The sequence below is a fragment of the uncultured Pelagimonas sp. genome (assembly GCF_947498515.1).
Classification (GTDB): domain Bacteria; phylum Pseudomonadota; class Alphaproteobacteria; order Rhodobacterales; family Rhodobacteraceae; genus Pelagimonas.
On the sequence record NZ_CANMKO010000003.1, the window covers coordinates 281,102 to 338,772 of the forward strand.

Below are 57,671 nucleotides of genomic sequence, written 5' to 3' on the forward strand. Positions count from 1 at the left end.
CGCCGGGGATCGCGTTGCACTTGGGGCACCGGGCTACCCGTCATACCGCCAAATCCTCAAGGCACAGGATTTGGTGCCGGTTGAAATTCAAACTTCGGCGAAGAACCGCTTGCAACTTGTGCCCGACGATCTCAAGGACGTGGATTATCAGGGGATTATGGTGGCGTCACCGGCGAATCCCAGTGGCACCATGCTAGGGCGCGATGAGCTGGCTGCCCTGATCGGGGCGGCGCAGGATAAAGGCGCGAGCTTTCTTTCGGACGAAATCTATCACGGTATTGAATACGAGAAAAAGGCCGTCACGGCGTTGGAAATCTCCGACGACGTTTGTGTTATCAACTCGTTTTCCAAGTATTTCTCGATGACGGGCTGGCGATTGGGCTGGTTGGTTTTGCCAGAACCTCAGGTGCGTCAGGTCGAACGATTGGCGCAGAACATGTTTATCTGCGCGCCCCATGCGGCTCAGGTGGCTGCGCTCGGGGCGTTGACGGCCAAGGACGAGCTGCAGGCCAACATGGACGTCTACCGCAAAAACCGCCAATTGATGTTGGACGGATTGCCAAACGCCGGCTTTGATCGCATCGCGCCGCCGGATGGGGCGTTCTATGTCTATGCGGACATCAGCCACATCACCGATGACAGCCAAAGTTTCGCGCGGGCGATTTTGGACGAAGTTGGCGTCGCGGTGACGCCGGGCATGGATTTTGACCAACAGCGCGGGGCAGGGACCTTGCGGTTTTCCTACGCCCGCGCCACGGCGGATATCGCCGAAGGCTTGGAACGCCTGCGTCGCTTCATGGTGAAGCATGGGCATGTTTCGGCCTGACAGCAGGGCCAAGGGTAGCCCAGAAGCGGCGCCGTCGGGTAAGATAGTCGAAAAGCAATACAGGTGAGGCCAAAGAGCCAATCATGAGCAGATGGATCGCGACATTGGCGTTGCTATGCGCCGGAAATATCGGTTTGGCACAAGACAGTGCCGAGGGTGGTAGCGGACTGGCACGTTATATTGAGGGCGGTTTCACCGACCCCTATTGGGGCGGTGGCACCGAGCTGGAGTTGCAATTAAGCCAAGGGGTGCCGTGGCGGGTATTCACATTGGATGACCCGGCGCGTTTGGTCGTTGATTTCCGTGAAGTGGATTGGAGCTCTGCTGACCCCGTGGCAATGGACACAAGCGAGCATATCGCCAGTTTGCGTATGGGGGCGTTTCGCCCGGGTTGGTCACGGCTGGTGGCCGAGATCAGCACACCGATGAAAGTCTCAGAGGCCGGGCTATCAGTGGCCAAGGACACTGGGGCTGCGAAGCTTTCGCTACGCCTTACACCGATCGATCAGTCAGAGTTTGCTACTTTGTCGGGCATGCCGTTTGATCCCGCTTGGGACATGCCTGAAAGCGTTCTTCGCTTTGCCAAGCCTGACGACAAGAAGGGGCCGTTGACGGTCCTCCTTGATCCGGGCCATGGCGGCATCGACCCGGGTGCGCAGCGCGACGGGTTTGATGAGGCCGATCTAATGTTGCTCTTTGCGCAAGAGTTGCGGGATGTTCTAGTGAGAACAGGACATTACGAGGTTGTCTTAACTCGCGAAAAAGATGTCTTTGTCTCGCTAGAAGGGCGGGTCGCCAAGGCCCATGATGCCCAAGCTGACCTGTTTATTTCCCTACATGCGGATGCTTTGGCCGAGGGGGTCGCCCATGGGGCGTCGGTCTACACCTTGTCAAAAGAAGCCTCGGATGCGGCCTCGGCCGCCTTGGCGGAACGCCATGACCGCGACGATCTTTTGTCTGGCGTTGATTTGTCGGGCACGGACGACCGGGTTGCTCAGGTTCTTTTGGATATTGCCCGACTTGATAACTCCCCGCGTTCTGATGCCTTGGCGGGCCATTTGGTTGGCGGGATTCGCAATGCGCTTGGCAATGTTCACAAACGTCCCAAACGTCAGGCCAGCTTTTCGGTCCTGAAATCCGCAGACATTCCGTCGGTTTTGATTGAGCTTGGGTTTTTGTCGACGCAACGCGACCTCGACAACCTTCGTGACCCAAATTGGCGGGCCGGAATGGCGGCGGGGATTCGCGATGGGATCAACGCTTGGGCGCTTGAGGACGAAGCCTTGTCGCGTCTACGCCGTCAGTGATCCGGGGCCATTGGCTGATTTTGAAACCGCGCATCGGCAATTCCCCGCGCGGATGTGTTTTGACCATGGCAAACATGCCGTATAATGAAGCCCTGAGCAGTATTGGGGGTCAGACGTGACCAGGTTCATCTTTTCGGTCTTCGGAGCGATCTTTTCGGTTTTGACAATGGGCACCTTGATGGTCGCGCTGACCATTGGGGCTGTGTTTTGGATGTATGGCCGCGATTTGCCAAGCCACGAACATCTGGCGCAATACACGCCACCAACCATCAGCCGAATCTATTCGACCGAGGGGCAGGTGATTGATGAATTTGCCCAAGAACGCCGTTTGTTCACCCCGGCCGAAGAAATTCCCGATCTGATCAAACATGCGTTTGTGTCAGCAGAAGACAAAAACTTCTATAGCCATCAGGGGTATGACGTTCGCGGTATTGCCTCGGCGGCTGTTGAAGCGGTGCAATCGCGTGGCGGAAGCGTTCGTGGTGCCTCGACGATTACCCAGCAGGTGATGAAAAACTTCCTTTTGTCGGGTGACCGCAAAATGGAACGTAAGATCAAAGAGATCATCCTTGCGACCCGCGTCGAAGAGGCGTTGAGCAAGGAAAAGATTCTTGAACTCTATCTGAACGAAATCTTTCTCGGCCAAAACGCCTATGGTGTGACGGCCGCTGCGCAGGTTTATTTCAACAAAACTCTGGTTGAACTAGCCCCGCATGAGGCGGCGTTTTTGGCGTCCTTGCCCAAAGCCCCATCAAGTTTCCACCCAGTGCGCCGCAAGGAGCGTGTAACTAACCGGCGGAACTTTGTGCTCAAAGAGATGTATGAAAACAACTACATCACCTATGAAACCTATCAATCCGAACGGCTTTTGCCACTGCTGTCGGTTCAAAACGGCGACTACGAACCTTATGGACGTTCGCTTCCGCCGCGTGACTATTTCACCGATGAAATTCGCCGCCAGCTAAGCCGCAACTTCGGTGAGGATCAATTCTTTTCCGGGGGCTATTCGGTCCGTGCCACGCTTGATCCCGAGATGCAGGTCGAAGCGGCGCAGTCGCTTCAACGCGCGCTGGAACAATATGATCGCGGCTTGGGGCGTTGGAACGGCACCGGCAAAAAGATCGAACCGGATCAATTGGGAAGTGAAGCCACTTGGCGCGAGGCGCTGAGCAATACGCGTGTTGCCCGTGATGTTGATCTTGACTCGGAATGGCTACCCGCCGTTGTGCTTGATGTGCGTGAGAACGAGTTGCAGGTCGGGATCGAGGGAATTGATCAAAATGACCCGCGCGGCAACACCATCCCGCGGAGCGACACCAGCTGGTTCAAGGGCAACCTGTTTGACAATTTCGAACGCGGTGACGTGATCCATCTGCGTGAAATGCGCGACGATGGGAATGGTAACTTTATCCGCTGGACGTTGCGCCAAGTGCCCAAAGTGCAGGGTGGATTTATGGCGATGGACGTCAACACCGGCCGCGTAATTGCGATGCAGGGCGGCTTTAGCTACCAGAACTCGGTGTTTAACCGGGCCACTCAAGCCCAGCGTCAGCCGGGTTCAAGTTTCAAACCCTTTGTCTATGCGGCGGCATTGGATAGCGGCTATACCCCGGCAACGATCGTTGTGGACGCGCCAATTGAAATCGACACACCTTATGGTGTGTGGCGTCCCAAAAACGCCTCGAATAAATTCTATGGCCCAACGCCGTTGCGTACCGGGATCGAACAATCGAGAAACCTTATGACCATCCGATTGGCCCAAGAGGTCGGGATGGATGTTGTCGCGTCTTATGCGGAGAAATTCGGCATGTATGACAGCATGGGACGGGTTTTGGCCAACGCTTTGGGCGCCGATGAAACCACACTTTATCAGGTGGTTGCGGCCTATGCGATGTTCGCAAACGGTGGCGAGCGGGTTCAGCCAACTTTGATTGACCGGGTGCAGGATCGTTACGGCACCACGATTTTCAGCCATGACGCGGCTCTGGGGAACAAGCGGGTTTGTGTGGATTGTGATGATCCCAACCTTCGCTCTGGCCGCAGTCCACGCATTGTTAATGATCGCGAAAGGGTCATGGACCCGGTCACGGCCTATCAGCTTACTTCGATGATGCAGGGTGTGGTTGAGCGTGGCACAGCGCGTAAAACGGTCAAGGTTGGTGTGCCAACAGCTGGTAAAACCGGGACAACCAATGACGCCAAAGATGTTTGGTTCGTCGGGTTCACATCTAATATCGTTGCTGGTTGTTACATTGGGTATGACACGCCAAAACCAATGGGACGCGGGGCGTCAGGTGGTGGCATGTGTGGTCCGGTGTTCACTCGGTTTATGCGTAAAGCGACCAAAAAATACGGTGGCGGCGCGTTTCGTGCACCTGAAGAATGCGAATTCATCAAGATTGACCGCTTTTCGGGAGCCCGTTTGGGGGAAAGCGCCAGCGGGCCAAATGTTGTGTCTGAATGCTTCCGTGAATTCGACATCGATTCTGGTGCCATTGTCTTTGGTGGCCAAGGCATCACCGGCAGCTTTGCCGTGTCGGGAAGCTTTGATTTGATCCGCCCGAATGACGCGGCTGGTAAAGCGCGTGAAGTTACCACATCCACCGGCAAAAAGGCCGTGGTTGGGCCCAAAGCGGGCTTTGGGACATTGTCCTCGGGTGGGTTGTTCTAAGCTTCGTCCACCAGTCGCAATAAAAGCTTCAAAAGGTCGGCCTCTCCAAGTGAAACTGGGTCGGCCTTTTGCGTTCCTTTGGCACGAAGCGCGATGGACCAGGCGCATTTGGCTGTGGCCCACTGGGCAAGCCGTTTTTGGTCCACTTGCAAGGATTGGCTAAACCACCTGAGCCGCTCTTTTTGCAGACCCACATTCCGCAGGTCACCGCCACAGCCTTTGGGATTCCTCATTGCATTGGCCAACTCATAGGCCGGTTCTGCGATGACGCCTTTTGCATCAATTGTCCTAAAACCTTGATCTTCGTAGAAAACGTTGTCGTGATGCAAATCGCCATGCAGGGGGCGGACGTCTGTTTGTGTCCCTAGCAGGTGCCTCGCTAGATTTTGGGCCTTGCCCATATCGTGTTTGAAATCCTCGGGGCAATCCGGCGAAATGTGCAATTCAAACAAGAGTGCAAACCATTCCTCCAGAATTGGGAAATTGGGCATTGGCGGTAAGGGGAGACTGTGCAGGTCTCTTGCAAAGGCACCTAAATCTTTATTCGCCCGCCAATCGCCGTTGCGCAGACCATCGCCAAGGGTCTTGCCGGGAAGAAAATCCATGACCAAGGCATTTTTGATTTGGCCGTGAATGCACGGAACATGGGTCGAGCTAACGTTCCCCCAGGCGCGCATCAAAGCGACGCCATGTGTCTCGTTGCCCATACTTTGCCCATGGTAGAGTTTGAGAACCCAGTCTTGGCCCTGTGGACCGCGAACACGCCACAGCTCAGCGATGCCCGTACGGGTGAGTTCGCATGGATGCGTCAGCCCAAATGTCGTCAAAGCCGCTTGTAGATTCATTTCACCGCGTACCGCTGCTTGCTCACCTTCGCGGCCCTTGTTATCACGCATCACCTGAATAAGTGAAACTGGACCAGACCCATGCGCGCAGAAGCACAGAACAATGTCGATAAGATCGAGAAATCGCTCGAATTGCTGCGCCAGCGGTTGGATTGGGATACGGCGCCACATCGGCTTGAAGAGTTCAATGCTCGTGTCGAAGACCCCAACTTGTGGGATGATCCAGAAGCGGCACAAAAGCTGATGCGCGATCGCCAGATGCTTGTTGATGCGATGGAGACCTATACCTCGATTAAGCAGGAAATGGCCGACAACGTCGAGATGATCGAGCTTGGTGAAATGGAAGACGACGCCGAAGTCGTTGCTGATGCAGAAGGCGCGCTTGCCGTTCTGACTGAAAAGGCCGCCAAGAAAGAGCTTGAGGCCTTGTTGGACGGTGAGGCAGATGCCAACGATACGTTCTTGGAAATCAACTCAGGGGCCGGTGGTACCGAAAGCTGTGATTGGGCCAGCATGTTGGCACGGATGTATGTCCGTTGGGCAGAAGCGCATGGCTATGACGTTGAACTGCAGTCTGAAAGCGCCGGTGAAGAGGCGGGGATCAAATCCGCCGCTTACAAGATTTCCGGTCACAATGCCTATGGTTGGTTAAAGTCCGAAAGCGGTGTGCACCGCCTAGTGCGAATTTCACCGTTTGATAGCGCAGCCAAGCGGCATACGTCTTTTACATCGGTCAAAGTTTATCCGGTAGTGGATGATAATATCGAGATTGAGGTCAACCCAGCCGATATTCGCATCGATACCTATCGGTCATCAGGGGCGGGTGGTCAGCACGTGAACACCACCGATTCCGCGGTACGGATTACCCACCATCCAACCGGGATTGTTGTGACGTCTTCTGAGAAATCGCAGCACCAAAACCGTGACATCGCCATGAAGGCGTTGAAATCGCGATTGTACCAGATGGAATTGGACAAGCGGTCTGCGCTTGTGAACGAAGTGCATGAAAATGCCGGGGACGCCGGTTGGGGCAACCAAATCCGGTCGTATGTGCTGCAGCCCTATCAAATGGTCAAAGACCTGCGAACCAACTACGAGACGTCCGACACCAAAGGTGTTTTGGATGGGGATCTCGACGGGTTGATGGCCGCGACCTTGGCGCTTCAGGTGTCCGGCAAAAGCCGCGCTGATGCGCAGGGCGACGTCTAACCGATCCTTTCGGACCTTTTTCAGACTGTTAGGCTTGGTGCTGCAAATTCCGTGCACGGAATTTGGGCGTCACGTTTCGGCCGTGGCGTCTCTATTGTCGCATGCGACGCTTGTCGGCTGTGTATTTCTTGCACGACTTGAACATATCAGCTTTAGTGAATGAAATTTAGGACTTGTCTCAGGGAGGAGGGGACATGCCCGATACACCAAAACCCGGCGTTCCAACGCTGGCGGATGTTACGTTTGACCATTTAAAAACCGCCTTGGCACGGGGGTGGTCAGATTTGACCAAGGCCCCATTGTTCGCGATCGTTTTCGCCGGGACATATGTGTTGTGTGGCTGGTTTATGGGCTGGATCACATGGCGGACTGGTCAAAGCTATTGGTTGGTTTTCGCGGCCATTGGCTTTCCTTTGATCGCCCCGTTTTTTGCCGTTGGTCTTTATGATGTCAGCCGACGGATTGAACAGGGGAGACCGCTGGACTGGTCTGAAATCCTGTCGGTAATCTTGCGGCAATCAAAACGTCAGCTTCCGTCGATTTGTGCAATTATCATCGTGGTGTTCTTGTTCTGGTTCTTTGTGGCCCATATGATTTTTGCCCTGTTTATGGGATTGGCTACGATGACCAATGTCTCCAGCTCTTACGACATTTATTTGTCGACGGACGGCATCACCATGTTGACGGTTGGCACCTTGGTTGGCTCTGTTTTTGCATCCGTTTTGTATATGATCACGGTGCTTGCCCTTCCGATGTTGTTGGATCGCGAAATTGATTTTGTCACCGCCATGATCACGTCTTTTCAATATGTTCAGGCCCACCCCGTTGTCATGTTTGCCTGGGCCGGGTTTATAGCCGTGTTTACGTTTCTGTCGATGTTGCCGGGTTTTTTTGGATTGTTCTTGTCATTGCCGTTGTTGGGACATGCCACATGGCATCTCTATGACATGTTGGCCTATGGCACTGATGGCGATCCCGCTTAAAACGGCGATTGCAAAAGAAAAGGGTTGGCAAAAACGCCAACCCTTTTCTGTGCGAGTGTGACCTGCAACTGGTGGCTTTAGGTAAAGCTTTGACCAACTTTGAGCAGGTTCTTGTGGTAGGGCACGAGGCCCTCTTGGTCGCAGAACCCAGAGACACGCGCCGCAGATAATACTTTGGCAGTATTTGTTCCCAGATGTTCATAGACCAGACGTTCAACGCGGCGGCCTGCCACGTTCTCCCGTACGGTGCGGGTCACATAGCCGACCCAAAAGTTGTTCTCGAACGATGGAATGCGCGCGAGGTAGTTAAAAGACGTTGTGGCCGAGCCTTTGCGGCTGACAAGGGCGGCGACACCGTCTTCCTGAGGAAGGATAGCGCCCCGGAATTCACGCGTGCCGGGATCAGTGGGCAAGCCTTGTTGGCTCATGGCGTCCTTGGCTTCGAAGCCTTTTAGGAATGTGTTATTGCCGCGACGAAAAACGTAAATCAGCCCCTGCACATACATTTGGTCTTCCATGAAACTGCGGCGTGCGAACCTGTAAAACCCACTTGGAAATTCGGTTTCCTTGAGCTTGCGTGAGGCCCCCGTCACATATTCGGCAATGGCTGGATCCGTGAGTAAACCCGCAGACGTATTTTCAATCTGTTCAACAGGCTCCAGTAGAATGCGCGCGTCGACCTGAAAGTAGGAACAAATCCGATGCAAAACATCCGGACGGGGAAAGCTTTCGCCAGCCAGATAGCGATTGTATTGTGTCCGGTTGATGCCCAAATCGCGACACAAGGCGGAGATTGACACCGCTTGATTGGACAGCTGACGCAGGTTGGCACCAAGCATGCTACGCAGCTCCGCCGGGCTGGGTCGTTTCGAGAGGCTTCTGGTTTGATCGGAGGGCATGCGCCTTCTCTTTCTGATTGTTTGAACTGCCGAACGTGTACTTAAGCGGGAAATCTGTCCCAAACTGCTACATGTCATGGTGCTATTCGGCGTCAGTCGTGATGCTTGTTGGCACCAAGGGTGCAGATTTACGTCACAAAAATCAAGGACCCGACGCGGGAAAAATCATATTCGATGTAAAAAGTTTCGTTCACTTTAAGGGGGAAATAACCAAAGAGTGCGTCATGGAAGAACGGATGTATGGGGTTGTCCTCTGGGCAGATGAGATGGATAGCAAAGCTGTCATCTGGTGTGAGGATCACGGTAACCTTGCCTATTATGCGGCAGCTGAGCCTTGCATGCATCGTGGGATGGCTCTGGATGCCGGCGACTTGATCCAATTTGATCTCAAAGAAGAGCGGGATTGCCGGCTGGCGCGCAATTTGCAGCACGTGAATTCGGGCTACGCACCCGATATCGCTATGAACCTGCAAACGAAACAATCTGGCGGGGCAAACAATGTGGTTCAATTTCCCACTGCACGCGCCTGTTGATTAAAACCCGAAACAAGGAAAAGGCACCCGAAAGGGGTGCCTTTTAAGCTCTGGTTTTATTCGTCTAGTGCAAAGCGACGATTGTATCAGGTGCCACGCGCCAATGCCGCAACACCCGTTCTGGCGACTTCTTCCAAACCCAGTGGGCGCATTAGATCCGCAAACGCGTCAATCTTGTCTGGCGTACCCGTGATCTGAAACACAAAGCTTTCCAAGGTTGAGTCAACGACATGGGCGCGGAAAATATCGGCCAGTCTAAGTGCCTCAACGCGCTTCTCTCCGGACCCATTCACCTTGAGCAATGCCAGCTCGCGTTCGACAGAGCGACCTTCGACCGTTAAATCGTGGACTTCGTGGACCTCTACGATTCGACCCAACTGGGCTTTTATCTGTTCGATAACTTGTGGTGTGCCGGTTGTGACGACAGTGATGCGTGACAGGTGGCCTTCGTGGTCAATTTCAGCGACCGTCAAGCTTTCGATGTTGTACCCGCGACCGGAAAACAACCCAATGACACGCGCCAAAACGCCAGGTTCGTTTTCGACCAAAACCGCCAACGTATGGGTTTCTTGAATATCCGAAAATGTGGGGCGAAGATTATAGGCCGAGTGCTTGCTCGACCCCTTCTTGATCTTTAGCGGCGACATGTCGGGCCTTTTCGTAAAGTTGCTTGGAAAGTGCTTGCGTACTTAAACAATACTTCACGCCAATGCGCCAGTGTCAAAGGCAGTTGGATCAGGTTCAAAATAGGCTTTGTAATGAAGGATGGGGCCAATGCTCGGCCTCCGATTGGTGGCTTTGGAAAGGTGTTGCATGACATTCCCGATGCTCTGGCGGGGGTGCTCGGTATCTTGCCGCTATGGTTTTGGGAAACGGACGCGGATCATTGTTTCTGCTATTTCTCCGATGGCTGGGAACGTTTGAGCGGAACATCTACCAAAGTGTATCTCGGCATGTCGCGCCGTGACTATTTTTTCGGAATGACCGAGCTGAGCGAGACTGCCCGACAACATTTGGATGATTTGGACAATCATCGACCGTTTCGTGATTTTGTCTACCGTCATGAATTCATTCGCGGGCGTATGGATTGGGTCACAACCAGCGGCGACCCTGTCTTTGATCAAGATGGGGAGTTTATGGGCTATCGCGGCGCCGCCATGATCCTGTCAGATGCGGTCGATGGCTCTCAAAGCGCAATTGAAGCCGAAAAGAAATTGTTGGAACGCACAAGTGAGTTGGAACGTGCGATCGCCAAACGGCAGGCGGAAATGGAAGATGCAAACCAGCTTATGTCCGAGGTGGTTGAGGCGATGAATGAAGGGTTGATGGTCACCTCAGGAACGGACGCAGAGGACCCAAATAACCGCATTATTCTAACCAACAAAGCCTATCGGTCACTGTTCAATCTCAATGATGATGACATCAAGCCCGGAATGCGCCTTAGGGACTATCTTCATTGGCTGGCAAAACGAGGCGACGCGTCCCGCGTCTTGCAGCAAGCCCGCGACGTGAACCAAATGCTGGCGGCAGGCGAAACCGTGATGATGGAAGTGCCCAGCACCAATAAATTCTTTCATACGACGGCCGCCAAACGACCTTCTGGCGGGTATGTTCTTGTCCATACAGATGTCACCGATATTCAGGAGCACAATTTTGAGTTGGCCCGGGCGCGGGATGCTGCCGAAGTTGCTAATCAAACGAAATCAAATTTCTTAGCAACGATGAGCCATGAAATTAGGACGCCGATGAATGGTATTGTCGGGATGGCGGATCTTCTGGCCGAAACGCATCTTGATGGTGAACAAGAGGAATTTGTCGATACCATTCGTGGTTCTGCCGTGGCTTTGACCGCGTTGATTTCTGACATTCTTGATTTTTCCAAGATTGAGGCCGGGCGCATGGAATTGGCGCAGGAACCCTTCGATATTCGAGCGCTATCCCAGGAAATCAAGGATCTATTGGATCCAATGGTGTTGGGAAAAAGCTTGAAGCTCCTCATTGATGTTAAGCAAAGCGTTCCGCAGGTTTTGGTCGGCGATGCGCTGCGTGTTCGGCAGGTCCTTTTGAACCTGCTCGGGAATGCGGTGAAATTCACCGAGTCCGGGCACGTTCTTTTGGAAATCACCTATGGTGAGACCCTGAAGATTCTTGTGAAGGACACAGGAATTGGGATTCCCGTCGATCAATTGACCAACATTTTTGATCCATTTGAGCAGGTTGATAACAGCCAGTCACGAGAACACCAAGGAACCGGTTTGGGGCTTGCTATCACAAAGCGGCTTATCAACGTTATGAAGGGGCATATTTCGGTCTCGTCGCAATTGGGGCAGGGGACCGAGGTCGCGCTTTCCCTTCCTCTCAAAGCCGGGTCTCGTTCTTGTCATCACAAAAGTGAACCGACGGAAAAAAGCGTCGATTTGGCTGGCGTACGCATCCTTGTCGTTGAAGATAACAAAACCAATCAGCTGGTCGTGCGGCGAATTTTGGAACGATGTGGTGTCGAAATCACTTTGGCCAATAACGGTAGAGAGGCTGTTGAAATATACAAGCCCGAGGCGTTCGATATGATTTTGATGGATATTTCCATGCCGGTGATGACCGGCTTAGAGGCGTGTCGCGAAATTAGGGCGCGGCAACTCAATATGGGATGGCCATTTCGACCCATTTTGGCGTTGACAGGCAATGCTTTTGACAAAGACCACAATGATGCCACTGCCGCTGGTATGGACGGGTTTCTAACGAAACCGGTTCGGCGCAAAGAGCTTTTGCAATCGCTGTCGTATCACTTGCAGATCAAAGATCAGCCTGAACATCCGGTTTTGGCCATTCTGAGAGACAAGCAGACCAAGCCAAATAATTAAGCCCGCCTTGAACAAGGCGGGCTTAATCGTCTTTGCCAACAGAGTTTCCTTAGACCAAAACTGCGCCGGAATTGCCGATGGCGTCTTTGGTGGATGCTTCACCAAGAAGCATCTTGTTGTGCGGCTCCCCTGATGGGATCATTGGGAAACAGTTTTCATGTTTCTCAACCAAACAGTCAAAGATCACCGGTCCGTCATAGTTGACCATCTCCATGATCGCGTCATCCAAATCGGCTGGATCTTTACATTGAATGCCTTTGGCACCGAATGCTTCGGCCAGCTTTACGAAATCGGGCAGGGCTTCGGACCAGCTGTGGGAATAACGCTCACCGTGCAACAACTCCTGCCACTGGCGAACCATGCCAAGGCGTTCATTGTTCAAAATGAACTGTTTGACCGGCAGGCGGAATTGAATGGCCGTGCCCATTTCCTGCATGTTCATCAGCCACGAAGCTTCGCCCGCCACGTTCACAACTAAGGCTTCGGGATGGGCAACCTGAACCCCGATCGATGCCGGGAAACCATAGCCCATAGTGCCCAAGCCGCCGGAGGTCATCCAACGGTTTGGATCTTCAAAACCCAAATACTGCGCGGCCCACATCTGGTGCTGGCCAACTTCGGTACAGACGTAGCGGTCCATGCCTTTGGTCAGCTCTTCGAACCGGGCCAAGGCCTGTTGCGGCTTGATTGTCGGACCTTCCTGTTTGAAATCCAAACAGTTGATCTTGCGCCATTCATCAATCTGTGCAACCCAACGGGCGATGCCATCGCGGTTTACTTTGCGTCCACGGGCCTTCCAGATCCGAAGAATGTCTTCGAGAACGTGGCCCACATCACCAACAATCGGAATGTCGGTTTTGATGACTTTGTTGATCGATGACGGGTCAATGTCGATATGCGCTTTGATTGAATTCGGGCTAAACGCATCTAGACGGCCGGTGATCCGATCGTCAAAACGTGCGCCGATGTTGATCATCAGATCACAGCCATGCATGGCAAGGTTGGCCTCATAAAGACCGTGCATGCCCAACATGCCCAACCATCCCTTGCCCGAGGCAGGATACGCGCCAAGCCCCATAAGGGTCGACGTGATTGGAATGCCCGTCGCATCAACCAATTCGCGCAGCAATTGCGAGGCACCCGGACCAGAGTTGATAACGCCGCCGCCGGTGTAAAACACTGGACGTTCGGCATTTTCAATGGCCTCAACCAATTGCGTGATCGTCTCAACGTCACCTTTAACAGGTGGTTGGTAATGGCTTGCCGAGGCTTTGGGTTTTGGCGTGTAGGTCGCCGAAGCGAACTGTACATCTTTTGGGATGTCGATCAAAACCGGGCCGGGCCGCCCCGAAGTGGCCACATGGAACGCCTCATGAATCATGGCCGACAATTTGTCGGTTTCCTTTACCAGCCAGTTGGCCTTGGTACAGGGGCGGGTGATGCCTACGGTGTCGGCCTCCTGAAAGGCATCAGAACCGATCATAAAGGTCGGAACCTGACCAGTCAGAACAACCAACGGGATCGAGTCGAGCAACGCATCAGTGATACCGGTAACCGCATTTGTGGCACCGGGACCCGAGGTCACAAGAACAACACCCGGTTTGCCGGTCGAGCGCGCGTAACCTTCGGCCGCGTGAACCGCACCCTGTTCATGACGCACCAGAATATGGCGAATGTCGTTTTGTTGGAAAATTTCGTCATAGATCGGTAGGACTGCGCCGCCGGGGTATCCGAATACTGTGTCGACGCCCTGATCCCTGAGCGCTTGTACCACCATTTTCGCACCGGTCATTTGACCACTCATCGCACTTCTCCGTCTACGATTTTTTCCACTGTTACGCGCATAAAAAAGCCCCCGTCGGTCTGGCGGGGGCGCATGGGTCCTTAAAAGGGTGTCCGTTACCGGCCCATGCGCTGTTTTCCTACAATGACGACTAGAGCAGTCATGCCCGAGGCTCCTTTAAATCACGTGCGCGGACGTTATGGCAGACCGGACGGGGCGTCAACAGGGAATGATAGGAAAAATATGTCGCACCTACCTTTGGATTCTTTGCAGTTGTTGCGTGTAGTGGGGTGTTGAGAGACATTTGTGTAATTTTCTGCGTGTGCATAGTGAGTTGTTCGCTGGTGCGGCTATGCGTGGCACGGGGAAAGCCCGTCAAACACCACTGATATACTGTGCGCGTGCGCACAGAAGCTTGTTTTGCAATTGTCACTTCAAACCAGTTAAATCTAAACCAACAGGTTCAGTTGATTAGAGGGAAGGAGATCCCATGCTGCGTACTCATCGATTCAGAGATTTTAGCGTTTGTAAGGCTGCCTCATTGGTTGCGTTGATTCTGATCGCCATGTCCACGCAAGGGGGCATTTGACGCTGGTTGCAAGTTCCTGCCGATTTTCCTGCCAACGGGCGGATTTCGGCCATTGATCATGATTTTGCAACATTTGCGCGCGGCAACGTGAATTGTGTCGTGATCGAGATTAGGGGCATCATGTCATGGCAACGCAGACAACCTGTGAGGACATCATGACACGTAATTTGTTTCAAAGAGATTTCACGTTGGCCCGCGCGGGTATTTTGGCGGTCCTGATAGCGGCTGCCGCCTTTGTCGGAGACGTTCCCGGAGCGACGAATGATGTCGCGATGGAAACCGACCGCCCGGCGCAAATTTTGCCAGCTGTGATTCATTTGTTTGGTGCTGATTGCGACACGGATGACCAAGGCGTGCAACTATAGCGGTTCCTTCCGCTCGTGATGTTGCCCTAGGGTGACCAAAAACACCCGAATTTCGCAAAAAAACACCTGCAAAGCAGACCTGAAAGTGTTTTTCATTCCTCAATGTGTTCTCGGTATGTTAACCGATTACCCACAAAGGTTAAAAAATCACGGCGATTTGGCTTTGACCAAATTGCGATGAGGGGCAAAAATGAAATTTGCAAATGCAGTAAAAGCGCTAGGTATTTCGGCTTTGGTGTTTACGGTTTCCGGATGTGAAACGCTGGATTTTACAGGCAATGATGCACGACTTGAGCGGATTGAGGTCACCCCTCAGGAATGCCAAGATCGCGGTGGCGTAACCGTCGTATCGAACTCGGGCGAGAAGATATGCCGTATCGAAGCCAACACATATGATGAAGCAGTCGCAGCGGCACCAGCCGCTGCTGCGTCAAGCGCCGGTGGCGCCGGAACCGCGGCCGCAATTGCCGGACTTAGTTTGGTGCTGGTTTTGGCCGTGTCGGATAGCTCGTCCGGTACACGCTAATTAATCACGTAAGATGACGTAGCGGCCTGTCCTTAATTGGGCAGGTCGTTTGCGTTTCTGTAAGCGACGTTCGGCTTGCAATCGCCCGCCAAAAGCCCGCGCCTAAAGGTTGGTGCTCGTTCCTTGGAGAACACCGTATTCCAGGGCGTAACGGGTCAGGCCCGCTGTGGTGCTAATTCCCAGTTTTCGTTTGATATTCTTGCGGTGGGTTTCGACCGTCCGTACGGAAATATCCAAAACAATCGCGACCTCTTTGTTCGACTTGCCCTGCGCCAGCTGCAACAAAACCGTTTGTTCACGATTGGTAAGAGGTTCCCGATTGCTATCAGAGGGGGCCAGTGCACCTTCGGCACCGGTGCAAAGATATACCTCACCGGCCATAACCGCATCAATTGCGGTTTTAATTTCCTCGGTGCGCACATCTTTGAGCACATAGCCACGCGCGCCATGATTAAGCGCGGTATTGATGTATTCGGGGCTGTCATGCATCGACAACACTAAAATCCGGGTGTCTGATGCCTTCTCAAGGATCATTTCTGTGGCAGACAATCCGCCCAGACCGGGCATGTTCAGGTCCATCAATATCACATCTGGGTCGAGTGTTTCGAGCTGATCGACCATGGCTTTGCCATCCGACAACGTCGCCACAACAGAGATGTCGTCATAACTGTCAAGAATGGCTTCGATGCCTTCGGCCACCATCGGATGGTCGTCGACGATAACAACGCGGGTCAGTTTGCTCATGCGCGGGCCTTTGGTTTGCTGCTGCCATCCTTTTCGGGTGGAAGCATATGGGTCAGCGGAACTTGTGCCTCGATAACGGTCCCTGATTTGCTCGACAAGACCCTGAGGGTCCCGCCCAGCTGTTCCATGCGTTCTTGCATGTTGCGCAATCCGATACCCGGGCCGGATGTGTCGCGGGTTTCCTCGACGCCATGGCCGTTGTCTTCGATCCGCAGCGTACCACCGGTGCGATGACCGCGTAACAAGACGCTCACCCGCGTCGCACCGGAATGGCGTTCTACATTGGTAAGGGCTTCTTGCGCGATCCGATACAAAGCGATTTTGGCGTCTTGGCTAAGACGGTTGCGGAAAACGGCGGTTTCAAAACGGGTTTCGATGCCGGTTCTGGCGCGAAAGTCATCGGTCAAAGCATGTAGGGCAGGGCCCAAACCCAGATCGTCCAGAACACCGGGGCGCAAATCGCGGCTGATCCGGCGGACTTCGTTGATGGCTTGACCAAGATTGTCGATGCCCTTGTCCAAAGTATCCTGGGCGCGGTCATCGCCTTGGCTAAATCGGCGTTTGGTCACATCCAGCGCGTATTTCACCCCGACGAGGATCTGGCTGATCCCATCATGTAATTCGCGCGCCACGCGGCCGCGCTCTTCCTCTTGGGTGTCAAACACCCTTTGGGTCAGCTCTTTGAGTTTGGCATCCGCCAACCGTCTTTCGCGGATATTGATGAACAACCCGGACATGAACACGACAAGCAACGCCGCAAAGGTGATCCCACCTATATAGAGAAACGTGCGTTGAACACGGGTTTCGACTTCGGCGCGGGTGGCGGCGACCGAGGCGACGACATCGTCAATGAAAACTCCGGTTCCAACGGCCCATCGCCATGACGGGAACGAGGTGACATAGGTGATCATCCGTGCTTCGACCCCGGACGAGGGTTTGGGCCAGAGATGTTCGACGTAACCGGCACCGCTCCGCGCCGTCCAAAGGAATTCGGCAACCACGGGGGTGCCTTCGCTGTCTTTGTAATCAAGCCAATTCTTGTTGATCAAATCGGTTTGACGCGGTGACACGATGTTGTTGCCGTCATAATCATAAACAAAAAAGAAACCTTCGTCGCCGTAAATCATCGCCGCCAAGATTTGTTTGACCTGTTTTTGGGCCAGTTCATCATTGGGCGCGGCAGAGCCGTAGACAAAGTAAAACCCGTTGCGCGCTTGGGTGACATAGTTGCGCAACTCACGTTTCTTGGCTTCGATCAGCTGGGCCTCGAGGCTATGGATTTCGCGCTCTGCAAGGGCCCGCGATTGCGCGGCGACCAAAAACGAAATGGCGGATACGGCAAGGATCAACGGCACCGAGGCCAGAAGAAACATCTTCTGACCGTAAGAAATGCGGATGCGGTTGAACAGACGCGCCATAACAGCGAGTTAAAGCAGCTTGGTCGCAAATACAAATGTGCACCGCGCTATCGCGTCAACACACCGCCAACCATGGCCACCAAAGCGACAAGATGAACAAGGATCAGAGCCTTGTCCCGCCAGAAAACGCCAACCATCAGCCACCCCAGAAGACCAACAAGAAAGAAGCCGATATTCCAAGGAAGCCACCCCATACCAGTGGCGGTATAGCCGATGATCTGGGCAACGGAGGCTGTCCATTTTAGGGTATCAACCGATCGATCGTTGCGAGGGCGGAAGACACCCATGAGAGAAAGCGGACGGTGTTGCATGGCGACAATTTCCATAGGTAAGAGTTGGACAGAGTCGCGGTTTAAGTCATTGTGCAAGTGCAGAAAATGTACATTTTCTGCTTCATGACAGTAGAATAAATACTCTCAACGGGTTTTGTGAGCAGTTAGGAATGATCCGAAATGCCAAAAGTGAAGGTAAATGAGACTTTTGGTTCCGATATTTTTCCAAGATGCCGGGTTTGCCCATTTTTGTGCACTACTCCGTAGCAGTGGGTATTCCCCTCCGTAGCGTCACGCCCTAGGCTCGGGGCACTTGCAACGATCCGCGCGCGGGTGGGGAGCCCACGCGCACCAAAAATACCCATGGGAGGATATTACATGGATCGCCGTTCTTTTCTAAAGGCCTCGACCGTAGGCGCAGCTGGTGCTGCAGCCGCTTCGACTCTGGCCGCCCCAGCTTACGCACAGGGCAACCGCACTTTGACAATGGTAACATCTTGGCCACGCGGCTTTGCTGTTCTGGATGACGCTGCCACCTACCTTGAAAACATGGTTGGCGAAATGTCCGGTGGTAGCCTGACAATCGACAAGAAAGCTCCTGGTGAGCTTGTTGGCGCTCTGGAAGTATTTGACGCTGTGTCTTCGGGCCAGGCGGACATGTACCACTCGGCCGACTATTATTACATCGGTCAGCACCCAGGCTACGCCTATTTCACAGCTGTTCCATTTGGTGGCACGGCGCAGGAAGTATCGAACTGGTACTACCATGGCGGCGGCGAAGAGCTCCATGACGAGCTGGGCGAAGTGTTCAACCTCAAAGGCTTGCTTGCTGGTAACTCCGGTTCGCAGTCCGGTGGTTGGTTCCGCAAGGAAATCAACTCCGCTGATGACTTTAACGGTCTGAAGTTCCGTATGCCTGGCCTTGGTGGCAAGGTTCTGGGTAAGCTGGGCGCATCCGTTCAGAACATTCCGGGTGGTGAGCTTTATCAGGCGTTGTCGTCTGGTGCTCTGGACGGTCTGGAGTGGGTTGGCCCAATGGCCGACGAACGCGCCGGCTTCCAAGAAGTTGCGAAAATCTATTACACTGCGGGCTTCCACGAGCCAGGTTCGGCTCTTGCGTCCTCCGTTAACCTCGACGTTTGGAATGAGCTGTCAGATCAGCACAAAGCGATCCTGCGTTACGCCTCTATGGCCGTGACCCAGTACCAGCTGGCTGAAACTCTGGCCAACAACGGTGCCGCATTGGCCCGTCTTCAGGCTCAGGGCGTGAAAACCCTGCAGTTCTCTGACGATGTTTGGGATGCATTCGGTGCAGCTTCGAAAGAAGTTATGGACGAGAACATGGATGACGAGCTCTTCGCAAAAATCCGCGCTTCGTTCGAATCTTCCTTGGCCCAGTCCGCAAGCTGGATCAACAAATCGGACAACTACTACGTTCAGCAGCGCGTTCGCGTTCTGGGCGGCTAAGTCGAAAACTGACACTCTGGAAAGGCCCCTGCACGTCGGGGGCCTTTTCGCACATCAGGTCATTAGACCCGACGCAAGAGATACACCCGGTCGAGCGGGCTAAGGGGGACAATCATGGAAGAATCTGGCGCAGGCGGCCTTGGGGCTGCTATTGGCGCCATTGGCGATGGGCTCATCTGGACCTTTCAAAACATCGCCATGGCGTTTTACAATTTCGGATACGCGGTGACGCATCCGCAGCTTTGGCTGGATTGGAGCAACAAAGAAGCGGTGATGCGCTTTGTCTATTACGGTGGCTCCGTCGAATTCTTCTTTGTTTGTATCACGGTTTTTCTAGTCATCTTTGCGGTTGGTCTTTGGCGCAACACCTTCTTGTGGGGCGTCGTGCGCTTGCTGGAAGGTTTTGCCAATACCGTAGGTCGTTTCGCGGCTTGGGCTGGCCTTTTGATGGTGCTGCAGCAGGTTGTTATCGTCTTTATGCAGCGGATCTTTACCCGGCCTGACATTGTGTTTGGCTTTGGTGTGCCGCTGCAATTTGACATCTCTTGGTATGCCGAAGAACTGAAGCTTTATAACGCTATCGTTGTGGCGCTGTGCTTGACCTACACCTTTGTTCAGGGTGGTCATGTTCGCGTGGACCTCGTCTATTCCGCCGTAAGCTACCGAGCCAAACGCATCATCGACATGTTTGGCTCGCTCTTCTTCATGATCCCAATGGCGACGTTGATCTGGATGTACTCATGGTACTTCATGTGGCGTCATCTGATCACACCGAAACCCGCCGCGTCCAACACGCTGGAACTTTTGATGAAAAAGTCCAAGCTGATGAAATGGAACGTGGAAACCATCGGGTTTAGCCCCAACGGATTTAACGGCTACTTTCTGTTCAAGATCCTGATGGTCATCATGGTTGGCATGATCTTCATTCAGGCTTGGTGCTTCTTCTACCGTTCTTATCTGGAATGGAAAGAAGGCCCCGAATCCGAAGCGAAATACTTTGACAAAGATGTGCTGGAAGAGGGCGAAGAGCCCTACGACCACGCAGAATTCTGAGAGGCTGACACACCATGTTGTTTGGACTTGATGGCGTCGAGATCGGCCTGATCATCGTCTTTCTGACGCTCTTTTCCGCGATCCTTTCCGGCTTTCCGGTGGCCTTTGCCATCGGTGGGGCAGGGATCATTTCCTTTGGCATTATCGCCGCTCTTGATAGCGCCGGTTTGCTAATTCATCATGCAATTGACACGGGCTCAGACGCCTATAATGCATTGGTTGCCAGTGGGATTGCCCCCGAGAAAATCTCGGTGTTCCGAAATCCCGACTTGCCGACCGAAGCGCATTCTGTTTTCCCACGCGGCTGGGAATATGCGCTTGATCGCAACGTGTCCTTTATTGTGAACCGCATCAACGAGCGTGTGATTGCCGGTCAGTCCATCGAAACTCTTCTGGCGGTTTTGATGTTTGTTCTGATGGGGATCGTTCTTGAACGTTCCAAAATCGCAAACGATCTACTGACAACCATGGCGCGCGTCTTTGGCCCGCTGCCCGGTGGTCTGGCCGTGTCGATCGTTGTGGTTGGCGCTTTCCTTGCCGCTTCAACCGGTATTGTTGGGGCGACTGTTGTCACCATGGGTTTGCTGGCGTTGCCGACCATGTTGCGCAACAACTATTCGCCCGAATTGGCGACCGGTGTCATTGCGGCGTCCGGTACCTTGGGACAGATCATTCCACCCTCGATCGTGATTGTTCTGCTCGGCACCTTGGCTGGTGACCTCTACTCTGCAGCGCAAGAAACACGTGCGGTCGAAGCGGGTTGTACCGATGCTCTGACCTATCTGGGGCAGCCTGCGGTTGTTTCGGTTGGGACCTTGTTCCAAGCGGCATTGGTGCCCGGTGTGATGCTGGCGGGTCTTTATGCGGCCTATGCCTTTGGTTTTGCTATGCTGAACCCGTCCAAAGCCCCGGCTGTTGCCCTTGGCGACGGTGGTGGTGAGCCGGTCACACGTGGCGAAGCCTTCACTTGGTACTTGGGTGTTCCGGTGGCTTTGATTGCTGGGGCCATCCTTGGTGCACAAGTGGGCCTCGTGGGTGAACAATCGACACGCGTCGATAGCTTTACCGACATCGGCCAATCGGCCAGCCTTCGAACCAATGTTTCCGAAACATGTCAGGCCTCGATGATCGAACTGCATGGTCAAGAAGCCTGGGATGCGGCCATTGCCGAACAGACCAAGATCGAAGCCTCGGGGGGTGTGCAAGAAAGCCGCCGCTTGTCCGAAGAAGAGATCGTGGATTTGCGCGCTGAGAAAGTGGCCAATGCTGCGCCTATCGGGACTGGTATCATGATCCTGACGGTTATCATGGGGTTGATCCTTGCGATTGCCCGTGGTGTGTCACCGTCTTCTGATCCTGTGCCTTTGTTGATTGGGGCCGGTGGTTTGGTGCTTGGTCTGTTGGTTGACACGGTCTTGATTTCGCCGGCGACCTCGTCTGGCTGGACCGTGATTTACATGCTGATCCCTTGGGCGCTGTCGCTTTATGGCTGCAAGTTTGCCGTTGTGCGTCTATCCAAGAATGAGCTTTTGCGTGTTGTCTTCCCACCGCTGGTTCTGATCGTTGCTGTTCTTGGCTCGATCCTTGGCGGGATCACCAACCCAACACCTGCGGCGGCGCTTGGCGCGGCTGGGGCGATCATGTTGGCGGCCTACCGCAAACTGGCCGAGCAGGACAGATCACCAAAGATCATCTTGAACTCGACCTTGGCGGTTCTTGTGATGATCCTGATCGGGGTAAACTTCGATCTGCGTATCAACACCTCTGAAGTCAGCTTTGAGAGCTGGGTGGCATTCTTCTTTGCTTATGCGGCCTATCTTTACGCGTTGTTTGGTCTGCTGTTCAGCTGTTGGATCTTGTACAAAGCTGGGGTTCTAAGCCCGGCGGTACGGGAAACGGCGAAAGTGACCAGCATGGTCTTTACCATCCTGATCGCGTCCCAGCTGTTGAACCTTGTGGTGATCTCCTTTGGTGGCGAACATTACATCCAGCAGTTCCTCAAGAGCTTTGACGATGTCCGCACCGTCTTCTTGATCGTGATGCTTGTCCTGTTCATCTTGGGATTTGTTCTCGACTTCCTCGAGATCATTTACATCGTGGTTCCGATTGTTGGTCCGGTCATCTATGGCGCACATTTCGATCCGAAATGGGTGACCATCATGATTGCGGTGAACCTGCAAACCTCGTTCCTGACACCGCCCTTTGGATTTGCGCTGTTCTACCTGCGCGGTGTTGCTCCGAAAGAGGTCACGACCGGCCACATCTATCGTGGTGTGATCCCGTTTGTCTTGATCCAGGTGGTTGGCTTGGCGATCTTGTGGTTCTTCCCATCGATCGTGACCATTGTGCCGGATCTGATGTCAAACTGATCTTTGAGTAAAATCAAATAGAAAGGGCCGCCTGATTGGGCGGCCCTTTTTTCTTTGCCTCGATAATGCCTTTAAATCGTACCACCCGCGCCGCAGGCCTTACGTTAACGAACCGTAAACAACCCCCAACCTGCAAACAATCAGACGTTGATCACGCATCAGTAGATTAAAAGGAATGCAGAAAATGGCCGGAACTCGGATTGAAGCACTCAGCCGGATGGATGTTCAAAGTGGCATTCAAAGGGATCTGTTTGCAAAAGCGGATGAACAAATGGCGCGCCATCGCGCGAACAAGGCCTCGGCCTCACAATCCCACATGCATAGGCGCGGGTTGCAATACGCTCATTCCGGGTTTCACATTGCCGAAGACGAAGGCCAATTCCTAAGCCCAATCACCCGATTGGTCGTTCTGGCGCTGGTTGCGGTTTTGCTGTCGCCCGTTGCCTCTGCCTTTTGGGGCTCGGTTCTTTGAGCGACTTCTAGACTGACTGACTGCGACCATCCGGGAAGGAAATATTTGCGACTTGTTCCGCAATAGGGTCGTTTGACAACGGATGCAGATCGTCTTCATAGGCTTCGGGATCACCAAGGCGTTCCCAACCGCCATTGCGATAGATTTCCAGCGCATCAAACTGGGCTTTGTAGCCCATCTTGTCGCTGCCCGGCACCCAATAGCCAAGATAGACATAGGGTAGACCCGCGGCGCGCGCGATGTCGATATGGTCCAAAATCATCCAAGTGCCAAGGCTGGCACGGGTATGAGCCGGATCATAAAAGGAATAAACCATCGACAGGCCATCATCGAACATATCGGTCAAACAGGTGGCCGCCAATGTGCCGGTCTCACGGTCAATATATTCAATAACGCGCGAGCGGATCGGTGTTTCTTCGATCATCGCGGCAAATTCAAAAATATCCATATCCGCCATACCGCCATCGGCATGGCGATTGTCGAGATAGCTCCGGAACAATTCGTATTGTTCGTCTGTGGCCCATGGGCTTGTGGCGCGGCGCTCAAACTGGGCATTGCGTTTTAACAGACGCCGTTGCGAGCGGGACGGTTTGAAATCATCAACCACGATCCGCGCCGACATACAAGCCGAGCAATCCGAACAGGATGGGCGATACAACACGTTTTGCGACCGCCGAAACCCTTGCTTGGATAGGCTATCATTCAAAACCTGTGCCTGATCGCCTTGCAGGGCGGTGAACAGCTTTCTCTCCATCCGATCCTCAAGATAGGGACAGGGTTGGGGGGCCGTTACATAGAACTGTGGGGCGAGAGGTAGCGAATGGCGCATCTGTTTCCGTTAACCGATAAGACTTTAACAAAACGGTAACAATATTTTTGCGCAGCTCCAACCCCCCGAAATTGAGGAGGCCCCGGAATCCGGGACCTTTCTTTGGTTTGGGTTAATATCGCTATAGTAGTGGCAGTTTCTTGCCACAACCTAAGTAGCGCTTAGGCACGCAGGTTAAGAGCAGTGGTGCCCATGAACATATCGGTCAGGCTTTGACCGCGTTCGCTTGTCAGCATCAAGAAGATCGAAATGATCTGCAAAATCACCGTCGACATGGTCAGTGAGTAGCCCACCGTGTGAAACAGGGCCTGTTGCCCGTCTAAGCGGCGGCCATAGGCGTCACGCAATTCGATGGCCATTAGGCGCATACCCCATGTTGCCGACCCACCAGAGATCGTGAACCAACGGTACAAAAAGCCGACAACCATAAAGAACACCGGGATCATAAAGAGCCCAACAATGGTAAACAGGGCCAGCGGCAGGGAAATCGCAATAATCACAGCACTGTCGATGAACCAGGCAATGCCGCGTTTAAAGGCGACGCCGTCATAGAATTCGGCCTGACGATGGGGGTCGGGCAGATGGGACAGCGGCTCGGAATACATTTTGGGCTCCTTTGATAAAGGACCGGCCCCGAGGGAAAGGGCCGGTTGATGTTGGTTACTGATAGTATGCAATTAGGCGTCTTCGGTTGCCATAGCTTCTTTTGCACGTGTTTCGCGGTCGTCCATGAACTGGTCAAACTCAGTTTTGTCTTTGGCTTCACGCAGACGCTCAAGGAAGGCCTCAAATGCGTCCTGTTCGTCTTGCAGGCGCTGAAGTGTGTCAGCTTTGTAAGCGTCAAACGCGGTGTTGCCGCTTGGCTTCATGGCCGACCATGCGGTGCGACGGGCGGCGCGGTGGGATGAGTGACGGCAGGATTTCGAGAACATGCGTTTGCTCCAGATCATATATGCAAGAAGGGCGAGGCCAACGGGCCAGAAGAAGATAAAGCCAAGAACCATGGCTGCAATCCACGCGCCTTTACCGCGCTGATCGAGCCATGCCTCGCTTTTAGAGATCCAACCAGCATTGGCGGGAACGTCAGCGGAATAAGTGGCGGTGGTCATTTGTGTCTCCGTTCTGTGTGTATGTGAATGTCTTTCACATTGAAGAGATCGGGACGTGAGGCCGGGTTTTCAAGAGAGGATGTGAATGTTTTTTACATTTTCTTGAATTATTGTTCTTTATCAGATGGATGGTGTCAATTTATGTGCTTGTGGCGCGACAAGGGTATTTGCACAGAAAGACAGAGATAATTGCAGAAAACTGTTTTTTGGGTACTTGAGACGGCTCTGACTGTTTGGCAAGCAATAGTAGCGATGGCGATGTTTTGACCCGTCCCCAGACCTGCCTCGATGTAGTACTGGTCCGAGCCTAGGGTAGGAGCAAGGTCACTACTTTTGCGACAAAGATGTTTGCAAAACCTAACACAGCTACGTTGAAGGCGTTCAAATAATTTCGAACGACGGCTGTTTGAACGGTCTTCGAACAGTGTTGCAATGAACGGATCTCTATCTAAACACACCGCATCAACGGCATCGGACGGCTACAGTATCGCAGGGATGTAACCTACGACAGGTATGTCCGGCTTGACAGAGAAGCGCTTGAGCGGCTTCCAATGGCGGTGCCGCTGGAAGGGGACGCAGGGCTAACTGGGGTCAGCTGGCAGCACTTCCATGTCATTGAAGCAAGTGCAGCATGGGAGGGCGGGAACCAGACCTTAGCTGCGGCTGTGCTGGCTTTAGGCAGGATCAGTGGGAGTAGCCATTCGAAGCTCGATCGGTCAGGACATCAATGCTGCGCAGGGCACCAAGGTCAGGAATGCGCAGATAGCAAGCATTGCAAAGTCGAGTTCATAGATTGATTGGACGGGCATGGTCGGCCCATTCCGGACTTTCGCCCCACCTTCAAGATGCTGCGGTGGCAGCCCGCTTAGGGGACATCCGATGCTTTGGTAAAACCGGGCATCGCTTACCGTCAAAATCATAGGACAACCCAAAGTTTACGGCTCGACCAGTTTCAAGCAGCGCAGATTAGGTATACTGTCGCACCTTGGCGGTCTCAAAACAAGATGGTGGCACTTAGCCTTCGCTGTTTGGGATGGGACCCGGTGTCTGGGCCGCTCTGGTTCAACGTGAATCGACACAGCACCCTAATCCAACCGCGGCGACGGTTTCCCGCCGCTACGCCCTAACTTACAAGATCAAATCGCTCGCCGTCAGCGCGGGCGTGCCGTCTAGATCGATCGAGAAGTCGCTCGCGCTGTCGCCGTCCACGTCGATGTATAACCGTCCAATCGCGCCGTTGTAGCGGACTTCGTTGCCCGCGCCTGTGTAGCTGGCGACAAAGCTGAGCGTCCCGGAAAATCCTGACATATCAATCACATCCACACCGGCGGTGAAGTCGGTGATGGTGTCGCGCGCTGCGCCGTGGATGCTTTGATCTGCGGCACTCCACACAAAGGTATCTGCACCGATGCTGCCGCTTAATTCATCCGTTCCGGTGCCCGCGATCAGACGGTCATCGTCGGCGCCGCCGAACAGGCGATCGTTGCCGCTGCCGCCGTTCAACGTGTCGTTGCCCGCGTTGCCGACCAGCGTGTCGTTGTTGGTTTGTCCGAGCAATTCGTCCGCCCCGTCGCCGCCGCGCATGATGTCGTTGCCGAGGCCACCGGTCATGTAATCGTCATCGTCTTCGCCGTTCATATTGTCGTTGTCGCCGCCGCCGAACATCCGGTCATTGCCGCTGCCGCCCAGCATCGTGTCGTCGCCGTCACCGCCCGACAGCGTGTCCACGCCGCTATCGCCGTCGAGTTCATCCGCGCCCGCGTCGCCGCGCAAGATGTCGTCGCCAAGACCGCCCGCCATAAAGTCGTTGTCGTCGTTGCCGTTCATGTCATCGTTGTCACCGCCGCCGAACAGGCGATCATTGCCGACCCCGCCGGACAGCGTATCGTCCCCGTCACCCCCCGACAGCGTGTCGAGCCCGTCTTGGCCGCGCAGTTCGTCGTTGCCCGCGTTGCCGCGCAGCAGGTCGTTGCCCTCGCCACCATCGACGAAGTCGTTGTCTTCGTTGCCATTTAGCCGGTCGTTGTCGTTGCCGCCGAACAGACGGTCGTCGCCAATGCCGCCGGACAGCGTGTCATCACCCGTGCCGCCTGACAGCGTGTCAAAGCCGGAAGCGCCGATCAATTCGTCGGCACCGCTGTTACCCCGGATCAGGTCATTGCCCAGCCCGCCGTTCAGGAAATCGTTGTCACCTTCGCCGGACATGACATCGTTGTCGTTGCCACCAAACAAGCGATCCTCACCCGTGCCGCCGCGCAACGTGTCGTCACCCGTGCCGCCCGCAATGGTGTCCGCGTCGTTGCCGCCGTCGAGGAAATCGGTCCCCGCGTCGCCGCGCAGCAGGTCAGCACCAACGCCACCCAGCACCGAATCCGCACCGCCCCCGGCGTTGACCGTGTCGTTGCCCGCATTGGCCGTGATCGTGTCGTTGTCGGACCCGCCAAAGATCGTGTCATCCCCATCTGCCGCCGTGATGCTGTCGTTGCCAAGCCCGCCTTCGAGGTGGTCGCCATTGCTGGAGCCTGCAACAAACCCGCCGTCGATGGTGTCGTCGCCTTCGCCGCCACGAATGGTTTGGCTGCCTTCTCCGCCGGTCAAAAGGTCGTTGCCGCCGTTGCCTTCGATGGTGACGTCTCCGGCCCCGTCCGCGTTGATGGTGTCCCCTTGTTCCGAGCCGAGAACAATTTGGATGTTGTTCAACCCGCTGCCAAACCCGCTGACAACGTAATTGCCGCTTATACCCAAAGAATTCACGGTAACACCTGACGTCATCAGCCCCGTGGCATCCAGCGTGTTGATGCCTGCGTCACCTTCAATGAAATCCGCATCGTCATCTTGCAAAACAAAGACGTCATTGCCATTCCCGCCGGAGAGCTCGTCAAAACCGCCCCCACCCGTGAGGGTGTCGTTGTTGTCGCCACCATCGATGGTGTCGATGCCATTGCCGCCGCGCAGCAGGTCATTGCCCAAACCGCCCAAAACTGAGTCATCGTTGTCACCCCCGTCAACAGAATCGTCGCCGTCGCCTGCATCAATAGTGTCGTTGCCACCGTTGCCGTTGATCGTGTCGTTGTCGTCGCCGCCGTTGATCGTGTCACCGCCGTTGGCCCCATCAATGCTATCGTTGCCAATCCCGCCTTCGAGCAGGTCACCAATGGCCGAACCAACAAACAACCCACCGTCGATCGTGTCGTCGCCATCACCGCCTTGGATGGTCTGAGCGCCGCCTCCGCCGCGCAGAAAATCGTTGCCACCGTTTCCTTCGATAGTGACGTTGGCGACATTACTAGACGTAATGCTATCGCCCTGTTCCGAGCCAAGGACCACGCTAATTCTATTCATCATACCACTGGAAGTCGTCGTCGAATAAGCTGCCAGGCCATTCAGACCGAGAACCGTCAATCCTGACGTGGTCAGGCCTGTGGCGTCCAATATGTCGGCCCCAATATCTCCGTTAATGTCGTCCAGTTCGTCATCGCCGACGATAAAGACGTCGTTGCCTGCGCCACCATTCAGGCTGTCGCGCCCGGCGCCGCCGGTGATCGTGTCGTCGTTGTCGCCGCCATTGATGGTGTCGATTCCGTCCCCGCCGGACAAAACATCATTGCCTGCGTTGCCCTCGATACTGTCGTTGATGTCGCTGCCGGTAATCGTCTCTGCGTCGCCATTGCCGATGATGTGAACGACGTCATCCGAGTTGAAATCAAAAAAGTTAAACGGCGTCATATCCAGCGTGGTCTGCGTATCCATTTCAATCTGGAGTGTGGCGCTCGCACCTCCCGAACGGTTGAACACGCCGAAACCGTCGGTTCCGTTAGGCCCAGAAAACTGGCCCAACTGCAACGCAGAAAGAATGGCCGTCCGATCAGCACTTAGGCCATTAAAATCAAACGCTTCAAAACCGGTCAGGGAGATGTCGGTGAAATCAAGTAATGTACCACCTACAGTAATTATCAGGTCACTGGTTCCGGTATCATTTGTACCGGCATCCCATTGCGCTCCGGCTGTAATCCCGGCCGCTGAGTTGACCTGAAAAATATCTCTGCCCGCGCCGCCCATGATCGTATCGATCCCGCCGCCCAAGACGACACTATCGCCACCGTCACCAAGATCGATGAAATCGTTCCCGTTTCCGCTGAAAACCGTGTCATTATCCGCACCCGCAAAGACAGTATTGTTGCCGGTGCCCGTGGTAATGATATCGTTCCCGTCGCCACCATGGATCGTGTCGTTGTCCGCACCCCCATTCAGCGTGTCGTTGCCACCGTTGCCGATGATGTAATCATTGCCGGCCTCGCCTAGGATGCTGTCCGCTGATTGCAAGGCGGTGTTTGTATTTGAGTGTCCTGTGACGGATACCGTCATCAGATATGTGGACCCCGCACTGACGACAACGTCATTGAATTGCTCAACCCGCAGATAAACCGTCTGTGCTGATCCAGTGTTGTTGGTCCAGGTCAGTAGGGAATCTCGACCAAGAGTGGCATTTTCGCTGCCGAACCCATCGTTCGGTACGTTGGAATCATCATCACTGTCAGCCAATTGTCCGCCCGAGGCATCAACAAGTTTCAGCTCGGAATCAAAGCTCGGTCCACCGACAGAGCCTTCGGCAAAATCAATATCGGCGATCAGCGTTTCGCCGGCTCCGACCGTCACTTCGAAAAAGTCGAACTGGCCAGATCCTTGGCCCAAAACCGTCGCGTAGGGGACTGTATCATCCGCAAGCAAAGGGTTCTGCTGGGTTGACCAACTCGAGGGGGCATCAATCGACAAGGCCGTCCCGATCGTATTGTTGCCGGCGACCATGTCCGAAAACAAGATGTCGCTGTCACCTATGATCAGATCATTGCCACCGCCGCCCGATATCGTATCGGTCGTTGAGACACTAGCCTCTTCTGCAATGATAATATCGGCGTCTGCTGTACCTGTGGCTGAAGTGACGCTCGTGGTAAGAATGATATTCGCCATGATTTACTCTCAATCAATGTTTCAGCGCGTGCGCGCACAGGTCAGGTTCAAAGTGATTGTCAACGACAAAAAAATCTAGACGGCATCCGCATCAAAAAATCAGGGCAGAACGCTTTAAGGTGTTGGCGCAAATCAAAGCAGAGAAACCAAGGTTTGCCAACGAAAACGCGACATAACTGTTGGTTGCCTCGGGGATAGACCGTCACTTTGCAATCCAAAGAAGTGCGCACCTCCGCACCCCGCAACCCATGGCTGCGTCAGACTTTCATATCAAAATGCGCAACGCCCTATTGGCCAAGGGCTGCGGAACAGTCAGGCACATATACACGCGGACGGCTTTTCTGATCAAAGCCCCTGGCGCGGCGGCCGCAACAAACGCAAAGCGTTTTCCAAGGATCCATCGTAGCATATTTAAGGGCAAGTTTTCTTGCGAATGTCGGCACTTTCGCAACCGCCGCTACGATTGCACGTCCGCAGCTAACGGCAACTCTCCGCCCGTTCTGCAGTTATGCATTGCACAGTAGTAACTCTGCCCGACAGTTGCGTTGATGCATTCACCACGTCACTGGATCTAGCTGGAATAGCATAGACAACTGTTCGTAGACATCCGGCTCTTCGCGCATGAGGGAGGCAGGCTTTTCAAAGAAAACCTCGACGGATACGGCGAAAAATTCTTCGTAGCCTTCTGCGCCATAGGCATCGATCACGGTTGGATGCCCCTTTTGAACAAGCTGAACATGCTTTTTATAGGCCGCTTCGAACACGCGCGCCCAATCCGAAAATTTTTGCGATGGGCCAAGATTAGGCACCCCGTCAGTGCGGCCGCTCAAGTCGTCGATCTGGTGGGCGAACTCATGGAAAACGACGTTGTGACCATCCGTGTCATTTGCCGCTCCTTGTTGGGAATGGGACCAGGACAAGATGACAGGACCGTGCGACCAGCTTTCCCCCGTACGAACGATTTCGCGTTCGATCACGACATAGCCATTATGCTGTGTTTGCTTAGATTTGAACGCACTGGGGTAGACCAGAACGGTCGTCAGATTGTCGTACCAAGTGTCGGTGTTCACGACCAAGAGGCAGGCTTGGGCGGCAATGGAAACTCTCATTTCCTCAGTAATTTCTAGCTCGTTACACCCTGTGAATTGCACTTGGTCCAAAAACCGGTTGATCTTACCTTCCAGTTTTGAACGTAGGTCCATCGGTAACTTGGACGCAATCGGGACCTGTTTTTCAATGATCATGCGTTGATCTTCGGACATGGGTTTTGAAAGAAGGCGTTGCAGGTGCCGGCGGTTTGACCAGTGTTTCGCCATCCAGGCAAATGCGCCCATGGCCAATACAATAAAGAAGACTGTCATCCGTGCGAACCTCTCCCCATATGAAGCGACCGCATGAATACGTTAAAATGAGTGGGGACAAAACCATTTACGGCAAACCTGTCTGGCGCAACTTGTCTGATCACATAGCTTTTCAACTTTTTTTTGACATTCGTATCGGTTGTAAAAGGGACTGCATTCAGTCCAAAGCGGGTATTATTTGCTGCTGATCAGCGTAGGTAGGACTTCTTTTGATCTTGGGACTTAGAAGCTCTTTCGCGCATAAAAGCGCTCCCTTTGCGGCGATTTTTTCTGCGGCACCAGAACAATGTGTCATGTGACGCCTTCGCTTGCACTTAAGTGCTGGAAGGGCCAAGTTGGCACTATGCGGTTCATTGGAAAGATAGCTTGGCTCTTGGCCGTCGTGTCGACACTCCTCTTCGGAGCGTTCGCCATGGCTCCACTTCATGCCAAAGGATCGGTAAATGCGGCGGAGCATTCAATGCCGTGCCCGCCCCCATGCGCTGAACATGGCGATACAACTGATCACGCCGATGGGGCGACTTGTCAGCTTTGTTTGTCCTGTGTCTCGCTACGATACGGCTGTCACACGGGTGATTTCCAACCCGTTGTTGCGAATCTTGATGCGCCGATTCCCAATACACCATTGGTTTATGACCACTTGACCGGATTTGATCCTCCGCCGCCTCGTTTGTGAGAATGAGCGCCCTTTACTGGGCAATCGTTCTTATTAAACTTGAGGAAAAAAAACATGATCAAAACCGTTTTGACTGTCGGTGCGCTTGCCGTTGCCGGGTTCGGTGCTTGGATGATACTTGCGCCGGGATCAAAATCACCAGACCAAGTCAGTACCGATAAGGGCGCGCCGCTTGCTGTCGTCACTGTCCCAGACAGGTTGTCGCCCGAGGCGACGATGGGAAAGAAGGCCTTTGAAACCGTTTGCGTGGATTGTCATGGTGACAATGGCAGCGGACGCAATGGCATGGGGCCGCCGCTGGTTCACAAAATCTATGAACCGTCGCATCATGGCGATGAATCCTTTCAGCGGGCTGTTGCGTTGGGCGTGCGGGCGCATCATTGGCGCTTTGGCGATATGGCTCCGGTTGATGGGTTTACCCGCGCGGATGTTAAAACCATCATCACCTATTTGCGCGAATTGCAACGTGCCAATGGCATTCACTGATCCGGGGGAACCACAATGCAAAAAGCAAAGAAACGAATTGCCGTATTCTTGGTCGCGGCTTGTCTTGGCACGGTCGCCCTTGCGCATGGCGGGGTTAAAAATGCGGCCGTGATGGCGCGGATGGAGGCGATGAAATCGATCGGCGATGCGATGAAGGTCATGGGCAGTATGGCCAAGGGCAAAACCGAGTTTGACGCAGCAACCGCACGGGCGGCGGCGGCTGATGTCGCTCGGTTTGCGGCGCAAACCTCGGCTTTGTTCAAAGCGCCTGAAGATGATCCAAAAACCGAAGCGCTGCCCGCGATCTGGGAACGTTTTGAGGATTTCACCACTAAGGCGCAAGAAACTGAAGCCCTAGCTCGTAGATTGGCGCTAAGCTTAGCAACCAAGGCTGATCTGGGCACCGGTCTGACGCAACTTGGGGCGTCTTGCAAAGCCTGCCACAAGGAGTATCGCAAATGAGCAATCTCACGTTGACCCGCCGATCGGTGTTGGTTTCTGGGGCCGCGGCCTTGATCTTGCCACGTGTCGCTTTGGCTGCGCCCACCGTCTTGCGGGCCGAGCCGGTGGTGGCGCAAATCCTGCCAAAAGGCGATGGCAAAACGGCGATGCTGGGCTTGAACGGCACAACTCCGGGGCCCGAGTTGCGGTTAAAGCAAGGGGAGCGGTTGGAGGTTCGGTTTGAGAACCACATCGGCTCTGACAGCGCGTTGCATTGGCACGGCATCCGCATAGATAATGCCATGGACGGCGTCCCGGGCATGACCCAAGATCCGGTTCCTGATGGCGGGCACTTTGACTATTCCTTTGTGGCTCCGGACGCTGGAACCTTTTGGTATCACTCGCATAGCCGGTCGTGGGAACAGGTCGAACAGGGGCTATATGGCCCGCTAATCGTAGAGGAAGCCGCGCCGCCAAAGGTTGATCACGATGTGACTGTGGTGATCGATGATTGGCGGTTGCAAGAAGACGGCACCCTGATGGGTGGCTTTGGCAATCGCCATGATTTTGCCCATGCCGGCCGAATGGGGAACTTTGCCCGCGCCGTGCCGTCGCGCAACAAGGTGCGCCGGGGGGATCGGCTGCGCTTGCGTTTGATCAACACCGCAACGGCACGAGTCTTTCCTGTGATTATCTCAGGTGGGGCTGGTAAAATCGTTGCCTTAGACGGCATGCCTTTGGCCTCGCCACGCGACATCAAAGAGATCGTTTTGGCCCCGGCGCAGCGCATGGATTTAATCGTCGATGTCACCGACGCTTTGCGATTTGATTTCCCAACCCGAGAGGAACCTTATGAGCTCGGGCGCATCGAGGTCGAGGGCGAAAACCCCAATCCAATCGGTGGTGATATTCTAGCCTTGCCAGCAGCCAATGTAGCCGCTCCCGACACTCCGGTTCACGATTTGACGCTGACCATGCAGGGCGGTGCCATGGGTGGTCGTCATACTGGCGATGATATTTGGGCCTTGAACGGGCATTCGGGCCTGCCCGATACACCCTTTGCATCTTTCAAACGCGGAGAGACGGCGCGTATTCGACTGACCAATGACACCGCTTTCCCACATGGCATGCACTTGCACGGGCATCACTTCTTTGAAGAGACCGAAGGAACACTCGGTGATCTGCGTGACACCACCTTACTAAACCGTAACGAGACCCGCGACATCCTTTGCGTCTTTGACAATCCCGGCAAGTGGTTGTTGCATTGCCACATGCTGGAACATCAGGCGTCGGGCATGAAAACATGGGTGGAAGTGGTATGATGCATGTCGTGTCCGCGGCGATGGTACTGGGATTGCCAGCACAAGCCGAGGCATGAGTTGGAGGGCAAGATTTCGCCGCTGGAGGGGCCCTCTATGCAATACACTATGCGTCGTGCCATGGAAGCGATCTCTAAGGGCAACCCGATCTGCGTGTGGCAGCGGAGAACGGTGTTCTTCCTGCCGTTCCGCATGATGAAACCGGCCATACGTGGCACCATTCCAATGTGCATTTGTGTGACTATACCAAAATGGGGGGCCAAGAGGCGCTCTTTCAGTTGGGTGTGACCGGCTAAACCGGCAGCATTCCTCACTTTTGCGAAACACTATCCTAGGTCGCAACCGGCTCCGATTGTGCAATCCATGCGGCGCAAATGGCGAACTTCTCCGCGCCGCAACCGCCCAAGACCTCCTAAACCGGACCTCGATCTCTCCCGTGCCCAATGCAACAGATGCCTCACGGCGAACCGTTGGCGGTAGAGAAACGAATCCAGACCTTTTGATTGCACAAGGTGGGCCATGTTTCGAGCCACACGGTCATAGGAGAGGAACAAGCTTGTCGCGTCGATCCCGACAGTTGACTGTTCATTCATTTGGCATTGGCTATCGTTCCAAAAGGAACTCTGCCACTGCCTGATAGGCTGGAAGCGAGGTTGGGTCGATGAAACCGTTTTGTGCCTGCGGGAATGAGGCCAGTCGCACAAGCACCATTTCGGCTTTAGGATCAATATAAATAGTTTGACCATGAACTCCTCGTGCTGCGTAGGCACCATGGTCATTGTGGAGCACCCACCACTGACTGGTGTAGCTTCCGGCACCAAAAGTGGGGAAGCCGTCACCAAACTTGGATCGGTCGCCACCCGCGCGGATCTTCTCGACAACTTCCGCTGGGAACAGGCGCTGCCCGTTCAGCACTCCTTCGTTCAGCATTAGTTGACCGAGTCTCCCAAGATCGCGAAGACCGGCGGTTATCCCACCGCCCGCGAACGGCACCCCTTTTCCGTCGACAGTCTGGTAGGCATCCTGTTCGACACCCATCCGGCGCCACAAGCGCTCTGACACAAGTTCAGTCACCGACTTTCCTGACACGCGGCTGATGATCCAGCCCAGCATGTCGGAGTTGATTGTCTTGTAGTGGAACTCATCACCGTGGCGACCCTCGGGTGCAACCTGCTGCAAGTACTCCCAGTAACCGTCTGGGCCGATGTAGCCTTCGGGCTTAGGAAGCGGGCTGGCCGCTGCGGAATAAAGCCATATGTCTGCATTAGGATCGGAGTAGTCCTCGGAAAACGTCACACCCGTGGTCATATCCATTACCTGACGCACAGTGGCTGTGGCAAAGGCGCTATCAGCGATCTCGGGAATGACGTCGCCCACCAGAGCCGCATCATCAAGAGCGCCTTCCACCACCAGGATCTCAGCGAGAAGCCCGGTGATGGACTTGGTCATCGACATGATCGCGTGCTTGCCGTCCTCCTCAAGGCAGCCGAAGTAACGTTCGTAGACAACCACACCCTTGTGGATGATCAAAATCCCGTCCGTGTAGTTGGCGTGAAGCGACTGTTCCCAGGTCATCTCCTTGTCTTTGTTCTGCGGAGTGAAAGTAACCGCGTCTATTTGTTTCTGAAGCTCAGCGAAATCTGGCGGAGACGGGTAGTTTAGCTGCACCGGTACACCAAGGCCGCGACTAATCTCTTCAGTCGGCAGGAATTCCCGTAAGTGGCAGACCGACCAGCGCAGCCGCGGGAAGCTGAAATAGACACTGTCGGGTTGCGTGATGATCTTGTCGGTCTCTGGTGGAAAACCTTGCATCCAGCCCATAACATTTGGGTCTGTTTCTTGTGCAGAGAGTGGCGCGGATTGCGCTCCCGCGCTCGTCGACACTCCAACTGCGGTAATAACCCCTGCGGCAATTGCAAAGAATTCAGTAGTTGACGACGACATTGATAAAACCTCCTGTCCATGGGTCTGCGTTTTCTCCAATGACGTTATCGATCCCCGCACCTGGAAAGGAGACAGAGATTCCGGCCGTCAGAAATGTATTGGGGTTTACGATACGGTTGTATTCAAGAAACAAATCGTCGGCGAGATGCCTGTCAGTGACACCCGACACAATATTCCCATTCACATTCACACGTGTTGCCTGCCCGAACTGGACAGGGCTGTTTAACTCGTTCGCCCGGATATGCGAATATCGAAGCGTCCAAGTGTCCTGCTGCGTCGGCTTGCCCCGAAGCGCCATTGTTAGCGAATTCACGTTAGAATTTATGAAGGTTGACGCGGACTTCGATCCGGTTGCCCAGGCGCTTGGACTACCCTGGTAATAGAGCGGATCGAACCGTTCTAGTTTCGTCGTATTCGGGTCGTCCCCGGAAAAGCTTTGGTACCCTAGGGCGAGGGCCGGCGACCACGGTAAGTCCGTGAAGGAATACTCGGTAGTCACCCGCCCGGCCCAAGCTTCCAAATCAACCCTGTTGTTCCATTGGTACGCGACTTCGCCAGTAAAGGCCCAATTCTTCAAACGACCCGCGAATGGGTTTGTCTTGCCGTATAGGCCGATGGTACGTGTCCCATCCCGAGCGCCAGTTATCACCATGGGGGCACCGATCCCACCTGGAGCGGCCTGCGGGTATGGCGAGGCGGACTTTAGCACGTCTACGTATGTGGCTCCGAAATAGCCGCCTGTCGGATTGTCATAGCGTAAATCGAACCCCGCCAATTCGTTGTTTCCGTCTGTCGAAGGCAATTCGTTCGGAACCAGAAAGAACGCTGTTCCGGTGACATGCCCGAAGGAAAGGCGCCCGATCGCAGCTCTTTCCCAGGCCTTGCGCGGGCCAAGCTTCAATGCGCCCCGCTCGAACCCGCTGGTCGCGCCATTCGCGATCAACATGCCGGTGCCCAGGGTCAGTTCCCGTGGTCCCAGCGAAAGATCGTACGAAATTCCCGCCCCGAGATCACCACGGATGCCGAGGTAGGCTTCCTCAAGCGTCGTCGCACCAGTGTTTCCAGTATCAAAGGCATCGGTCCCCCAAGTGTAGGACGAGACCGCCGAAAGTTTGCCATAGAACACCGCTCCAGTGTTAAGTTGGTACGTGAAGCTGATCCCTGGCTTGATGTAGCCTTCCAACCAGTTTGTGTCAGGGGCAAAGCTGCTGCTGGGTGCGGTTGTCGCTGCGAGGTCCCAGAACAAGTTGCTTTCGGCCACAGCGTTCAGACCAAATTGCAGGTGCCCGCGCACCGTGAGAGCCTCTTGATCATAGATCAGCATTGGATCGCGCTCTTGGGCTGGTGCTGCCATGGCAATGCAGCTAGAGGCGACAAAAAGGCTGAACTTGCATAAGCACGCCAACATCACGTTCACTTCTCAATAAAACGTCCTGCAGTAACGGTAGCTTGAATTGCTCCATTGGCCAGCATTTTTTGCGGTCTCACGATGCCATCGCACATTGCCCTCAGCGACGGTTCGCGTCGACCTTCGCGTGGTTCGCAACACGATGGAGCCAGCTTTTTGTTGTTGTGCAACGAACGACTGCAAAGCCTGCTGTGTTGCCGCCTTGCACCCAACTTTGTCAGGTACACTAACTGCGCTTAGCCGCCGTTGCCATCAACTTAACCGCGTGGAGGCTAGGGCAAACCTGCACAAGTTGGCTGCGGTTGCGCAGTAGGATGCTCAAAAGGGCATGGGAGGGTGTGATTTGTTTCGCGCCCTCATGTTTTACTCCAAGGCTTTAAGGAAGAAATTATGAAACCAGTCATCCATCGGGGTAGGGCGGCAGTTCAGAATGCTTTAGGAAGGTCGTTCAACATGTCATGGATGTGGCACTGACCAAGTCACAGATCCAATCTGGTTTGAGTTGCCAAGCGGCATATGAATCCGCCTATGTGGTTCGGGGCGAGCCACCGGATCGTGACTTAAAATCGCTTTCAAGTTCCAATGCAGCAAAAAGTTTCTGAAAAAATCTTATCCCTTTTTTTCAGTTTTTCGAAGGCGTTGAAGGTACTTGAACCGGAATTTTCATGTTCGACGCTCTCAGCTTTTGGGTTTCAGGGGCAGATATTATAGTAGAAGCTGTCTCACAACCTTAACTCAAAGGGGCACAGCCGACTTGAAGAGTTTGCAAGTGTCCCTGTTACAAATTTTTCGAGACGCTCCGAGAACCCCGGTCGAAGCAAATTTGAAAAACATCGGGGGAAGATGCAGTATTTGGACCGGAAAGCAACTTAACACCCTGCTTTTATTGATCCCGTCCGGCATCATCCGGATTCTTCCGGTTACTGCATTAAAAAGTGCCTCATAACAATGGCAGGGGAAATTGGGATGCCAAACCAGAAAAAACTATGCGGAAGATAGGTGGGATTGGCCCATATTGGGGGAGAGGGACCGCGTCGCTAAGTCTCGCGTTTGAGGTGTTGCGCATTTGGATAGGGCGTGGCCTTTTGCGGGCATGAGATTAGTTGACCGAATAACCCGCCTGCCACGTGCTTTTGATTCCGATCATGGAATGGAGGCGCAAGGGTTTGCCCCTTGGGCCAGCGGCGATATCGCCAAGCTTCTGGAAGGAACCTGCGGGTCGAGCCCGTACCTAAAAGGGCTCATTTCCAAAGAAAGCAAATGGCTGGAGGGCGCGGTTGACGACCCAGAGGCGGCGATTGCGAGTATTTTCGAGAAATTGCGGTCTGGGTCCTATGATAAGGTTGACCATGACTTGCGTCAGGCCAAGCGCCGGGTCGCCTTGTTGATTGCCCTATGTGATTTGTCCGGGGTCTGGGCCTTGGAAGAGGTCACTGGCACCTTGACCGATTTTTCGGACATCGCGGTGCAGGTCGCGCTAGAAGCGGCCGTGGCACGAGAAATCAAGCGCAAAAAGCTTCCGGGTCAGAGCGAAGATGACATTGCCACGGCGGGCGGGATGGTGACCTTGGCTATGGGCAAAGGTGGCGCGCATGAGCTGAATTACAGCTCGGACATTGATCTGATCTGTTTGTTTGATGAAACCCGCTACGACCCGGATGATTTCCACGAGGCGCGCACGTCTTTGGTCCGGGCAACCCGCAAAATGGCGGCGAGCCTGTCTGATTTGACCGGCGACGGTTATGTGTTCCGCACCGATCTGCGTCTAAGGCCCGATCCGGCGGTTACTCCGGTCTGTATGGCGATGGAAGCGGCGGAACGCTATTACGAAAGCCTTGGCCGCACTTGGGAGCGCGCCGCTTATATTAAGGCACGTCCCTGTGCCGGGGATATCGAGGCCGGGCAACGGTTTCTGACTACCTTGAAACCTTTTGTCTGGCGCAAGCATTTGGACTTTGCCGCCATTCAGGATGCTCATGACATGCGGCTGCGTATTCGCGAACACAAGGGGCTCGGCGGGCCGATTACCTTGCCCGGCCACAACATGAAACTTGGACGTGGAGGCATTCGCGAGATTGAGTTTTTCACCCAAACTCGGCAGTTGATCGCCGGTGGCCGTGACCCCGACCTGCGCACCAACAAAACCGTGCCAGGGCTACAGGTCTTGGCGCAAAAAGGCTGGATTCCACAAGAGGCGGCTGATGTTTTGGCCGACCACTATCGGGCGCACCGTGAGGTCGAGCACCGCATTCAAATGGTCAACGACGCCCAAACCCATGATCTTCCCAAAAATCCGGACGGATTTGAGCGGTTGGCGTGTTTGATGGGCATTTCGGTAGAAGAGTTTGAGGGAGATCTCAATCGACGGTTGACCGAAGTGCATGAGGTGACAGAAGGGTTCTTTGCCCCGGATGCAAGCAGTGACGAAGACATGCCGGATACTTTGGGTGATAGCGAGATTGTAGCGCGCTGGCCGACCTATCCGTCGTTGCGATCTGAGCGCGCGCATGAGATTTTCCGACGGCTGCGTCCTGAAATCTTGCGCCGATTAGGGCAGGCGGCAAAGCCGGAAGAGGCCCTGTTAGCTTTTGATGGTTTTCTCAAAGGGTTGCCCGCTGGTGTTCAACTGTTTTCGTTATTTGAGGCCAATCACCAGCTGATTGATTTGTTGATCGACGTGGTCAGCACCTCGCCAGAATTGGCGCTACACCTGTCGCGTAATGCCAAGGTGTTTGATGCGGTCATTGGCGGTGACTTCTTTAGCCCTTGGCCCGGGCGTGCGGCGTTGACAGGTGAACTTGTTGCGCTTTTGCAGGACGAACCCGATTACGAGCGCCGGCTCGATCTGGCGCGGCGTTGGGGCAAAGAATGGCATTTCCGGGTTGGTGTGCACCTGTTGCGCGGACTTATGGAGGCCGAGGAGGCCGGGCGCGCCTATGCGGATTTGGCTGAGGCGACTTTGGGCGCGACATGGCCGGTTGTTCAGGAGGAGTTCGCCAGAAAACACGGGCCTTGCCCCGGTCGCGGTGCGGTTGTGATTGGCATGGGCTCGCTTGGGGCCGGGCGTTTGCACGCGCGATCTGACCTTGATGTGATTGTCATTTATGACCCCGATGGTGTTGAAGCTTCGGAGGGGCGGCGTCCTTTGCCGTCGCGAACCTACTATTCGCGCCTAACACAGGCCTTGATTACCGCGATGACCGCCCCGATGGCCGAAGGGCGCTTGTATGAAGTGGACATGCGGTTGCGCCCCTCGGGCAATCAGGGGCCGGTGGCCACGTCTTGGGCCTCCTTTCAAGATTATCAACGCAACGAGGCGTGGACATGGGAGCATTTGGCACTAACCCGTGCGCGGGTTGTGGCGGGCCCGGCGGCCTTGGCGGCGGATGTCGAAGGGTTTCGGCTTGAGCTTTTGGCGCAGCCACGCAATCGCGACGATGTCTTGGCAGATGTCGGGGAAATGCGGGCGCGTATTGCCGACGCCAAGGGCGACGGCGGCGCATGGAATGCGAAAATCGGTGCCGGTCGCATGCAGGATATTGAACTGTTTTCGCAAGCCGCAACCTTGGTGTCGGGGCAGGGTATTCGACATACGCCGCGTGCCTTGCGTCAAACCGATTGGCTTGCCCCGGAAGATCGCCAAGCCTTGGTCGAGGCCTATAACTTGTTTTGGTCATTACAATTAGGGTCACGCCTTATCAGCGAAGAGGCACTGGACCCAGATACGGTTGGCAGCGGCGGTTGCGAGTTCTTGACTCGGTTGACAAACGCGTCGGATATGGAGGCCCTGCGGTCGGAACTGGAGGCGCATGCGCAGCGTGCGGCACAGATCATCACCCGAGAACTGCCGGTGAAAGAGGAGTCTGATCAATGAAGGGCGATGCCGTTGATCCAAAGGGTTTGATCGCCGATGCCTATCGCATCGAGGGGATCAGGCTTGAAGAATGCCGCACAATCTTTTTGGATTGGGCGCTATCGGTGCCAGTGGATGTTGATACGGGCGCATTAATTGCTGTGCTTATGCAGCGCCACGGCGATGCGGCGGATCATCCGATGACCGAGGTTTTGAACGATGGCCTCACGAAAATCACCGCGCCAAAGCGGCGCGGTGGGGTCAAACGTCGGAATGCCGAGAACTGATCAGCTACGCAGCGCTCATTAGCTCCGCGGTAGGGCGGCGGCTTCGGCCGCCAGCTTTTCGATACCGTCCCAGTCGCCTTTGATCATCAGATCCTTTGGGGCGACCCAAGACCCACCACAGCACAGTGTGTTGGACAGGCTTAGGTAATCATTGGCGTTCTTAAGAGACACGCCACCGGTGGGGCAGAACCGCACCTGTGGCAGTGGCGCGCCGATGGCCTTGAGGGCAGGGGCACCGCCATTGGCTTCGGCTGGGAAGAACTTCTGAACGGTGTAGCCGCGCTCAAGAAGACGCATGACCTCAGACGACGTCGCCGCTCCGGGCAGGGTAGGCAGATCGGCGTCTTCGACCGCATCTAGCAACCTGTCGGTCGCACCGGGCGAGACGCCAAATTTTGCGCCAGCATCTTTCGCAGCAGCAACATCGGCAGGTGTAAGCAAGGTGCCCGCACCAACAACGCCGCCTTCGACGGTGGCCATTTCCGCAATGACCTCTAGGGCGGCGGCGGTCCGCAGCGTGACTTCGAGTACAGGCAATCCACCGCGTACCAACGCTTGGGCCAATGGTTTGGCGTGGGCCGGGTCTTCGACCACAATCACCGGAATGATCGGGGCCATACGGCAGAGTTTTTCAGAAGCAATGCTTGCGTCTTGAGGTGTCATGTCTTTTGAACCTTTGGTCATGCCGGAGGGGAGGGTGCCTCCGGCGGGAGTTTATCTAGCGAAACGGGGAACGTGGTTAGACGACAACGGCCGCACCGTCCGAGGCAAGGCCAACATTGGCACGGAAGGCGGCGAAAAGCTCGCGCCCAACGCCATGGCCGTTCCCGGAAAGGTCCGCGGTGGCGGGTTCGCGGGTGTCAAAACCTTCGGTCAGGCAGGTCAGTGTGCCGTTGGCCGCGTCAAGGCGGACAATGTCGCCATCGCGCAGGTAAGCCAGCGGCCCGCCGTTTGCGGCCTCGGGGCTTATGTGAATGGCGGCGGGCACTTTGCCGGACGCGCCGGACATACGCCCATCGGTGACTAAGGCCATTTTGAGACCGCGATCTTGTAGAACGGTCAGCGTCGGCGTCAGGCTATGCAGCTCAGGCATGCCGTTGGATTTCGGCCCTTGGAAACGGACAACAACAATGGTGTCTGAGGTGAATTCACCCGCTTGAAACGCCTTTTTCACGTCGGTTTGTTCGTGGAAAATGCGCACTGGGGCTTCGATCACGTGGCGTTCAGGGGCGACGGCAGAGATTTTGATAACGCCTCGGCCCAGATTGCCGCTTAGTTGTTTTAAGCCGCCGGTTGTTTGGAACGCATCCCGTGCCGGGCGCAAGATTTTGTCGTTCTGGGTTTCTTTGGCCCCATCGACAAAGCTTATCGCGCCGTCGGTGAGGCGCGGTTCCTGAGTATAATGGCTCATACCGGTGCCCGCGACGGTTTGCACATCTTCGTGCATCAACCCAGCATCGAGCAATTCACCAATCATGTACTGCAACCCGCCGGCAGCATGGAAATGGTTCACATCGGCAAGGCCGTTTGGATAGACCTTGGCCATCAGAGGCGTTACGGACGAGATTTCATCAAAATCGGAAAGTTCGAGCGCAATACCTGCGGCGCGGGCCATTGCGGGCAAGTGCAAGACCAAGTTTGTGGACCCGCCCGTCGCCATAAGACCAACAAGACCGTTCACAAAGGCCTTGGCATCCAGCACGTCGCAAGCGGGGCGATAGTCGTTGCCTAGCGCGGTGATTTCCAGCGCCCGTTTGGCACCGGCGACGGTAAGCGCATCGCGAAGCGGCGTGTTGGGATTGACAAAAGAGCTTCCTGGCAAATGCAGACCCATGAACTCCATCAGCATCTGATTGGTGTTGGCCGTTCCATAAAAGGTGCAGGTGCCGGGAGAATGGTAAGAGGCCATTTCTGCCTTCATCAGCTCATCACGGCCAACTTCGCCGGTGGCGAATTGATTGCGCACGCGGGCCTTTTCGTCGTTGGGCAAGCCAGAAGGCATAGGACCAGCAGGTAGGAAAAGGGCCGGGATATAGCCAAATGTTGCCGCCGCGATCACCAAACCGGGGACGATTTTGTCGCAAACACCCAAATACAAAGCCGCATCAAACGTATTGTGCGATAGCGCAACACCCGCAGACAGAGCGATCACATCACGTGAAAACAACGACAATTCCATGCCGACCTGCCCTTGGGTGACACCGTCACACATGGCGGGCACACCACCGGCAACCTGCGCCGTTGCACCAACGCTGCGAGCGGCCTCGCGGATCATGTCAGGGTAGCGTTCATAGGGTTGATGCGCCGAAAGCATGTCGTTGTAGGCCGAGACAATCCCGAGGTTAGGTGCGCGTCCGGTGGCCAAAGCGTCTTGGTCGCTGCCCATGGCGGCATAGGCATGGGCCTGATTTCCGCATGTGAGGTGCGCGCGACGCGGGCCGTCTTCGGCCGCTTGGCGCATTCGATCCAGATAGGTGCGTCGCATATCACGTGATCGATCTTCGATACGGGCGGTGACGCGGGCGATTGTGTCGTTCAGGGGCGAGTTGCCTGGCATGTCTGGGGTCCATCCTGCTGCGCTTGGCTGTTGTCTATTTTGGTTAGCGCTAACAGTAAAGGTATATTCAGCTTAAATCACAGGCAAAATGCGTCGGTATTGCTATGTTCATGTCAGTCTCTTCTTTTTGATCTTCGGTTTTGTTCGATTGGGTTCGCTGTTTAGCTATCCACGATAAAACCGCCAATTTGCCTCAAACCCGCCCTAGTTCAGGCCGATTCGCCTGTCAGGTTAACAAACAATGAAAACCGCCAAAGAGCGGATCGCCGGAGAGGCCGGCACGACATTGGGTAAGAGGGCAGAACCATGACACCTATTCGTATTGTAGCCGCCGTAGCAATGATGAGCGCGCTGTCGGCTTGTGGCGGAATGCCGGATGTGGCCACCCGCAACGCACCGTTTGAAGCGTTGCCACCCGTTCAAACCGGCGCCGCGGTTGTTCCTGTGGTCGCAGCCCAGCCAGAAGTGCCGCAGCGCCAATCGCAAACACGTGCGGCCTATAAAATCGTCAACTATTCGATCACTGTTCCCGAAGATTTGTCGGTGTCAGAGGCCAACCTTTATTATCCTGTCGCCGACATCGTTTGGCGTGGCGATGCCATTGGCGATCGCAAGGACCAAGTGGGTTACATCTTTCAGGAAAGTCTAAGCCGGGCACGTCATAGCCTAACGGACGGTCACGCCGTCAAAGCCGAGATCGTGGTTCGCCGCTTCCATTCGATCACTGAAAAAACCCGCTACACCGTCGGTGGCGTGCATTCGATCAACTTTGATATTCTTCTGCGCGACGCTCAGAGCGGTCAGATCGTGGTTTTACGGTCGGTCAAAGCCGATCTTAAGGCCTTTGGCGGACGCCGGGCGATCAACGCCGATCGTCAGGGCCTAACCATGAAAGAACGTATTCACCGCCATTTGGAACGCGTGATCAAGGCCGAGCTAACAGTACCCGGTGGTTGGGCCGATCAAGGGGAACGTTTGGTCAAAGGCATCGATCAAATCTAATCGCGCTTTCCTAACGGGGCAAAGCAAGTTAAAGGCGGGGGCATGACAGCCCCCGTTTCCGCATCTGATCGCCCCGATTCCATCCCTGTTTTGCGCCTATTGCCCAAAGCGAACGCCCGTGCCATCCGTCGCGGAGCGCCATGGGTTTTTGACAATGAGTTGGTCATGGACCGGCGCACGCGCAAAATCGCCCCCGGTACCATAGCCGTTCTTGAAGATCATGAACGCCAAGCCCTTGGTGTCGTCGCGGTGAATCCGACGTCCAAGATCGTGGCGCGTATGTTGGACCGCAATGTATTGGCCAACATTGATCGCGATTGGGTGTTTGATAAACTGACCAAAGCCGTGGCGATGCGTGACCGGCTTTATGACAAACCGTTTTACCGGTTGATCCATGCCGAAGGCGACGGCATGCCCGGCGTGGTGATTGACCGTTTCGGTGACACGGCCGTAATCCAACCCAACGCGGCTTGGGCCGAAATGTTGATCGAAGACATGGCCGATGCGCTTATGGCGGCAACGGGCGTGGCCAATGTGCTTAAAAATGCTTCTGGTCGTGGCCGCGCGCTAGAAAGTCTTGATGACGTCAGCACCGTCTTGCGCGGATCAGCACCGGATGCAGCAATTGCGGTCGAGATGAATGGGGCCACTTATATGGCCGATCTGACCGGTGGTCAGAAAACCGGATTGTTCTTTGATCAGCGTGATAACCACGGATTCGCGGCGCGTTTGTCCGGCGATTCCAGTGTTTTGGACGTGTTTTCTCATGTTGGTGGTTTTGCTTTGGCGGCGCTTGCCAATGGGGCAAAAACTGCGGTGGCCATAGACGGATCAGCCGCGGCGCTTGAGCTTGCCGAAGCTGGTGCCAAAAAGATGGGCAAGGTTCTCGACACGCGTCAAGGGGATGCGTTTGACGTTATGTCCGAGATGGCCAAAGAGGGCCTTAAGTTTGATGTTGTGATCTGTGACCCACCGGCCTTTGCACCGTCCAAGAAAACATTGGACAAAGGCCTGCGCGCCTATGAACGCGTGGCACGTTTGGCGGCGGGCTTGGTCAAGGATGACGGCTATTTAGTGCTATGTTCCTGTTCGCATGCGGCCGATACCAATAGCTTTACCGGCGCGTGTTTGCGCGGCATTGGCCGGGCCGGACGTCGTGCCCAGTTGTTGCATACGGGAACGGCCGGGCCGGATCACCCGCTTTTGCCACAGCTGGCCGAAAGTGGTTACCTTAAGGCGCTGTTCTTCCGTCTGTGAAGATCCTGCTTGATACCTGCGTTCTGTTTCCAACAGTGATGCGCGAGATGCTTTTGGGCGCGGCCGGGCAGGGGCTTTTCACCCCGCAATGGTCCGCCCGCATTCTCGAAGAATGGGCGCGCGCCGCCAACAAGCTTGGCCCGAATGGCGAGGCACAGGCGCGGGGCGAAATTGCGCTTTTGCGAGCCAAATGGCCCAAGGCCGAGGTGACGTGGAAACCGTCGGTTCAAGATCGTCTCTATCTTCCTGACCCAAACGACACCCACGTCTTGGCAGCGGCGATTTCAGGGTCGGCGGATATGATCATCACGCTGAACGCCAAGGATTTTCCGCGCAATATCTTGGCCGAAGAGGGGCTTGCTCGCTCTGACCCGGATGCCTTTTTACAAGGGCTATGGCAGGCAAATCCAGAAGCGTTGGAGCATGTGGCAGACGCAGTTTTAGCCGAAGCCCGACGGCTATCGGGCGACGATTGGCAGATGCGAGCCTTGCTCAAAAAGGCGCGCCTGCCACGTTTGGCCAAGGCGCTGTCCTGACATCTCCTCACATTTGCGCAAGGCAGGTGTAACGCCTCTGGTCGATGGGTGTCTCTCCTGTTAGCGCAGGGGACGCGACTGGAGACCTATCATGCAAACCCTTACCTTGGTTGCCGTTTTCGGTGCCGTTCTTGTTCTAAGCCTCGTGGTGGCCCCGCGCCGCGCCACGGTTGAGGGTTTTTTTGGCGGCACTGGTGATAGCGGTCAGGCACCGGGCCTATGGACACTGGTGTTAAGCCAAGTCACCACATGGATTTTCGCCCGCTCGTTGATGAACTCCGCGATCTTGGGGTATTTCTATGGCATTGCAGGCACCTTGGCCTATGCGGCCTATTACGGCTCCTTTCTAACCGGGGCTTATGTGGTTGGCCATCTGCGCGCCAACGGGGCCACAAGCGTTCAAGATTGGTTGGGCGCACGTTTTGGCACCACCGGCACACTGGCCTACAACCTTGTGATCGCGTTGCGTCTGTTGTCCGAAGTCTTTGCCAACCTGATAGTCGTCAGCCTAATCTTCAACGCCGTGTCAGCTGGGTCCGGCACCACGGCGGTTTTGATCGTGGCGGCCTTGGCCTTGGGGTATTCGGCGTGGGGTGGATTGTCGGCGGCGTTGCGGACAGATGTTTTGCAAATGTCGTTGTTTCTCGTCATCTTTGCCGTCGCTTTTGGCTTTCTCCTCACCAGCCCGGATTTCTCGCTCTCGGCGGTTCTAACGGCTCCGGGACAATCAGGCGGCTATTTGGGTTGGGTTCTTATGTCTGTCGCCGCGCTTCAGGTGTTTTCTTATCCGGTGCATGATCCGGTGATGATGGATCGCGGCTTTCTTGCTGATGCGAAAACAACCCGCGCCTCCTTTCTCCATGCCTTTTGGATTTCGGCGCTTTGCATCATTGGGTTTGGCTTCTTTGGCATTCAAGCCAGCCTGCAAGGTGCTGACTACGAAGGGCAATTACTCGGAACTTGGGCGGGGATGTTCCCCCCATGGGTTTTTGCCGCGCTGATTTTGTCCCTGTTGGTCTCGGCTCTTTCGACTTTGGATTCCGCACTAAGTTCCGCGTCGCGCTTGGTGGTTGAAGAGTTGCGCCTTGCCCCGCGGAGCTTAAACGGTGGCCGTGCCGCAATGATCGTATTCACTCTTGCTGGCACGGCTCTGACTCTTTGGGGGAGCCAGACCTTGTTTGACGCCGTTGCCGTTTCCGGAACCGCCAGCATGTTCCTGACGCCGGTTTTGGTGGTCGGTCTGGTCTTCAACCGTCAGATCGATCTCTGGGCCTATATGGTGGCTTGGGGGGCAGCAATGATTGGGGCCTATGCCTATTTCGCGCGCGGTAGCGACACCATGATGATGATCCTGCCCGAAGGCCACAAATACGAACAGCTGTTTGCCATCTGTATTGTTGTGCTTGTGCTGGGCTTTGTCGCAGTCTTTGCAGGCAGCCGCAGGGTTGCGACCGACGGTTAAGGCTGCTACCTCTCGCGTTAATCCCGAGGACTTACATCGGAATTAACGCGAGGCCGGCTTGACCAAATCTACCCATCCCCGATTGGAAATCCGCGACCTGGTGCGCATCTACGAAGGCAAACCGGTTGTTGATCATGTGTCCTTGTCGATCGAACCCGGCAAAGTCATGTGTCTTTTGGGCCCATCGGGCTGTGGCAAGTCGACAACCCTGCGCATGATTGCCGGTGTCGATATGCAAGACAGCGGCGAGATCCATGTTGATGGGCAGTTGGTCTGTGACACGGTATTCCGCGTGCCGCCCGAACGTCGCTCGATTGGTTTGATGTTTCAGGATTTCGCGCTTTTCCCGCATTTGACAGTGGGTGAAAACGTTGCCTTTGGCCTGACTACCGCCGCGGCCGAGAAAAAGGCGCGTGCCTTGTCGCTTTTGGAACGCGTTGGGTTGGCGCATTTCATCGACGCCTATCCCCATCATCTCTCTGGTGGCGAACAACAACGGGTTGCCTTGGCCCGCGCCTTGGCGCCGCGTCCGAGTATCATGCTGATGGATGAGCCGTTTTCGGGGCTCGACAACCGTCTGCGTGATGGCATTCGTGACGAAACATTGGACCTTCTAAAGGAAGAAGGGGCGTCGGTTTTATTGGTGACGCATGAGCCAGAAGAGGCGATGCGCATGGCCGATGAGATCGCCTTGATGCGCGGTGGTAAGATCGTGCAGCGCGGTGCGCCCTATAACATTTACAACGCTCCCGTTGATCGAGAGGCGGTTGCGTTTTTTAGTGATGTCAACGTGTTACGCGGTAGAGTTCAAGGATCATTGACCGATACACCCTTTGGGCAATTCCTAGCTCCGGGGCAGCCAGACGGCTCTGAAGTCGAGATCGTTTTTCGCCCACAACATGTTAGCATCGACTTTGATCGTCATGGCAAAGGGCCAAACCCGACGGCAATGGCCGGCACCCCGGCGCGTGGCATTGTTGAACGTGCCCGGTTTATGGGGTCTGAAAGCCTTGTTGAATTCCGCATGGACCATGATGGGCAAATGCTCAAGGCGACGGTGCCGAATGTGTTTATGCCAAAGCCGGGAACACCACTATGGTTGACGGTACGTCGCGACCGCTGTTTTGTTTTCCCGGTGAAATAGGGCGTTTGGCCGCTTAGGTGGGTTTTGGGTCCAGCAGATCGTTCAAGATAAACACCCGGATCGATGACGCAAGGCCCACATCGGGGTCGCGGGCCGCATCAATCTCTGCCGCAAGCGCATTGATCGGCAAATTCCGACGCGCCGCGATTGTGCGAAACTCCCGCCAAAATTCAGCTTCCAGTGACACAGATGTCCGGTGTCCTTTGAGCGTCAAAGAGTGTTTCTCGGGGCGACCGCTCATTCGCGTTCATGCCCATCCAAATCGCGCTTGGCTTTATCCTGTTTGGATTTTTCCAGCGTTTTCTGCGTTTTGGTTCGGCCAAACTTTGTCGCGTTCTCATCGGCCTCTTGGCGTTTTGCGTCACGCGATTTTTGTTTGCGGAATTGATTTAGGTTTACGATCTCAGCCATAGGGAAACCATAGCCAAGACCGTAATCCTTGCCAAGCTTAAGCCGCGCGCGCCGGACGGGGACGCAGGTACCAATACCAAATGCGGTAGGCTTCAAGCACGATCAGTGGGCCAAAATGGACCAGAGCTGGGGCGAGACCTTCCCAATTGTGCAGAGATGCCCAATGCAACAGGGTCAAGGCGGCGGCAGCATATGTCCAGCGTTGCAAGGTCTTCCAACGTGGGCCCATGACCCGTACGAAATAGTCCATTGATGTCACGCCAAGCGGAATGAAAATCGCAAAGGCCAACCAGCCGGTCCAAATATAAAGCTTAGGCAGCTCCGCGATCACTTTGGTCAATGTCGCGGCGTCGATTACATAGAAAACTGTGTGTGCAATCGCATAGAAAAATGCCGCAACCCCAAAGTAACGTCGGTTCTTCTTAAGCCAAAGCGGCCCGCGCCAACCTTTGAAGATCAAGGCCAAGGGGCTTGCCAGCATAGCAATAATGGTAAACCGGGCGGCAAATTCACCGGTTGGATGCAAAAGCTGGTGGTAGATTTTAGGGTCATTGCCTTCGACCAATCCGGCCACCATGCCAAAAGCAGGTAAGGCCAAAACCAACCACAACCAATAGGGGGAAAAACGTGCCATTGCCCGGTCCTTTTTAGTGTATAGGCCTCTAATACGGATCAGACGGCCATTCCCGTCGCATAAAACGAAAAACGCCCAAGAAAATCTTGGGCGTCTCTACTTTCTTGCAAAAACCTTAAGGGATTTGGGGGCTGGTCCCCAATGTTCCTTAGGCTTTCGGGCCTATCATCTGTTCTGGGCGTACAACCGCGTCAAATGTCGCCTCATCAACAAAGCCTAGCGCAATGGCCTCTTCCTTGAGGGTCGTACCGTTCTTATGCGCGGTTTTGGCAACCTTGGTAGCGTTGTCGTAACCGATGGTCGGGGCCAGCGCTGTGACCAGCATCAGGCTCTCTTTCATCAGCTTGTCGATGCGGGGTTCATTGGCCTTGATGCCGTTCAACATCCGCTCGGTAAAGCTATCGGCGACGTCACCCAGCAACTGGATCGACTGAAGCAGGTTATAGCTCATCATCGGGTTGTAAACGTTGAGCTCAAAATGGCCCTGCGACCCGGCAAAGGTCATGGCGGCATTGTTACCCATGACATGCGCGGCGACTTGGGTCATCGCCTCGGCTTGGGTTGGGTTAACCTTGCCTGGCATGATCGAGCTGCCAGGCTCGTTCTCAGGCAGGATCAATTCGCCAAGACCCGAGCGTGGACCAGAGCCCAAGAAACGGATGTCATTGGCGATTTTGTACATCGATCCCGCAACCGTTGCCAAAGCGCCGGACATAAACACCATGGCGTCATGGGCGCTCAGCGCTTCGAATTTGTTTGGGGCGGTGACAAAAGGCAGGCCGGTGATCTCGGCCATATGGGCGGCAACGGCTTCGGACCAACCCGGCGCGGTGTTCAGACCGGTACCAACCGCGGTACCCCCTTGGGCCAACTCATAGATGCCGGGTAGGGCGGCATCGACGCGGGCCAGACCCTGACGGATCATATGCGCATAACCGGAAAACTCCTGACCCAATGTCAGCGGCGTCGCGTCTTGTGTGTGGGTCCGGCCAATCTTGATGATGTCTTTGAACTCTTCGGTTTTGGCCTCAAGTCCCTCTGCCAGTTTGGTCAGGCCGGGCACCAAGACGTCACGCACCGACATGGCGGTGGCGATGTGCATTGCGGTTGGGAAGGTGTCGTTGGACGACTGACCCATGTTGCAGTGATCGTTAGGGTGAACCGGATCTTTGGACCCGATCACGCCGCCAAGCATTTCGATGGCTCGGTTGGCGATCACTTCGTTGGAGTTCATGTTCGATTGGGTGCCGGAGCCGGTCTGCCAGACGACCAATGGGAAGTTATCGTCGAACTTGCCCTCAAATACTTCGCCAGCGGCGGCAATCACCGCATCGGCGATTTTGGCGTCCATCGCGCCGGTGGCTTTGTTTTGCATGGCACAGGCTTGTTTGATCACACCCAAGGCGCGCACGATGGCGACGGGCTGCTTTTCCCAACCAATGGGAAAGTTCATGATCGAGCGCTGTGTCTGTGCGCCCCAATACTTGTCGGAGGGAACCTCCAATGGGCCAAAGCTGTCGGTTTCAGTACGGGTGTCAGCCATCGGAGTCTCCTCGCGTTGTATACTATTGCATGCCGCATAGCGATCTCAGCCGGTCAGAGCAACTGGCAAGATGCGCGCAGGGGCGGAATTGGGGTGCTTATACCATGCTACGGCGGAAGGAATAGACACGAGCGGGCGGTAGGTTGGCCCAAATTGTCTCAGACTTAGTATAGGTTAGCGCTAGCGCCTTGGCGACGCGCTCCTGAACCGGGGATTTTGGGCCATAGGTGAACTGAATATAAACGCCGTCGGGGCCCATTGCCCGAAATGATGCGCGGAGAATCGCGATCTGAATGCTTCCCGGCATCGACAAAAACGGCAGGCCGGAAACCACCGCGCGGACGTTATTTAGGCCCAGTTGGCCCATATCCTGCGCCTTGTTGTGGTGCACATGGATGTCGGGAAACGAGGTGTGCAGCCGGTCGACGAACTCTTCGTTGAGTTCAAAAGCATGCAGATCCTTCGGTGTAACGCCGCTCTCCAAAAGCGCTTGGGTGATTTTCCCAGTGCCGGCACCAAGTTCCACAACGGGCCCGCTGCGATCCTGCGGCAATTCCATCGCCATCCGCCGAGCCAAAGCCACAGAAGACGGCGCAATTGCCGAAATCTTTTGCGGTGAGCGGATCAATTGACCCAGAAAGAGCGGCAGCCCGGATTGCAGCGACATAAAACACCCTGTCTTTGGTTACGCATGTCTAAACATGAGCGGCCAAGTGGGATTGGGCAAGACCTAAGGTCAACTATCGGCGAAACTTCACAAAAAAGTAAAACAGCCAGCACGTTGGTGCCGACTGTTTTATCTATTTTCCTGATGAATGTGCGCCTACGCACATTTATTTACGAAAGCGATCCAAACTTACCACTTCGGCATCATGGTGTTCGGGCTCAGACCGGTCACCATCTGGATGATCTTCTGGCGGCTCCGGATCATCATCTTCATCACCGTCCTGAGATTCGAAGCGCAAACCAAATTCAACCGATGGATCAACAAAGGTTTCGATCGAATCGTAGGGAATATAAAGCGGTTCTGGTGCGTCCCCAAAGGACAAGGTTATTGAGAACCCTTCATCCGTGACCTCAAGATCATCATATTGATGCTGCATGACGACGGTCATTTCTTCGGGATAGCGTTCCTTGAGCCAATCGGCCAAACGCGCATCCGGATGACCGGTGTCAAACGTAATAAAGAAATGATGTTCCCCTGGAAGCCCGTTTTGTTTGACGTCTTCCAGAACCGTTTGAATCAGGCCACGCATGGCATGATGCATCAGTTTTCCGTAGTCGATACCCGAGGACATATCTTTGCTTTCCTTAGTTGCAAATCAGCATATTGGATTCGGAGCGGAACGGAAGGGCAGATTTGGTCAGATCAGGCTCAAAATCCAACTTGCTGCAGCGCAGAGTATCAATGTCGTTAACACATCTCGTTTGAGCGGCCCCAGCAAAAGCGCAGCAAGGGCTATCAAAGGCAAAACCGCAAGTTGAAGCGTCGTGAGATCGGGCCAAGGAAAGGCGATGGGGCCCAAGGAGACTTGTCCGACTTGCCCGAAAAGTACATGCAAGGCAAACCAGACCGACAGGTTGAGGATTACCCCGACAACCGCAGCGGTGATGGCTTGCAACGCCGCTTGCAACCGTGGTCGGGCCAAAAGGTTTTCCACATGCGGGGCACCGGCGAAAATCCAGAGGAAACAGGGCACGAACGTCACCCATAGGGTCAAAGCGCCAGCGGCAAGCGCCAATGCAACGCCGCCCTGTGCATGGCCGGTCAACATTCCCACGAACTGGGTTACTAGGATGAGGGGGCCGGGGGTGGTTTCGGCCAAGCCAAGCGCGTCCACCATTTCCGTTGTGCTAAGCCAGCCCCGCGTTTGCACCACTTCTTGGGACATATAGGCCAGCACAGCGTAGGCTCCGCCAAAGGTAACAACCGCTAGTTTTGCAAAGAAAACGCCAAGGGAAAACAGCAGGTTTTGCCCGGTTGCCCAGAGGATGGGCAAGGGGGCTAGCCAGAGCGCGGCCCACGCTATCAATACCCGTGGAGAGGTGTTTTGAACAGGTTGTGGCTTTATCTGGGCGATGGCTTTGGTATGCCAAGCGCCCCAAAGCGCCGCCATGCCGATCAAGATTGGAAAGGGGATGCCGAGGGCAAAGATCGCAAGGAAGGACAAGCCAGCGAGGATCAAAGATGTCGGCGTTTTCAGAGCTTTTTGGGATAGGCGCATCAGGGCCTGGGCGACGATGACAACAACGCAGGCCTTTACCCCAAGCATAAGCGCCGCTGTCTGTGGCTGACTGCCAAAATTTGCATAAAGGAGAGCAAGTATTGCGATAACGAGTGCGCCGGGCAGCACAAACAACAACCCGCCGATGACGCCGCCGGTTATGCCGCGCAGCCGCCAGCCGGCATAGGTGGCCAGCTGCATCGCCTCTGGTCCCGGAAGCATCATACAGAAACTCAAGGCGCGCAAAAACTGCTCTTCGCTAAGCCAGTCACGCTCCTCAACCAGACTGCGATGCATCAATGCGATTTGCGCCGCAGGTCCGCCAAAGGAAGTCACGCCGATTTTTCCAAAAACGCGGATTAGGTCAGTTGTCGAAGGGGCCTGTGTCATGGCTGAGAGGTGACAGGACAAGGCAAAAGGCGCAACAGGAAAAAGAGGCGTTGGGGCTAGGTAAGAGTCGCACCAGCCAACATTAGCAACATGGCGTTTTCCGGAACCGCGCCGGTTGTTTCAAAGAAATTCATCAGGTCGGCATTGGCATAGGATTCGACAATGACACCGTTCTGAACGCGGTCAAAAAACATCCCCATCAGCAAGCCGGTTTTCCCAGAGCTGTGCGAGGAAAGAGCGCCTTCAATCACATGACCAAACCGCCCATCGGCACCCTCGACCGTAAAAACGCGTTTGAACGATGTGATCGAGGCCATGGATTGAAATTGAGCCACCCAATCGCGAAACTCGTCGCGATTAAGAATGGTGTCACGGATGCGGCCATGAAATTTGGCATCGGGATGAAAGTAGATGTCGATCGCATCGAGGTCTTCGCGAATCCAGACATCACGCATGACATCGTCGATAATATTGGGTGTTTGTTCCGGGGCGTAGCTCATGGCTTGTGTCTAAATCAATCAGGTTAATTGTGATTGAAGCCACGAGGTGACACCCAAAAGGCAACCACGTCAAAAGAGCGCTATTAGACAGATCAGGAGGAGGGAAGTGCAGGTTTCTGTTGCCAGGTACCTGCGAACCCCGCCTTACGCGGCTAGGCGCAAGGGCTTAATTTTCGGTTTTCCGAACAGCTTACGCTGCTAGGGCTACCGGAGCACGATTGTCATTTGCAATTGTACAGTTTTCGCCGATAACGGTGGCAGACAGCCGAAACAAAGCTAACCCCTTTAGACGTTCGTCGATCCTATTTCGTCCCCCCAGATCTGATTGAAATCCCCAAATGAAGGATCACCCCAGAATGATTTGGTGGAGACGCCGGGTACCGCCCCCGGGTCCGATCCGCTTATTACGAGCGCGTTTATGTCCATAGTTCCCGAGGGAACGCTTTGAATATAGGCGGTGTTTTGAGGGATTTAAAGGGGGTATCGAGAATTTAGGAAAAAGGGGGCGTTGCCTCCTCTTGGCCTAGGGCCAAGTCACCCCAGGGTATTTTTGTGGAAAGAAGAAGCGAACCCGCAGAGCTAGGCGGTTCGCCTTCTTAATAGGTAAACATCCATGATCCAGCCGTGATCGGCGCGGGCCTTGGACCGGGTTTCTAGAATGTCATTGGCCACGGAAATGAGGGGGCCGGCGATGCGAACCTCTTCGGGCATACCGGCAAAGGCGCTCCACCAGATATCAAAGTCTTCGGGCGGGAGAGATTCAAAGGCCCCCCCGGCATCGAGCATAACAACCAAGGTTTCGGTGTTGTCGGGCCAGCCATGTTCACGCAATTGACGACCTGTGGTGATCGTGACCGGCGCGCCAAGCGTATTGAGCGGAATGGCATGGCCAGCGGTCAGGGCCTGAACCGAGGTAATGCCGGGAATGACGGTCAAGGACAGGGGCAATTTGGTTTGAACCCGCTCTGCGATACGCAGGGTGCTGTCATAAAGTGACGGATCGCCCCAGACCAAAAAGGCGACACGCCCAGAGTTGCCGACTTGTGATGTGATGGCATCGATCCAAGCCGCGGAAATGGCATCGTGCCAGTTATTGACGCGTTGGATGTAGTCGGGTGTCTTCGGGTCACGGACGGGCAGGTCAAATTCGTGCTGATGCGGACCACCATTGTGTAACGCATCGCGACAAATGGCGCGGCGCAACCCAGCAAGATCGTCTTTGCCCGGCCCTTTGCGCGGGATGAGGATCACGTCGGCACTGTTGAGTGCCTCGATCGCTTCGAGGGTGAGGTGTTTTGGATTGCCAGCGCCAACGCCAACCAGAAGCAATTCAATCATGTGTCAGCCTCTTAAACGAAACACGGCCCCGCAAGATTGGGGGCCGCGTAAGTCTCGGATAAATCCCAGATCAGGCGTTGTAAACGCGCGAGGTGAGAATGCCCGACGCTTTGATGTCGCGGATTGACTTGGCACCGGCAAGGCAGGCCAGATCAATCAGTGGCTCGATCAGGATAACCATCATGTAAGCTGCGCCAAAGGACATGACTGACGACATGGCACCAAAACCTTGACCATAAAACGCCCAAAAGGCGACCCAAGCGACAACGCCAGCCTGAAAGGCGGTCGAAAGCGCGAGAGTTTGTTTGTAGCTTAGGTCAACATAGGCGGTGCCCGGGGTGATGATGCGTTTGGCAAGGGCCGCCATAGCGAACAAGGGCACCAGCAGAGTGGTGACGTTGACGAAATACATCGGCAGATCGGTCGGGGCGAACATAAGCCCCTGAAGCAGCAGACCCAGAGCAAGACCAAAGGCGGCAGGGGCCGCGCCCAGCATCAAAAATAGGGTTGATCCAAGGATGAAGTGAACCTCAGAGATCCCAACCGGAAAATGTGGCAACACTTGAAAGAATGTGAAGGTCGCGGCTGTAGCCAAAACCGTCCGAGTCACCATTTTGGAAACGCCAGAGGCACGAACTGTGTCGATGGCCATTTTGGTGGCAACACCGCCCGCGCCCGCGGCGGTTGCGTAGCTTAGGCCGATCTTTGCGGCGTCTACGATTCCTGGTTCTACGTGCATATTACTGTCTCCCAACCGTCCAACCCGACGGCGATTTGTTAAAGAGGGCCAGTTCGGCCC

General features: G+C 54.9%; 51 protein-coding genes and 1 other RNA gene (1 of these 52 cut by a window edge). 25 read left to right on the forward strand and 27 right to left on the reverse strand.

Features of this window, described 5'->3' with window-relative positions; translation table 11 throughout:
* From Q1A43_RS07745 to Q1A43_RS07755, 3 genes are all read left to right on the forward strand, one after another.
* Positions 1-826 carry the 3' portion of an aminotransferase class I/II-fold pyridoxal phosphate-dependent enzyme gene (locus Q1A43_RS07745; protein ID WP_299933931.1) on the forward strand. The gene continues 332 nt to the left of window position 1, outside the view, so 826 of the gene's 1,158 nt are visible here — the last part of the coding sequence; its start codon lies beyond the left edge, outside the window; it ends in the stop codon at positions 824-826.
* Positions 827-909: 83 nt separating this feature from the next.
* Positions 910-2,133, forward strand: coding sequence for an N-acetylmuramoyl-L-alanine amidase (locus Q1A43_RS07750; protein ID WP_299933933.1), 1,224 nt, complete (start codon positions 910-912; stop codon positions 2,131-2,133).
* A gap of 115 nt (positions 2,134-2,248) precedes the next feature.
* Positions 2,249-4,804: a penicillin-binding protein 1A gene (locus tag Q1A43_RS07755; protein ID WP_299933935.1), complete on the forward strand. Its 2,556-nt coding sequence runs from the start codon at positions 2,249-2,251 to the stop codon at positions 4,802-4,804.
* Here the strand turns inward: Q1A43_RS07755 and Q1A43_RS07760 are convergent.
* A complete protein-coding gene (locus Q1A43_RS07760; RefSeq protein ID WP_299933937.1) occupies positions 4,801-5,700 on the reverse strand; it encodes an aminoglycoside phosphotransferase family protein in 900 nt (299 codons plus the stop codon). The genes Q1A43_RS07755 and Q1A43_RS07760 overlap by 4 nt on opposite strands.
* Positions 5,701-5,730: 30 nt before the next feature.
* Here Q1A43_RS07760 and prfB point away from each other — a divergent pair, with 30 nt between their 5' ends.
* Positions 5,731-6,858, forward strand: a complete 1,128-nt coding sequence (gene prfB / locus Q1A43_RS07765; protein ID WP_299928372.1) for a peptide chain release factor 2 — start codon at positions 5,731-5,733, stop codon at positions 6,856-6,858.
* A gap of 194 nt (positions 6,859-7,052) precedes the next feature.
* The gene (locus Q1A43_RS07770) at positions 7,053-7,841 is read left to right on the forward strand and encodes a DUF2189 domain-containing protein (protein WP_299933939.1); all 789 of its coding nucleotides are present in this window, start codon (positions 7,053-7,055) and stop codon (positions 7,839-7,841) included.
* 77 nt (positions 7,842-7,918) lie between these two features.
* On the opposite strand, the gene Q1A43_RS07775 is transcribed toward Q1A43_RS07770, so the two are convergent.
* Positions 7,919-8,740, reverse strand: coding sequence for a helix-turn-helix transcriptional regulator (locus Q1A43_RS07775; protein WP_299928366.1), 822 nt, complete (start codon positions 8,738-8,740; stop codon positions 7,919-7,921).
* Between the two features lie 101 nt (positions 8,741-8,841).
* On the opposite strand from Q1A43_RS07775, the gene Q1A43_RS07780 reads away from it, so the two are divergent.
* Positions 8,842-9,273, forward strand: coding sequence for a hypothetical protein (locus tag Q1A43_RS07780; RefSeq protein ID WP_299928364.1), 432 nt, complete (start codon positions 8,842-8,844; stop codon positions 9,271-9,273).
* Positions 9,274-9,359: 86 nt separating this feature from the next.
* On the opposite strand, the gene ilvN is transcribed toward Q1A43_RS07780, so the two are convergent.
* Complete coding sequence (ilvN, locus tag Q1A43_RS07785) at positions 9,360-9,920, reverse strand: acetolactate synthase small subunit (protein WP_299933941.1); 561 nt, start codon at positions 9,918-9,920, stop codon at positions 9,360-9,362.
* Between the two features lie 111 nt (positions 9,921-10,031).
* On the opposite strand from ilvN, the gene Q1A43_RS07790 reads away from it, so the two are divergent.
* Positions 10,032-12,134 (forward strand): ATP-binding protein, encoded by a 2,103-nt coding sequence (locus Q1A43_RS07790; protein ID WP_299933943.1) that lies wholly within the window; start codon positions 10,032-10,034, stop codon positions 12,132-12,134.
* 49 nt (positions 12,135-12,183) lie between these two features.
* Here Q1A43_RS07790 and Q1A43_RS07795 read toward each other — a convergent pair whose 3' ends face one another.
* Entirely contained in the window at positions 12,184-13,938 is a 1,755-nt protein-coding gene (locus tag Q1A43_RS07795; protein WP_299933945.1) for an acetolactate synthase 3 large subunit, read from the reverse strand.
* A 723-nt stretch (positions 13,939-14,661) separates the two neighbouring features.
* Here Q1A43_RS07795 and Q1A43_RS07800 point away from each other — a divergent pair.
* Both Q1A43_RS07800 and Q1A43_RS07805 read left to right on the forward strand, forming a co-directional pair.
* A complete protein-coding gene (locus tag Q1A43_RS07800) occupies positions 14,662-14,871 on the forward strand; it encodes a hypothetical protein (RefSeq protein WP_299933947.1) in 210 nt (69 codons plus the stop codon).
* A gap of 190 nt (positions 14,872-15,061) precedes the next feature.
* On the forward strand, positions 15,062-15,397 hold the full coding sequence (locus Q1A43_RS07805) for a hypothetical protein (protein ID WP_299933949.1): 336 nt from the start codon (positions 15,062-15,064) through the stop codon (positions 15,395-15,397).
* A 102-nt stretch (positions 15,398-15,499) separates the two neighbouring features.
* On the opposite strand, the gene Q1A43_RS07810 is transcribed toward Q1A43_RS07805, so the two are convergent.
* From Q1A43_RS07810 to Q1A43_RS07820, 3 genes are read right to left on the reverse strand one after another with little or no spacing between them, the layout of a single operon-like run.
* Entirely contained in the window at positions 15,500-16,141 is a 642-nt protein-coding gene (locus Q1A43_RS07810) for a response regulator transcription factor (protein WP_299933951.1), read from the reverse strand.
* On the reverse strand, positions 16,138-17,559 hold the full coding sequence (locus tag Q1A43_RS07815) for a cache domain-containing protein (RefSeq protein WP_299928343.1): 1,422 nt from the start codon (positions 17,557-17,559) through the stop codon (positions 16,138-16,140). Before Q1A43_RS07815 ends, Q1A43_RS07810 begins: the two co-directional genes overlap by 4 nt.
* 47 nt (positions 17,560-17,606) lie before the next feature.
* Positions 17,607-17,885: a DUF6552 family protein gene (locus Q1A43_RS07820; protein WP_299933953.1), complete on the reverse strand. Its 279-nt coding sequence runs from the start codon at positions 17,883-17,885 to the stop codon at positions 17,607-17,609.
* Between the two features lie 324 nt (positions 17,886-18,209).
* Here Q1A43_RS07820 and Q1A43_RS07825 point away from each other — a divergent pair, with 324 nt between their 5' ends.
* The 4 genes from Q1A43_RS07825 (at position 18,210) to Q1A43_RS07840 (ending at position 23,192) form a co-directional block, all read left to right on the forward strand.
* Positions 18,210-19,298, forward strand: a complete 1,089-nt coding sequence (locus Q1A43_RS07825; protein WP_299928337.1) for a TRAP transporter substrate-binding protein — start codon at positions 18,210-18,212, stop codon at positions 19,296-19,298.
* Between the two features lie 114 nt (positions 19,299-19,412).
* Complete coding sequence (locus Q1A43_RS07830; RefSeq protein WP_299928334.1) at positions 19,413-20,351, forward strand: TRAP transporter small permease subunit; 939 nt, start codon at positions 19,413-19,415, stop codon at positions 20,349-20,351.
* A 14-nt stretch (positions 20,352-20,365) separates the two neighbouring features.
* A complete protein-coding gene (locus Q1A43_RS07835; protein WP_299933955.1) occupies positions 20,366-22,720 on the forward strand; it encodes a TRAP transporter large permease subunit in 2,355 nt (784 codons plus the stop codon).
* Between the two features lie 184 nt (positions 22,721-22,904).
* Positions 22,905-23,192 carry a hypothetical protein gene (locus Q1A43_RS07840; protein WP_299933957.1) on the forward strand — a complete coding sequence of 96 codons (288 nt, stop codon included), beginning with the start codon at positions 22,905-22,907 and terminating at the stop codon, positions 23,190-23,192.
* A gap of 7 nt (positions 23,193-23,199) precedes the next feature.
* Here the strand turns inward: Q1A43_RS07840 and Q1A43_RS07845 are convergent, their stop codons facing one another.
* The 5 genes from Q1A43_RS07845 to Q1A43_RS07865 all read right to left on the reverse strand — a co-directional run bounded on the left by Q1A43_RS07845 (position 23,200) and on the right by Q1A43_RS07865 (position 31,459).
* Positions 23,200-24,021, reverse strand: coding sequence for an arginyltransferase (locus Q1A43_RS07845; protein WP_299928325.1), 822 nt, complete (start codon positions 24,019-24,021; stop codon positions 23,200-23,202).
* 161 nt (positions 24,022-24,182) lie between these two features.
* Positions 24,183-24,626, reverse strand: a complete 444-nt coding sequence (locus Q1A43_RS07850; RefSeq protein ID WP_299928322.1) for an RDD family protein — start codon at positions 24,624-24,626, stop codon at positions 24,183-24,185.
* A gap of 72 nt (positions 24,627-24,698) precedes the next feature.
* Positions 24,699-25,130 (reverse strand): DUF2852 domain-containing protein, encoded by a 432-nt coding sequence (locus Q1A43_RS07855; RefSeq protein WP_299933959.1) that lies wholly within the window; start codon positions 25,128-25,130, stop codon positions 24,699-24,701.
* Positions 25,131-26,258: 1,128 nt separating this feature from the next.
* Positions 26,259-30,098 (reverse strand): calcium-binding protein, encoded by a 3,840-nt coding sequence (locus Q1A43_RS07860; protein WP_299933961.1) that lies wholly within the window; start codon positions 30,096-30,098, stop codon positions 26,259-26,261.
* A gap of 554 nt (positions 30,099-30,652) precedes the next feature.
* The gene (locus Q1A43_RS07865) at positions 30,653-31,459 is read right to left on the reverse strand and encodes a M90 family metallopeptidase (RefSeq protein ID WP_299933963.1); all 807 of its coding nucleotides are present in this window, start codon (positions 31,457-31,459) and stop codon (positions 30,653-30,655) included.
* 443 nt (positions 31,460-31,902) lie between these two features.
* On the opposite strand from Q1A43_RS07865, the gene Q1A43_RS07870 reads away from it, so the two are divergent.
* From Q1A43_RS07870 to Q1A43_RS07890, 5 genes are all read left to right on the forward strand, one after another.
* Positions 31,903-32,103: a hypothetical protein gene (locus Q1A43_RS07870; protein ID WP_299933965.1), complete on the forward strand. Its 201-nt coding sequence runs from the start codon at positions 31,903-31,905 to the stop codon at positions 32,101-32,103.
* 86 nt (positions 32,104-32,189) lie between these two features.
* Positions 32,190-32,621 (forward strand): cytochrome c, encoded by a 432-nt coding sequence (locus Q1A43_RS07875; protein WP_299933967.1) that lies wholly within the window; start codon positions 32,190-32,192, stop codon positions 32,619-32,621.
* A gap of 15 nt (positions 32,622-32,636) precedes the next feature.
* Positions 32,637-33,083 (forward strand): cytochrome c, encoded by a 447-nt coding sequence (locus tag Q1A43_RS07880; protein WP_299933969.1) that lies wholly within the window; start codon positions 32,637-32,639, stop codon positions 33,081-33,083.
* Positions 33,080-34,384: a multicopper oxidase family protein gene (locus tag Q1A43_RS07885; protein ID WP_299933971.1), complete on the forward strand. Its 1,305-nt coding sequence runs from the start codon at positions 33,080-33,082 to the stop codon at positions 34,382-34,384. The genes Q1A43_RS07880 and Q1A43_RS07885 overlap by 4 nt, the downstream gene beginning before the upstream one ends.
* Positions 34,385-34,536: 152 nt before the next feature.
* Positions 34,537-34,677: a hypothetical protein gene (locus tag Q1A43_RS07890; RefSeq protein WP_299933973.1), complete on the forward strand. Its 141-nt coding sequence runs from the start codon at positions 34,537-34,539 to the stop codon at positions 34,675-34,677.
* A gap of 307 nt (positions 34,678-34,984) precedes the next feature.
* Here the strand turns inward: Q1A43_RS07890 and Q1A43_RS07895 are convergent, their stop codons facing one another.
* Both Q1A43_RS07895 and Q1A43_RS07900 read right to left on the reverse strand, forming a co-directional pair.
* Positions 34,985-36,325, reverse strand: a complete 1,341-nt coding sequence (locus Q1A43_RS07895; RefSeq protein ID WP_299933975.1) for a serine hydrolase — start codon at positions 36,323-36,325, stop codon at positions 34,985-34,987.
* Positions 36,306-37,679, reverse strand: a complete 1,374-nt coding sequence (locus tag Q1A43_RS07900; protein WP_299933977.1) for an alginate export family protein — start codon at positions 37,677-37,679, stop codon at positions 36,306-36,308. Before Q1A43_RS07900 ends, Q1A43_RS07895 begins: the two co-directional genes overlap by 20 nt.
* A gap of 1,147 nt (positions 37,680-38,826) precedes the next feature.
* On the opposite strand from Q1A43_RS07900, the gene Q1A43_RS07905 reads away from it, so the two are divergent.
* A complete protein-coding gene (locus Q1A43_RS07905) occupies positions 38,827-41,607 on the forward strand; it encodes a glutamine-synthetase adenylyltransferase (RefSeq protein WP_299933979.1) in 2,781 nt (926 codons plus the stop codon).
* Positions 41,604-41,873: a hypothetical protein gene (locus tag Q1A43_RS07910; protein WP_299933981.1), complete on the forward strand. Its 270-nt coding sequence runs from the start codon at positions 41,604-41,606 to the stop codon at positions 41,871-41,873. The genes Q1A43_RS07905 and Q1A43_RS07910 overlap by 4 nt, the downstream gene beginning before the upstream one ends.
* 18 nt (positions 41,874-41,891) lie before the next feature.
* Here the strand turns inward: Q1A43_RS07910 and eda are convergent, their stop codons facing one another.
* Positions 41,892-42,536: a bifunctional 4-hydroxy-2-oxoglutarate aldolase/2-dehydro-3-deoxy-phosphogluconate aldolase gene (eda, locus tag Q1A43_RS07915; RefSeq protein ID WP_299933983.1), complete on the reverse strand. Its 645-nt coding sequence runs from the start codon at positions 42,534-42,536 to the stop codon at positions 41,892-41,894.
* 76 nt (positions 42,537-42,612) lie between these two features.
* Complete coding sequence (edd, locus tag Q1A43_RS07920) at positions 42,613-44,430, reverse strand: phosphogluconate dehydratase (RefSeq protein ID WP_299933985.1); 1,818 nt, start codon at positions 44,428-44,430, stop codon at positions 42,613-42,615.
* Between the two features lie 306 nt (positions 44,431-44,736).
* Between edd and Q1A43_RS07925 the strand changes: the two genes are divergently transcribed.
* The 5 genes from Q1A43_RS07925 to Q1A43_RS07945 all read left to right on the forward strand — a co-directional run bounded on the left by Q1A43_RS07925 (position 44,737) and on the right by Q1A43_RS07945 (position 49,831).
* Positions 44,737-45,432, forward strand: a complete 696-nt coding sequence (locus Q1A43_RS07925) for a DUF6778 family protein (protein ID WP_299933987.1) — start codon at positions 44,737-44,739, stop codon at positions 45,430-45,432.
* Positions 45,433-45,474: 42 nt separating this feature from the next.
* A complete protein-coding gene (locus Q1A43_RS07930) occupies positions 45,475-46,689 on the forward strand; it encodes an RSP_2647 family RNA methyltransferase (protein WP_299933989.1) in 1,215 nt (404 codons plus the stop codon).
* Entirely contained in the window at positions 46,686-47,225 is a 540-nt protein-coding gene (locus Q1A43_RS07935; protein WP_299933991.1) for an RSP_2648 family PIN domain-containing protein, read from the forward strand. The genes Q1A43_RS07930 and Q1A43_RS07935 overlap by 4 nt, the downstream gene beginning before the upstream one ends.
* Positions 47,226-47,316: 91 nt before the next feature.
* The gene (locus Q1A43_RS07940) at positions 47,317-48,687 is read left to right on the forward strand and encodes a sodium:proline symporter (protein ID WP_299933993.1); all 1,371 of its coding nucleotides are present in this window, start codon (positions 47,317-47,319) and stop codon (positions 48,685-48,687) included.
* Positions 48,688-48,769: 82 nt separating this feature from the next.
* Entirely contained in the window at positions 48,770-49,831 is a 1,062-nt protein-coding gene (locus Q1A43_RS07945; protein WP_299922090.1) for an ABC transporter ATP-binding protein, read from the forward strand.
* A 13-nt stretch (positions 49,832-49,844) separates the two neighbouring features.
* On the opposite strand, the gene Q1A43_RS07950 is transcribed toward Q1A43_RS07945, so the two are convergent.
* The 11 genes from Q1A43_RS07950 to Q1A43_RS08000 all read right to left on the reverse strand — a co-directional run bounded on the left by Q1A43_RS07950 (position 49,845) and on the right by Q1A43_RS08000 (position 57,611).
* On the reverse strand, positions 49,845-50,072 hold the full coding sequence (locus tag Q1A43_RS07950; protein ID WP_299922092.1) for a ribbon-helix-helix domain-containing protein: 228 nt from the start codon (positions 50,070-50,072) through the stop codon (positions 49,845-49,847).
* The gene (locus Q1A43_RS07955) at positions 50,069-50,242 is read right to left on the reverse strand and encodes a DUF4169 family protein (protein WP_299933995.1); all 174 of its coding nucleotides are present in this window, start codon (positions 50,240-50,242) and stop codon (positions 50,069-50,071) included. Before Q1A43_RS07955 ends, Q1A43_RS07950 begins: the two co-directional genes overlap by 4 nt.
* A gap of 37 nt (positions 50,243-50,279) precedes the next feature.
* Positions 50,280-50,876, reverse strand: a complete 597-nt coding sequence (locus Q1A43_RS07960) for a ferric reductase-like transmembrane domain-containing protein (protein ID WP_299922096.1) — start codon at positions 50,874-50,876, stop codon at positions 50,280-50,282.
* A 148-nt stretch (positions 50,877-51,024) separates the two neighbouring features.
* Entirely contained in the window at positions 51,025-52,419 is a 1,395-nt protein-coding gene (fumC, locus tag Q1A43_RS07965) for a class II fumarate hydratase (RefSeq protein ID WP_299933997.1), read from the reverse strand.
* A gap of 97 nt (positions 52,420-52,516) precedes the next feature.
* Complete coding sequence (locus Q1A43_RS07970) at positions 52,517-53,086, reverse strand: class I SAM-dependent methyltransferase (protein ID WP_299933999.1); 570 nt, start codon at positions 53,084-53,086, stop codon at positions 52,517-52,519.
* Positions 53,087-53,252: 166 nt separating this feature from the next.
* Complete coding sequence (locus tag Q1A43_RS07975; protein ID WP_299922102.1) at positions 53,253-53,717, reverse strand: ClpXP protease specificity-enhancing factor SspB; 465 nt, start codon at positions 53,715-53,717, stop codon at positions 53,253-53,255.
* Positions 53,718-53,783: 66 nt separating this feature from the next.
* The gene (gene chrA, locus Q1A43_RS07980; protein ID WP_299934001.1) at positions 53,784-55,034 is read right to left on the reverse strand and encodes a chromate efflux transporter; all 1,251 of its coding nucleotides are present in this window, start codon (positions 55,032-55,034) and stop codon (positions 53,784-53,786) included.
* Positions 55,035-55,090: 56 nt separating this feature from the next.
* Positions 55,091-55,534 carry a nuclear transport factor 2 family protein gene (locus Q1A43_RS07985; RefSeq protein WP_299934003.1) on the reverse strand — a complete coding sequence of 148 codons (444 nt, stop codon included), beginning with the start codon at positions 55,532-55,534 and terminating at the stop codon, positions 55,091-55,093.
* Between the two features lie 105 nt (positions 55,535-55,639).
* Positions 55,640-56,014: a transfer-messenger RNA gene (ssrA, locus tag Q1A43_RS07990) on the reverse strand.
* 99 nt (positions 56,015-56,113) lie between these two features.
* A complete protein-coding gene (gene cobF / locus Q1A43_RS07995) occupies positions 56,114-56,872 on the reverse strand; it encodes a precorrin-6A synthase (deacetylating) (RefSeq protein WP_299934005.1) in 759 nt (252 codons plus the stop codon).
* Positions 56,873-56,942: 70 nt separating this feature from the next.
* The gene (locus Q1A43_RS08000) at positions 56,943-57,611 is read right to left on the reverse strand and encodes an energy-coupling factor ABC transporter permease (RefSeq protein ID WP_299934007.1); all 669 of its coding nucleotides are present in this window, start codon (positions 57,609-57,611) and stop codon (positions 56,943-56,945) included.
* Positions 57,612-57,671: the final 60 nt, after the last annotated feature.

Coding starts and splice junctions, on each gene's coding strand:
- Q1A43_RS07750 (WP_299933933.1), top strand. CDS start 910: ATGAGCAGATGGATCGCGACATTGGCGTTGCTATGCGCCGGAAATATC.
- Q1A43_RS07760 (WP_299933937.1), bottom strand. CDS start 5,700: ATGCGTGATAACAAGGGCCGCGAAGGTGAGCAAGCAGCGGTACGCGGT.
- prfB (WP_299928372.1), top strand. CDS start 5,731: ATGCGCGCAGAAGCACAGAACAATGTCGATAAGATCGAGAAATCGCTC.
- Q1A43_RS07770 (WP_299933939.1), top strand. CDS start 7,053: ATGCCCGATACACCAAAACCCGGCGTTCCAACGCTGGCGGATGTTACG.
- Q1A43_RS07775 (WP_299928366.1), bottom strand. CDS start 8,740: ATGCCCTCCGATCAAACCAGAAGCCTCTCGAAACGACCCAGCCCGGCG.
- Q1A43_RS07780 (WP_299928364.1), top strand. CDS start 8,842: ATGCTTGTTGGCACCAAGGGTGCAGATTTACGTCACAAAAATCAAGGA.
- ilvN (WP_299933941.1), bottom strand. CDS start 9,920: ATGTCGCCGCTAAAGATCAAGAAGGGGTCGAGCAAGCACTCGGCCTAT.
- Q1A43_RS07790 (WP_299933943.1), top strand. CDS start 10,032: ATGAAGGATGGGGCCAATGCTCGGCCTCCGATTGGTGGCTTTGGAAAG.
- Q1A43_RS07795 (WP_299933945.1), bottom strand. CDS start 13,938: ATGAGTGGTCAAATGACCGGTGCGAAAATGGTGGTACAAGCGCTCAGG.
- Q1A43_RS07800 (WP_299933947.1), top strand. CDS start 14,662: ATGACACGTAATTTGTTTCAAAGAGATTTCACGTTGGCCCGCGCGGGT.
- Q1A43_RS07805 (WP_299933949.1), top strand. CDS start 15,062: ATGAAATTTGCAAATGCAGTAAAAGCGCTAGGTATTTCGGCTTTGGTG.
- Q1A43_RS07810 (WP_299933951.1), bottom strand. CDS start 16,141: ATGAGCAAACTGACCCGCGTTGTTATCGTCGACGACCATCCGATGGTG.
- Q1A43_RS07815 (WP_299928343.1), bottom strand. CDS start 17,559: ATGGCGCGTCTGTTCAACCGCATCCGCATTTCTTACGGTCAGAAGATG.
- Q1A43_RS07820 (WP_299933953.1), bottom strand. CDS start 17,885: ATGGAAATTGTCGCCATGCAACACCGTCCGCTTTCTCTCATGGGTGTC.
- Q1A43_RS07825 (WP_299928337.1), top strand. CDS start 18,210: ATGGATCGCCGTTCTTTTCTAAAGGCCTCGACCGTAGGCGCAGCTGGT.
- Q1A43_RS07830 (WP_299928334.1), top strand. CDS start 19,413: ATGGAAGAATCTGGCGCAGGCGGCCTTGGGGCTGCTATTGGCGCCATT.
- Q1A43_RS07835 (WP_299933955.1), top strand. CDS start 20,366: ATGTTGTTTGGACTTGATGGCGTCGAGATCGGCCTGATCATCGTCTTT.
- Q1A43_RS07840 (WP_299933957.1), top strand. CDS start 22,905: ATGGCCGGAACTCGGATTGAAGCACTCAGCCGGATGGATGTTCAAAGT.
- Q1A43_RS07845 (WP_299928325.1), bottom strand. CDS start 24,021: ATGCGCCATTCGCTACCTCTCGCCCCACAGTTCTATGTAACGGCCCCC.
- Q1A43_RS07850 (WP_299928322.1), bottom strand. CDS start 24,626: ATGTATTCCGAGCCGCTGTCCCATCTGCCCGACCCCCATCGTCAGGCC.
- Q1A43_RS07855 (WP_299933959.1), bottom strand. CDS start 25,130: ATGACCACCGCCACTTATTCCGCTGACGTTCCCGCCAATGCTGGTTGG.
- Q1A43_RS07860 (WP_299933961.1), bottom strand. CDS start 30,098: ATGGCGAATATCATTCTTACCACGAGCGTCACTTCAGCCACAGGTACA.
- Q1A43_RS07865 (WP_299933963.1), bottom strand. CDS start 31,459: ATGACAGTCTTCTTTATTGTATTGGCCATGGGCGCATTTGCCTGGATG.
- Q1A43_RS07870 (WP_299933965.1), top strand. CDS start 31,903: ATGCGGCGGAGCATTCAATGCCGTGCCCGCCCCCATGCGCTGAACATG.
- Q1A43_RS07875 (WP_299933967.1), top strand. CDS start 32,190: ATGATCAAAACCGTTTTGACTGTCGGTGCGCTTGCCGTTGCCGGGTTC.
- Q1A43_RS07880 (WP_299933969.1), top strand. CDS start 32,637: ATGCAAAAAGCAAAGAAACGAATTGCCGTATTCTTGGTCGCGGCTTGT.
- Q1A43_RS07885 (WP_299933971.1), top strand. CDS start 33,080: ATGAGCAATCTCACGTTGACCCGCCGATCGGTGTTGGTTTCTGGGGCC.
- Q1A43_RS07895 (WP_299933975.1), bottom strand. CDS start 36,325: ATGTCGTCGTCAACTACTGAATTCTTTGCAATTGCCGCAGGGGTTATT.
- Q1A43_RS07900 (WP_299933977.1), bottom strand. CDS start 37,679: ATGGCAGCACCAGCCCAAGAGCGCGATCCAATGCTGATCTATGATCAA.
- Q1A43_RS07905 (WP_299933979.1), top strand. CDS start 38,827: ATGAGATTAGTTGACCGAATAACCCGCCTGCCACGTGCTTTTGATTCC.
- Q1A43_RS07910 (WP_299933981.1), top strand. CDS start 41,604: ATGAAGGGCGATGCCGTTGATCCAAAGGGTTTGATCGCCGATGCCTAT.
- eda (WP_299933983.1), bottom strand. CDS start 42,536: ATGACACCTCAAGACGCAAGCATTGCTTCTGAAAAACTCTGCCGTATG.
- edd (WP_299933985.1), bottom strand. CDS start 44,430: ATGCCAGGCAACTCGCCCCTGAACGACACAATCGCCCGCGTCACCGCC.
- Q1A43_RS07925 (WP_299933987.1), top strand. CDS start 44,737: ATGACACCTATTCGTATTGTAGCCGCCGTAGCAATGATGAGCGCGCTG.
- Q1A43_RS07930 (WP_299933989.1), top strand. CDS start 45,475: ATGACAGCCCCCGTTTCCGCATCTGATCGCCCCGATTCCATCCCTGTT.
- Q1A43_RS07940 (WP_299933993.1), top strand. CDS start 47,317: ATGCAAACCCTTACCTTGGTTGCCGTTTTCGGTGCCGTTCTTGTTCTA.
- Q1A43_RS07950 (WP_299922092.1), bottom strand. CDS start 50,072: ATGAGCGGTCGCCCCGAGAAACACTCTTTGACGCTCAAAGGACACCGG.
- Q1A43_RS07955 (WP_299933995.1), bottom strand. CDS start 50,242: ATGGCTGAGATCGTAAACCTAAATCAATTCCGCAAACAAAAATCGCGT.
- Q1A43_RS07960 (WP_299922096.1), bottom strand. CDS start 50,876: ATGGCACGTTTTTCCCCCTATTGGTTGTGGTTGGTTTTGGCCTTACCT.
- fumC (WP_299933997.1), bottom strand. CDS start 52,419: ATGGCTGACACCCGTACTGAAACCGACAGCTTTGGCCCATTGGAGGTT.
- Q1A43_RS07970 (WP_299933999.1), bottom strand. CDS start 53,086: ATGTCGCTGCAATCCGGGCTGCCGCTCTTTCTGGGTCAATTGATCCGC.
- Q1A43_RS07975 (WP_299922102.1), bottom strand. CDS start 53,717: ATGTCCTCGGGTATCGACTACGGAAAACTGATGCATCATGCCATGCGT.
- chrA (WP_299934001.1), bottom strand. CDS start 55,034: ATGACACAGGCCCCTTCGACAACTGACCTAATCCGCGTTTTTGGAAAA.
- Q1A43_RS07985 (WP_299934003.1), bottom strand. CDS start 55,534: ATGAGCTACGCCCCGGAACAAACACCCAATATTATCGACGATGTCATG.
- cobF (WP_299934005.1), bottom strand. CDS start 56,872: ATGATTGAATTGCTTCTGGTTGGCGTTGGCGCTGGCAATCCAAAACAC.
- Q1A43_RS08000 (WP_299934007.1), bottom strand. CDS start 57,611: ATGCACGTAGAACCAGGAATCGTAGACGCCGCAAAGATCGGCCTAAGC.